At 63.3% G+C, this 47,992-nt stretch carries 35 protein-coding genes, 2 tRNA genes, 15 pseudogenes and 1 riboswitch; of the genes and pseudogenes, 43 read left to right on the top strand and 9 right to left on the bottom strand.

Annotation, left to right across the window (positions count from 1 at the left end; translation table 11 throughout):
- Window positions 1–42 precede the first annotated feature (42 nt).
- Both YO9_RS0104930 and YO9_RS0104935 read right to left on the bottom strand, forming a co-directional pair.
- Window positions 43–567 (bottom strand): MarR family winged helix-turn-helix transcriptional regulator, encoded by a 525-nt coding sequence (locus YO9_RS0104930; protein WP_016996496.1) that lies wholly within the window; start codon window positions 565–567, stop codon window positions 43–45.
- Between the two features lie 90 nt (window positions 568–657).
- Window positions 658–2,405: pseudogene (locus YO9_RS0104935) on the bottom strand (AMP-binding protein).
- Window positions 2,406–2,587: 182 nt separating this feature from the next.
- Here YO9_RS0104935 and YO9_RS0104940 point away from each other — a divergent pair.
- The 8 genes and pseudogenes from YO9_RS0104940 (at window position 2,588) to YO9_RS0104965 (ending at window position 10,351) form a co-directional block, all read left to right on the top strand.
- Window positions 2,588–3,785: pseudogene (locus YO9_RS0104940) on the top strand (acyl-CoA dehydrogenase family protein).
- Between the two features lie 243 nt (window positions 3,786–4,028).
- A pseudogene (locus YO9_RS0104945) lies at window positions 4,029–5,410 on the top strand (glycine--tRNA ligase).
- Between the two features lie 7 nt (window positions 5,411–5,417).
- Window positions 5,418–5,690 (top strand): hypothetical protein, encoded by a 273-nt coding sequence (locus tag YO9_RS20605; protein ID WP_317259754.1) that lies wholly within the window; start codon window positions 5,418–5,420, stop codon window positions 5,688–5,690.
- A complete protein-coding gene (locus YO9_RS0104950; protein ID WP_317259755.1) occupies window positions 5,687–6,376 on the top strand; it encodes an N-acetyltransferase in 690 nt (229 codons plus the stop codon). The genes YO9_RS20605 and YO9_RS0104950 overlap by 4 nt, the downstream gene beginning before the upstream one ends.
- Before the next feature lie 196 nt (window positions 6,377–6,572).
- On the top strand, window positions 6,573–7,970 hold the full coding sequence (locus YO9_RS0104955; protein ID WP_031272706.1) for a sugar porter family MFS transporter: 1,398 nt from the start codon (window positions 6,573–6,575) through the stop codon (window positions 7,968–7,970).
- 65 nt (window positions 7,971–8,035) lie between these two features.
- Window positions 8,036–8,434, top strand: a complete 399-nt coding sequence (locus YO9_RS16890) for a galactokinase family protein (protein WP_223286118.1) — start codon at window positions 8,036–8,038, stop codon at window positions 8,432–8,434.
- A complete protein-coding gene (locus YO9_RS0104960) occupies window positions 8,410–9,432 on the top strand; it encodes a galactokinase (protein WP_016996498.1) in 1,023 nt (340 codons plus the stop codon). Before YO9_RS16890 ends, YO9_RS0104960 begins: the two co-directional genes overlap by 25 nt.
- Window positions 9,433–9,517: 85 nt before the next feature.
- Window positions 9,518–10,351: a hypothetical protein gene (locus YO9_RS0104965; protein ID WP_016996499.1), complete on the top strand. Its 834-nt coding sequence runs from the start codon at window positions 9,518–9,520 to the stop codon at window positions 10,349–10,351.
- Here the strand turns inward: YO9_RS0104965 and YO9_RS16895 are convergent.
- Together YO9_RS16895 and YO9_RS0104970 are read right to left on the bottom strand one after the other, a co-directional pair.
- Window positions 10,317–10,577, bottom strand: a complete 261-nt coding sequence (locus YO9_RS16895) for a Txe/YoeB family addiction module toxin (protein WP_223286119.1) — start codon at window positions 10,575–10,577, stop codon at window positions 10,317–10,319. The two genes, YO9_RS0104965 and YO9_RS16895, sit on opposite strands and share 35 nt — an antisense overlap.
- A complete protein-coding gene (locus tag YO9_RS0104970) occupies window positions 10,574–10,822 on the bottom strand; it encodes a type II toxin-antitoxin system Phd/YefM family antitoxin (RefSeq protein WP_016996500.1) in 249 nt (82 codons plus the stop codon). The genes YO9_RS16895 and YO9_RS0104970 overlap by 4 nt, the downstream gene beginning before the upstream one ends.
- Before the next feature lie 113 nt (window positions 10,823–10,935).
- On the opposite strand from YO9_RS0104970, the pseudogene dusB reads away from it, so the two are divergent.
- The 8 genes and pseudogenes from dusB to YO9_RS0105005 all read left to right on the top strand — a co-directional run bounded on the left by dusB (window position 10,936) and on the right by YO9_RS0105005 (window position 18,536).
- Window positions 10,936–12,123 (top strand): annotated as a pseudogene (gene dusB, locus YO9_RS0104975) (tRNA dihydrouridine synthase DusB).
- A pseudogene (locus YO9_RS0104980) lies at window positions 12,107–13,444 on the top strand (deoxyguanosinetriphosphate triphosphohydrolase). Before dusB ends, YO9_RS0104980 begins: the two co-directional pseudogenes overlap by 17 nt.
- Window positions 13,445–13,536: 92 nt before the next feature.
- Window positions 13,537–14,004: an MFS transporter gene (locus YO9_RS19740; RefSeq protein WP_262925591.1), complete on the top strand. Its 468-nt coding sequence runs from the start codon at window positions 13,537–13,539 to the stop codon at window positions 14,002–14,004.
- Window positions 13,893–14,924 carry an MFS transporter gene (locus YO9_RS0104985; RefSeq protein WP_262925592.1) on the top strand — a complete coding sequence of 344 codons (1,032 nt, stop codon included), beginning with the start codon at window positions 13,893–13,895 and terminating at the stop codon, window positions 14,922–14,924. The genes YO9_RS19740 and YO9_RS0104985 overlap by 112 nt, the downstream gene beginning before the upstream one ends.
- 126 nt (window positions 14,925–15,050) lie before the next feature.
- The gene (gene dnaG, locus YO9_RS0104990) at window positions 15,051–17,024 is read left to right on the top strand and encodes a DNA primase (RefSeq protein ID WP_016996501.1); all 1,974 of its coding nucleotides are present in this window, start codon (window positions 15,051–15,053) and stop codon (window positions 17,022–17,024) included.
- Between the two features lie 80 nt (window positions 17,025–17,104).
- A tRNA-Asn gene (locus YO9_RS0104995) sits at window positions 17,105–17,177 on the top strand.
- A gap of 479 nt (window positions 17,178–17,656) precedes the next feature.
- Window positions 17,657–18,064 carry a hypothetical protein gene (locus YO9_RS0105000; protein ID WP_016996502.1) on the top strand — a complete coding sequence of 136 codons (408 nt, stop codon included), beginning with the start codon at window positions 17,657–17,659 and terminating at the stop codon, window positions 18,062–18,064.
- Window positions 18,048–18,536 carry a hypothetical protein gene (locus YO9_RS0105005; RefSeq protein WP_016996503.1) on the top strand — a complete coding sequence of 163 codons (489 nt, stop codon included), beginning with the start codon at window positions 18,048–18,050 and terminating at the stop codon, window positions 18,534–18,536. The genes YO9_RS0105000 and YO9_RS0105005 overlap by 17 nt, the downstream gene beginning before the upstream one ends.
- A gap of 84 nt (window positions 18,537–18,620) precedes the next feature.
- Here YO9_RS0105005 and mptB read toward each other — a convergent pair.
- Window positions 18,621–20,230, bottom strand: a pseudogene (gene mptB, locus YO9_RS0105010) (polyprenol phosphomannose-dependent alpha 1,6 mannosyltransferase MptB).
- Window positions 20,231–20,538: 308 nt separating this feature from the next.
- Here mptB and YO9_RS0105015 point away from each other — a divergent pair.
- Both YO9_RS0105015 and YO9_RS0105020 read left to right on the top strand, forming a co-directional pair.
- Window positions 20,539–21,845: pseudogene (locus tag YO9_RS0105015) on the top strand (glycosyltransferase family 87 protein).
- Window positions 21,846–21,905: 60 nt separating this feature from the next.
- Window positions 21,906–23,113: pseudogene (locus tag YO9_RS0105020) on the top strand (glycosyltransferase 87 family protein); the annotation flags it as partial.
- A 139-nt stretch (window positions 23,114–23,252) separates the two neighbouring features.
- Here the strand turns inward: YO9_RS0105020 and YO9_RS0105025 are convergent.
- Window positions 23,253–24,605 carry an MFS transporter gene (locus YO9_RS0105025; RefSeq protein WP_031272707.1) on the bottom strand — a complete coding sequence of 451 codons (1,353 nt, stop codon included), beginning with the start codon at window positions 24,603–24,605 and terminating at the stop codon, window positions 23,253–23,255.
- Window positions 24,606–24,644: 39 nt separating this feature from the next.
- A complete protein-coding gene (locus tag YO9_RS0105030; RefSeq protein WP_016996504.1) occupies window positions 24,645–25,802 on the bottom strand; it encodes a M20 metallopeptidase family protein in 1,158 nt (385 codons plus the stop codon).
- A gap of 260 nt (window positions 25,803–26,062) precedes the next feature.
- On the opposite strand from YO9_RS0105030, the gene YO9_RS0105035 reads away from it, so the two are divergent.
- The 5 genes and pseudogenes from YO9_RS0105035 to YO9_RS0105050 all read left to right on the top strand — a co-directional run bounded on the left by YO9_RS0105035 (window position 26,063) and on the right by YO9_RS0105050 (window position 29,412).
- Complete coding sequence (locus tag YO9_RS0105035) at window positions 26,063–26,941, top strand: phage holin family protein (RefSeq protein ID WP_031272710.1); 879 nt, start codon at window positions 26,063–26,065, stop codon at window positions 26,939–26,941.
- A gap of 198 nt (window positions 26,942–27,139) precedes the next feature.
- Entirely contained in the window at window positions 27,140–27,565 is a 426-nt protein-coding gene (locus YO9_RS16900; RefSeq protein ID WP_223286120.1) for a DMT family transporter, read from the top strand.
- Window positions 27,523–28,092, top strand: coding sequence for a hypothetical protein (locus tag YO9_RS16905; RefSeq protein WP_223286121.1), 570 nt, complete (start codon window positions 27,523–27,525; stop codon window positions 28,090–28,092). The genes YO9_RS16900 and YO9_RS16905 overlap by 43 nt, the downstream gene beginning before the upstream one ends.
- A 22-nt stretch (window positions 28,093–28,114) precedes the next feature.
- Window positions 28,115–29,268 (top strand): annotated as a pseudogene (locus YO9_RS0105045) (glycosyltransferase).
- A gap of 70 nt (window positions 29,269–29,338) precedes the next feature.
- Window positions 29,339–29,412 (top strand) — tRNA-Ile (locus YO9_RS0105050).
- A gap of 348 nt (window positions 29,413–29,760) precedes the next feature.
- On the opposite strand, the gene YO9_RS0105055 is transcribed toward YO9_RS0105050, so the two are convergent.
- A complete protein-coding gene (locus YO9_RS0105055; RefSeq protein WP_396350726.1) occupies window positions 29,761–30,204 on the bottom strand; it encodes a M23 family metallopeptidase in 444 nt (147 codons plus the stop codon).
- Between the two features lie 473 nt (window positions 30,205–30,677).
- Between YO9_RS0105055 and rpsB the strand changes: the two genes are divergently transcribed.
- From rpsB to ispG, 15 genes and pseudogenes are all read left to right on the top strand, one after another.
- The gene (gene rpsB / locus YO9_RS0105060) at window positions 30,678–31,559 is read left to right on the top strand and encodes a 30S ribosomal protein S2 (protein WP_016996507.1); all 882 of its coding nucleotides are present in this window, start codon (window positions 30,678–30,680) and stop codon (window positions 31,557–31,559) included.
- 114 nt (window positions 31,560–31,673) lie between these two features.
- Window positions 31,674–32,510 carry a translation elongation factor Ts gene (gene tsf, locus YO9_RS0105065; RefSeq protein ID WP_016996508.1) on the top strand — a complete coding sequence of 279 codons (837 nt, stop codon included), beginning with the start codon at window positions 31,674–31,676 and terminating at the stop codon, window positions 32,508–32,510.
- 253 nt (window positions 32,511–32,763) lie between these two features.
- On the top strand, window positions 32,764–33,453 hold the full coding sequence (pyrH, locus tag YO9_RS0105070) for a UMP kinase (protein WP_016996509.1): 690 nt from the start codon (window positions 32,764–32,766) through the stop codon (window positions 33,451–33,453).
- Window positions 33,454–33,544: 91 nt separating this feature from the next.
- Complete coding sequence (gene frr, locus YO9_RS0105075; RefSeq protein ID WP_016996510.1) at window positions 33,545–34,102, top strand: ribosome recycling factor; 558 nt, start codon at window positions 33,545–33,547, stop codon at window positions 34,100–34,102.
- Window positions 34,102–34,434 carry a hypothetical protein gene (locus YO9_RS16910; RefSeq protein ID WP_016996511.1) on the top strand — a complete coding sequence of 111 codons (333 nt, stop codon included), beginning with the start codon at window positions 34,102–34,104 and terminating at the stop codon, window positions 34,432–34,434. The genes frr and YO9_RS16910 overlap by 1 nt, the downstream gene beginning before the upstream one ends.
- Window positions 34,435–34,564: 130 nt before the next feature.
- Window positions 34,565–35,088: pseudogene (locus tag YO9_RS16915) on the top strand (phosphatidate cytidylyltransferase).
- A 67-nt stretch (window positions 35,089–35,155) separates the two neighbouring features.
- On the top strand, window positions 35,156–35,860 hold the full coding sequence (locus tag YO9_RS0105085; protein WP_016996515.1) for a DivIVA domain-containing protein: 705 nt from the start codon (window positions 35,156–35,158) through the stop codon (window positions 35,858–35,860).
- Between the two features lie 151 nt (window positions 35,861–36,011).
- A complete protein-coding gene (locus tag YO9_RS0105090; RefSeq protein WP_016996516.1) occupies window positions 36,012–36,374 on the top strand; it encodes a DUF485 domain-containing protein in 363 nt (120 codons plus the stop codon).
- A gap of 3 nt (window positions 36,375–36,377) precedes the next feature.
- Window positions 36,378–38,020, top strand: a pseudogene (locus tag YO9_RS0105095) (solute symporter family protein).
- 117 nt (window positions 38,021–38,137) lie between these two features.
- The gene (locus tag YO9_RS0105100; protein ID WP_016996517.1) at window positions 38,138–38,407 is read left to right on the top strand and encodes a GlsB/YeaQ/YmgE family stress response membrane protein; all 270 of its coding nucleotides are present in this window, start codon (window positions 38,138–38,140) and stop codon (window positions 38,405–38,407) included.
- 111 nt (window positions 38,408–38,518) lie between these two features.
- Window positions 38,519–39,801: pseudogene (gene dxr / locus YO9_RS0105105) on the top strand (1-deoxy-D-xylulose-5-phosphate reductoisomerase).
- Between the two features lie 32 nt (window positions 39,802–39,833).
- A riboswitch (SAM riboswitch) is annotated at window positions 39,834–39,948 on the top strand.
- 101 nt (window positions 39,949–40,049) lie between these two features.
- The gene (locus YO9_RS0105110; protein ID WP_031272712.1) at window positions 40,050–40,937 is read left to right on the top strand and encodes a MetQ/NlpA family ABC transporter substrate-binding protein; all 888 of its coding nucleotides are present in this window, start codon (window positions 40,050–40,052) and stop codon (window positions 40,935–40,937) included.
- Entirely contained in the window at window positions 40,934–41,986 is a 1,053-nt protein-coding gene (locus YO9_RS0105115) for a methionine ABC transporter ATP-binding protein (RefSeq protein ID WP_016996520.1), read from the top strand. The genes YO9_RS0105110 and YO9_RS0105115 overlap by 4 nt, the downstream gene beginning before the upstream one ends.
- The gene (locus tag YO9_RS0105120) at window positions 41,986–42,642 is read left to right on the top strand and encodes a methionine ABC transporter permease (protein WP_016996521.1); all 657 of its coding nucleotides are present in this window, start codon (window positions 41,986–41,988) and stop codon (window positions 42,640–42,642) included. The genes YO9_RS0105115 and YO9_RS0105120 overlap by 1 nt, the downstream gene beginning before the upstream one ends.
- Before the next feature lie 179 nt (window positions 42,643–42,821).
- Window positions 42,822–43,987 (top strand): annotated as a pseudogene (ispG, locus tag YO9_RS0105125) (flavodoxin-dependent (E)-4-hydroxy-3-methylbut-2-enyl-diphosphate synthase).
- 73 nt (window positions 43,988–44,060) lie between these two features.
- Here the strand turns inward: ispG and YO9_RS16920 are convergent.
- Complete coding sequence (locus YO9_RS16920; protein WP_223286123.1) at window positions 44,061–44,207, bottom strand: hypothetical protein; 147 nt, start codon at window positions 44,205–44,207, stop codon at window positions 44,061–44,063.
- Here YO9_RS16920 and YO9_RS16925 point away from each other — a divergent pair.
- The 5 genes and pseudogenes from YO9_RS16925 to proS form a co-directional block, all read left to right on the top strand.
- Window positions 44,149–44,295 (top strand): annotated as a pseudogene (locus tag YO9_RS16925) (DUF4081 domain-containing protein); the annotation flags it as partial. The gene YO9_RS16920 and the pseudogene YO9_RS16925 sit on opposite strands and share 59 nt — an antisense overlap.
- A gap of 80 nt (window positions 44,296–44,375) precedes the next feature.
- The gene (locus YO9_RS16930) at window positions 44,376–44,846 is read left to right on the top strand and encodes a GNAT family N-acetyltransferase (protein WP_223286122.1); all 471 of its coding nucleotides are present in this window, start codon (window positions 44,376–44,378) and stop codon (window positions 44,844–44,846) included.
- Window positions 44,847–44,937: 91 nt separating this feature from the next.
- Window positions 44,938–45,765, top strand: a complete 828-nt coding sequence (locus YO9_RS0105135; protein ID WP_016996524.1) for a hypothetical protein — start codon at window positions 44,938–44,940, stop codon at window positions 45,763–45,765.
- 85 nt (window positions 45,766–45,850) lie between these two features.
- A complete protein-coding gene (locus YO9_RS0105140) occupies window positions 45,851–46,603 on the top strand; it encodes a hypothetical protein (protein ID WP_016996525.1) in 753 nt (250 codons plus the stop codon).
- Between the two features lie 99 nt (window positions 46,604–46,702).
- Window positions 46,703–47,992, top strand: a pseudogene (gene proS / locus YO9_RS0105145) (proline--tRNA ligase); the annotation flags it as partial.

The raw sequence follows: 47,992 nt of genomic DNA on the forward strand, positions 1-47,992 counted from the left end.
GAACTGCATCCGGCCTTCTGAGCTTCTTGAAGGCCAGATGAACTATGGGGCGGAGGTTTCTTCGAAGTCGCCGGAGCGAGCGCGGAATCGGCTCAGAATACCGATCAGGGATTCGACCTCGTCCGGTTCGAAACCCGTCTGCAGGAACAACTCCTGGTTCAGGGCCTCGGTGGCCTCCTTGGCGGTCTTCTTGCCTTTGGCGGTCAGCACAATGGTCATGGCGCGACGGTCCGTCTTGAGCGGTTCACGTTTGACCAGGCCGGCGTCCTCCAGACGATCCACCGCATTGGTCACCGATGTCGGGTGGACCTGGAGAAGGGCGCTGGCCCGCTTCATGAGCATTTGCTGCTCCCTGGTGAAGCTCAGCAGAGCGATGAGCTCGTAGCGGGCGAAGGTCAGCTTGAAGGGTTTGAGCACCTGCTCGGCCTCGGCCAGCAGGATCTGCTGGACACGCATGATGGCCGTGACGGCAGCCATGGGACCCGAGGCTTCTTCCCAGCCGTTGCGCACCCAGTTGCGCTGGGCCTCCGCAATCGGATCTTTCGTGAGCGTACGACTATTGGACATTGGACCATTCTATTCCGGGGGTTGGGGGACTCTGACCGGGGGAGGAGAAACGGCCGCGGCGCTGGTGCGCCGCCGGCCGCTGTACGCGTTCTAGCGCTTGAGTGAGAGGTCCTCCTCGCGGAATTCGGTGCCGTAGCCCTCGGGAGCCTCACCCGATTCGGACCGCTGCTCCTCTGCTTTGCGCAGCTCCACGCGACGAATCTTGCCGGATATCGTCTTGGGCAGTTCCAAGAACTCGATGCGGCGGATGCGCTTGTACGGGGGAAGCTTGCTCAGGCAGAACTGCAGGATCTCCGTGGCCGTCTCCGTGGTGGGTTCGTACCCGGAGCTCAGGGTTACGAAGGCCTTGGGGATCGCCAGTCGCAGCTCGTCCGGAGTGGGCACGATGGCCGCTTCCATGACGGCCGGGTGCTCCACCAGAACCGATTCCAGCTCGAACGGTGACACCTTGTAGTCGCTGGACTTGAACACGTCGTCCGCGCGGCCCACGTAGGTGAAGATGCCGTTCTCGTCCCGGGAGACCACGTCACCGGTGTGGTAGAGACCGTTGCGGAACACGTCGTCGGTCTTGGCCTTGTCGCCGTAGTACCCGCGCATCAGACCCACCGGGCGGGGATCCAAGCGCAGGCACAGCTCGCCCTCCTCCGCTTCCTCGTCGGTCATGGGGTCGATGAGCACCACGTCGAAGCCGGGAAGCGGTACGCCCATGGAGCCGATCACGATGCGGCGTCCGGGGGTATTGGCCACCTGCAGGGAGGATTCCGTCTGGCCGAAGCCATCGCGAATCGTGCAACCCCAGGCGCGATTGACCTGCTCGATGACCTCAGCGTTGAGGGGCTCACCGGCCGAAACGGTCTTCTTGGGTGGGGTCTGCAGCAGGCTGAGGTCCGCCTTGATGAGCATGCGCCACACAGTGGCGGTGCGCACAGACTGGTCACGCCGATCTTGTCCATCACGCCCATGAGCGCGGCGGCGTCGAACTTGCGGAAGTTGTACACGAAGATCGTGGCCTCCGCGATCCAGGGGGCAAAGAAATTCGACCACGCGTGCTTGGCCCAGCCGGGCGAGGCCACGTTCAAGTGGATGTCGCCGGGCTCCAGTCCGATCCAGTACATGGTGGACAGGTGACCCACGGGGTAGGAGGTATGCGTGTGCTCCACGAGCTTGGGCTTGGACGTGGTGCCCGAGGTGAAGTAGAGCAGCAGGGTCTCTTCCGCGCCGGTGGGGGAGTCCTGGGTCAGTTCGGGTGAGGCATCGTAGGCCTCGTTGTAGTTGATGACCTTGCGGCCACCGGCATCCGGGTCCTTGATCTGATCGGCCGGGGTATAGACGCCAGGAACGTAGATCACGGTGTAGTCGCCGTCCACCGGTGCGAATTTGGGAGCGTCCTGCATACCCACGATCGCCCACTTGGCTTCGGCGCGGGTCACACGGTCTTCCAAGTCCGTGGGTCCCATTTGCGTGGTGGTGGGAACCATGACGGCCTCGAGCTTGATGCAGGCCAGCATCGACTCCCACAGCTCCACCTGATTGTTGAGCATGAGAATCACGCGGTCACCGCGCTGCACACCCTGCTCCCGCAGCCAGTTGGCCACCTTGTTGGAGTCTCGGCTGAGCTCGCCGAAGGTCCGGCGCAACTCTGAGCCGTCCTCCTCGAGAATGATTAGCGCATCCTGGTCCTTGCGCCCGGGCGATGCCGCCACCTGATCGAACCAGTCGAAGCCGAAGTTGAAGTGCTCGAAGCGAGGCCACACAAACTCCTCGCGGGCACGCTCCCAGTCCTGCTGGAGCGACACCAGGTGGTCACGGGCGGTGCGAAATTCGTTCGTCACGGTCATGGCTTTCGGGGCCTCCTAGATATGCGGTCGTGGTCCTGATGTGCCGTGCTCACCGGGTGGCAACAACGGCGCTGACGTGTCCGTTCCAAAAAAGTGTGACTCACGACACCACAAATATACTTGGAAGGCCTATAGTTGGAAAGACCACAATCGGAATACCGAGAAATTTGAGGACCACGATCATGACCAGCGCGACCCTCTCCCACTCCGGTGATGCACCCCAAAGCCTTCTGCCGGACGTAGACCTCCTGCATGTGGAGTCACTGCTCGATCCCGCCGAACGCGAGCGCTTGGCCGTGATCAAGGAGCACCTGCAGGCCCACGTGCGTAAGCAGTCCATCGACCGTGGAACCGTGAGCACCTGCCGACCGAGCTGCTGCCCGCGCTCGCGGAACTGGGACTCGGCAAACTGTTCCTGGACGGTTCGTCGCGGTTGTTCCAGGGCATCGTGCACTCTCAGATCGCCCGTGCGGACGTCTCACTGTCCGCCCTGATTGGCATCCACAACGAGCTGATCGTCGGCACGATTGCGGAATTGGGCTCGGAGGAACAGAAGGCGCAGTGGTTGCCCGGACTGTCCGAACTCACGCAGTTGGGTGCTTTCTGCCTGACCGAACCCACCCACGGTTCGGACATCGCTGGTGGCCTGGCCACCACCGCCACATTGGACGGTGACGAATGGGTCATCCAGGGAGAGAAGCGCTGGATCGGGGCCGGTACCGTGGCCGCGGTCGCCCTCGTGTGGGCTCGTGACACCGCGGACGGTCTGATCAAGTGCTTTGCCGTGGACACCACCCATCCCGGTTACACGGCCACGAAGATTGCCAACAAGATGGGTCTGCGCATCATGCAGAATGCGGACATCGTGCTCAACGAGATCCGCGTGCCCCGCACCGCGCTGCTGCCCGGCGCCATCAGTTTCGACGCCGCCAACGAACTGCTCAAGGACTCCCGCGCGTGGGTCGGCTGGCAGGCCGTGGGCGCTCAGCAGGCCATTCTCGACATCCTGCGCGACTACTCGCTGGAGCGCGTGCAGTTCGGCAAGCCGCTGGCGCGTTTCCAGGTGATTCAGCAGACCATGGCGGAGATTGCCGGCAACCTGGCCGCAAGCTCCGCGATGATGGTCCAGATGGCACGTCTGCAGGAGACCGGCGAGCTCGAAATGATGCACGCGGCCATCGCCAAGTCCACGGCCACGCGCCTGGGTCGCCAATCGGCGTCCTTGGCGCGCGATGCGCTGGGTGGCAACGGCCTGCTGAGCGACTACGAGATTTCCAAGGTGCTGGCGACCTCGAGGCCATTTACACCTACGAGGGCAGCTATCACATCAACGCGCTCATCGTGTCCCGCGCGTTGACCGGCGTCTCCGCGTTCGTCTAAACGCCACAAGGGTAACCGCAACGAAGACTCGTCTGACTCGCCCCGAACCGGCGAGTTAGGCGAGTTTTCTGCGTAATGGCTACCCTGGAACCGAGACGTCATCTCGGGCGTCTCGTTCGTGGTGCCGAGCGCACGAAAGCCGCCCCGCGGCGTCGTCGTCAATAGCGCCCTCAAGAACCACCCAACTGATTCCACGCGCGCGGCCGCAGCCAGCGGTCGGGCGAGAAACGGATGTGAGCACGCATGGCTGCCAAAACCACCCTGGACAATGTCATCTCCCTGGCCAAGCGCCGAGGTTTTGTCTTTCAGGCGGGTGAAATTTACGGCGGTTCGCGCTCCGCGTGGGACTACGGACCCTTGGGCGCGGAACTGAAGGAAAACATCAAGCGTGAGTGGTGGCAGACCTTCGTGCGCGGCCGCGCGGACATGGTGGGCTTGGACTCGTCCATCATCCTGCCCTCGGCCGTGTGGGAAGCCTCCGGTCACGTGGAGACCTTCACCGACCCGCTGGTCGAATCGCTGCACACCCACAAGCGCTACCGTGCCGATCACCTGCTCGAGGCCTACGAGGCCAAGCACGGTCACCCGCCCGTCAACGGCTTGGCGGACGTGAAGGATCCGGAGACCGGCCAGGACGGCAAGTGGACCGAGCCGCAGCAATTCTCCGGCCTCATGAAGACCTTCCTGGGCCCCGTGGACAACGAAGAGGGCAAGCACTACCTGCGCCCCGAGACCGCCCAGGGCATCTTCGTGAACTTCCTCAACGTGCTCAACGCATCGCGCAAGAAGCCGCCGTTCGGCATCGGCCAGATCGGCAAGGCGTTCCGCAACGAGATCACCCCGGGTAACTTCATCTTCCGCACGCGCGAGTTCGAGCAGATGGAGATCGAGTACTTCATCCACCCGGACGACGCCAGAAGTACTTCGACGAGTGGGTCGAAGCGTGCTGGGACTGGTTCGTGGACCTGGGCGTGAACCCGGACAACATGCGCCGCTTCGACGTGCCCGCCGATGAGCGCGCGCACTACTCTGACGGCACCATCGACATCGAGTACCGCTTCGGTTTCCAGGGCTCCGAGTGGGGCGAGCTCATGGGCGTTGCCAACCGCACGGACTTCGACCTGTCCAACCACACCGAGCACTCCGGCGACAAGATGCAGTACTTCGATCAGGCCTCCGGCGATCGCTACACCCCGTACGTGATCGAGCCGTCCTTCGGCCTGACCCGTTCCATGATGGCCTTCCTGGTGGACGCCTACGTCGAGGACGAGGCGCCCAACACCAAGGGCGGCGTGGACAAGCGCACCGTGCTCAAGCTCGATCCGCGCCTGGCCCCGGTCAAGGCCGCCGTGCTGCCGCTGTCCAAGAAGGACGACCTCAAGCCGGTCGCCCAGAACCTGGATGCCGAGCTGCGCCGCCGCTGGAACATCGACTACGACGACGCCGGCGCCATCGGCCGTCGTTACCGCCGCCAGGACGAGATCGGCACGCCGTTCTGCGTCACCGTGGACTTCGACACCCTCGAGGACCAGGCCGTGACCATCCGTTCTCGCGACGAAATGACGCAGGAGCGCGTTGGCCTGGACCGCGTGAGCCAGTACCTCGCCGAGCGTCTCGAGAAGTAAGGACCGCATGAGCATCGAGTACCGTCCGTGGCGCGAAGACGACGACCTCCGCTTGCTGGAGGTCTGGCCGGACGCGCCGTCGGCTCCCGCCCAAGCCTTCCGAGCCCGTTTGGGTGCCGACGACGACGCCGCTTTCTCCCGCACGCTCGTGGCCACCGATGACGGTGTGCCCGTGGCGGCGGGAGTGGTGTACGAATCCCCGTGGCACCCGCAGCGACTGTGGGCCTACGTGGAGGTTGCCCGGATCGTCAACGCGAAGGAATCGGCCGAGAGCTCGTGACCCGGTTGCGCGCCGAAGCCGAGCAGGCGCCGTCGGGCGTCAGCGCGCTGCGCACCCGCGTGACTCCGGAGTCGGTCGGGCAGCAGTTTGCTCAGGCCGAGGGGCTACGTCCAGCTATGCGTTCGCGCGTCGTCCGTGTGAACGCTGGAGCGCTGCCGATGCCAACGCTGGGGCAGAACGCGGACGGTACTCCCGCTCAGACCGTTGAGGATCTCGCGACCGGTTCCGTGGAACTTACGCGCGCCGTGTGGGAGTTCTACCGTGCGGTGCACGAGTGGGATCCCGTGGGCGAGATCGGGATCGGGGCGGTCAATCAGCAGTTGTTGTCGGACAAGGCCGGTGCCTTCGGTGCCGTGGTGCTGCGCGACGGGACTGCCGCTTCCGGTGGCAAGGCTCCCATTTCGGCCTTTGCCGTGAGCTACCGCCCGTTCGATCCGCACAACCCGAATCAGGAACCCGCCGAATTCGAGGCCGCTGACGTGCTTCTGGGCTACGTACCCGGTGCAGAAGGCAGCGAAGCGGAAACCGGTGAGGCCGTAGAGAAGCTGCTGGCCCTGCTCGTCAACGACTATCCGGTAGAGCTCGAAGTGGACGACTCCATGACCCCGCTGGTGGCGGTGGTGGACAACCTGCTCGAGGCCGGCGTGGCGCACGTGGTCACGGAGACGGTGACGCTGGTCGACTAAACCCGGCTACAGCGATTTGAAAGCAGCTGGCTAGGACCAATCCTTGGAACTGAACAAGGTGTCCGCGGCCAGCTGCTTTTCTTTCAGGGAAGTTGTCCGCGCCGCTCATATTTAGGAGTGCAGTGCCGTTCTGCCGGCCGAGTTTAGCCACCGGGTGACCGTCAGTGGTATGACGTTCTATGGAGAAAGGACGGCCATGTCATTACAAACGGCGCACGCGGAGAGCAAACCGCCCATGAACAGGCGGCTCAAGCTGATTGCCACGGTGGCCACGTTCGGTGGTTTGCTGTTCGGCTACGACACCGGAGTGATCAACGGTGCACTGCCGTCCATGGTGGACGACCTTCAGCTCACACCGTTCCTGGAGGGTCTGGTCGCGTCGATCCTGCCGTTCGGTGCGGCGTGGGGCGCGGCCTTCGGTGGCAAGCTGGCCGATCATTTCGGGCGTCGCCGGGTCCTGCTGATTCTGGCCGTCGTCTTCGTCATTGCGACCATCGGCTGTGGAACGGCCCCGACCGTCACGATCCTCGTGGCGTTCCGCTGCATCCTCGGCCTGGCTGTGGGCGCGGCCTCCGTAATCGTCCCGGTGTTCCTCGCAGAACTGGCGCCAGCGCACCTGCGGGGCAGAGTGGTGGCACAAAACGAGCTGATGATCGTGGGCGGTCAGGCGCTCGCATTCGTCTTCAACGCCGGACTCGCTACCGCGTTCGGCCACATCCCGCACGTGTGGCGCTACATGTTGGTCCTCGCCACCATCCCCGCGCTGATCCTGTGGGTCGGCATGATTGTGGTCCCCGAGTCACCGCGCTGGCTGGCCCGCAACGGATCCGTGGACCGCATGTTCGAGGTGCTCCGCCGCATCCGAGAAGACGCCTATGACCCGGGGGAGGGTGAGACCGTCCTCCAGCTGGCCGACGAGGACAAGAACCGCCCCACCGCCCGAGTCATGGACTTGGTGCGGGTCCCATGGATCCGCAGGATCTTCATCCTGGGCGCCTCGATGGCCATCATCAACCAGATCTCCGGCATCAACGCCATCCAGTACTACGGCGTGACCGTGCTCCAGGACGTCGGTTTCGGCGGCAACGGCGCCTTCTACGCGAACATCATCCCGGGCGTGGTGGGTGTCCTGGCCGTGGGACTGGCCATGTACCTGCTCAAGTACGTGGGCCGGCGCAAACTGTTGTTGATCGGCCTGGTGGGCACGGCGACGTCGTTGACCGCCTTTGCGCTGTCCTACCTGCTGATCCCGGAAACCAACGAGGCGCGGGCGTGGGTGATCCTCGCGTGCATCGTGGTGTTCGTGGGCTTCATGCAGTGCTGCATCGGCACGGTGACGTGGCTGTACATGTCCGAGATCTTCCCGCTGAACGTGCGCGGGGTTGGCATGGGCGTGTGCGCGTGGATCCTGTGGATGATGACGTTCGTGGTGGGCCTGACGTTCCCGATTCTCACCGATTCGCTGGGCGTTGGGTACACGATTCTGATCTTCGTGGTGCTGCAGGTCATCGCGTTGGTGTGGGTGTACCGGGTGGCCCCGGAGACCAAAGACAAGTCGCTGGAGGAGCTGGAGCACTACTTCCGCGCCGGGTAGGGGACAATGGTTTGTCAGCCCCGTCCGCCGCACCCCGGTGTCAACGCCATGTGAGGAATCCGCCCGTGTCCTGTGAGCTCAGCGAAACCGCCACACCGGAAGATTTCGCGCGTCCGCGGTGGGTCGGTCAGCCGGATGTCCTCGAGCGGGCACAGCGGTTGAGCCAGAAGTTCGAAGAGGTCTACGGCCGCGCACCGGTGGGTGTGTGGGCCGCGCCCGGTCGCGCCAATCTCATGGGCGAGTACGTGGATTTCTCCGGAGGCATGTGCCTTCCGTTCGCGCACCAGTACGTCACGTTGACGGCGGCCGCGCCTCGTGAGGACGGCGTGCTCAACGCCCAGTCGATGCAGGACGCGGACGAGTCCGTGGCCGATGACCGCCCCCGGTCCACCCGCATCAACGACATTGAACCCGGAGCCATCTCCGCTGGTTCGGGTACGTGGCCGGCGTGGCCTGGGGCATGAATCGCGTGGCGTGCGGCGATTCCGCGCATCCGGTAGCGGTGCCTGAGCTCGGTCTTCCTTCGTCCTTCGGTGCGGACCTCATGGTGGATTCCACGGTGCCGATCGGGGCCGGGCTTGCCTCATCCGCCGCCCTCGAATGCTCCGTCGCGCTCTCGCTGTTCTCCTTGAACACCGGCAACGATCATCCGGATGACGCCCTGCGCCGTGCCCTCGCACGCGCCTGCATGGACGCGGAGAACTACATCGTGGGGGCCAACACGGGCGGCCTGGACCAGACGGCATCCCTGCGCTCGCACGCGGGGGAGATCCTGGCCCTGGACTGCCGCGATTTCGACGTCGTCCGATTGCCCGCCGATCCCGCGCTCGCCGGTCTCACGTGGCTGGCCGTCGATACGCGCGCCCCGCACAAGCTGGCAGACGGTCAGTACAGTTCCCGCCGAACCGAATGTGAAGCCGCCGCGGCAGTTCTGGGCGTGCCTACGTTGCGCGATGCGCTTCCAGAACAGCCCACCCCCGACGACGCCGCTGCCGTCCTCGAGCGCTTTGACCACCTTCTCGATGCGGGTGCGGAGCTCACCGAGGACCGTGAGAAGACCCGGTTGAGGCTGCGACATTCGATGACCGAGATGGTGCGCTCGGTGCAGATTGCCGATGAGCTGCACTCGGATTCACCGGACTGGACTCTCGTGGGTCGTTTGCTCGTGGAGGGACACGAATCCATGCGCGACGACTGCCAGGTCACCGTTCCAGAACTCGATGCCGCCGTGGACGGGTGCCTGTCCGCGGGAGCGTTGGGCGCCAAGGTGGTCGGCGGGGGATTCGGCGGATCGGTGATCGCCCTGGTGCCGCTCGAGTCCGTGGACCGGCTGGCCGCCACCGTGCAGTTGTGCTTTGCCCAGAACGGGTTCCGCGAGCCGCTCTTTTTGACTTTGCGACCGTCCGAAGCGGGCCGCAGGATCCTAGGGACTCCGCTTCTCCCGGCACGACCTGAATGCTGAACATTCCGGGCAGAGGTTCGTCAGAATGAGGCTTGAAACAGTGCGACCCTCTGCCACAAATGTCACTCACCCCTAGGAGCCACCCTTGTTCGCAGCGGCCAGCGCCAAACGACGACTCAAGCGTGGACTCGCGGCCCTCAAAACCGGGGATACCGCAGCGGCCCGAGAATCCCTCGAGGCATCCTTGCGTACCGCGCGACTTGGTGAGGTGTGGCTGGTAGCCGGCGATGCGGCGTCGTCGTTGGGGGATCTGGCGCGGGATTCGGATGACTTGCCAGGCGCGGAACACTACTACCGGCTGGCAGCGACCCAGTACAGGCGTGCCACGCGGTCCGCGCGTTCCGTGGGCGGACGGGTGCGTTGCCTGGAGAACCTGGGCGACGTCCTGCTGCTGGAGGGGCGCCCGTGGGATGCATATCGCGAGTTCCAGGAGGGAGCCAAGGCCGCCGGGGTGGATCCGTCGCGGCCCACGGGTACGGCGGACGGTGTGGAGTTCGTCTCACGCGAGGACCTGCGCTGGACCTCGCACCTGGCCACTGCCGCCCAGGCGGCAGGGCGCCGCAAACTGGCGAACGACCACTACGAAAAGGTTCTCTCGGGCTGCGAACTACGCGGGGACATTGCCGGACAGATCATGTGTTGGAAGGGACTCGCAGCGCTCGCCGAGGACATGATGGCCTGGAAAGACGCCGCTCACGCCCTCTACAACGCCAGCAACCTCTATCCCGCGCTGCCGGATCCGGAGGCCCACACGCGGGAGTGGGTGCAATGTCTGCGGGATCTAGGAGCCGTGTACAAAACTCTGGGCCGACGCGACGAACAAGTGCGGGCGTTCAAGCTCGCCGTGCGTCTGGAGCAGGTAGACAGCTCGGCACCGAGCGCGACTATTTCTGGTAGTGGTACCGACACTGCAAGATGACAAGGTCATCATCAACGACTAGGTAAACCAGTCGGTGCTCATCAGTGATTCGTCGAGAATACGCATCCGGGATGCCGTACTTGAGACGTTCTGGTTTCCCTATGCCTTCAAACGGATCGCGGAGACAGTCATCGATCACCCGGTTGAGACGTTTGAGAACAGCCCGATCGAGACGCTGCCAGACCTTGTAGTCCTCCCAGCCGTTCGACGAGAAAACCAATCTCATGAGCGATCAAGGTCATGCTCAGTGCTAGCCCCGCGAAGCACTTCCTCATACGAGTCCAACAACCGTCGGGCGTTCTCGGGGGATCGGAAGAGGTACGCGGTTTCCTGCCAGGCAGCGTAATCTTCAGCCGCCATCAGAACGGCGTTCCCGTTCTTTGATGTGATTTCCACAGGTGCGCGGTCATCATGAACTTGTGAGATCAGGGGAAACAAAAGGCGACGAGCTTCGCTGGCGGTGATGCTCATGGCAGGTCCTTTCATAAGGGTGGTACAAAATATTGTACCACTTGAGGGTTCCCCCCGCAGGGCCACCCCGACCGCTGCGCAGGCATATCCCAATAGTGAGACAATGGCCCACGATGAGCACCATAGATCTTGAGACCGCGGACCGGGAACCGGCCGTGTTGAACCTGAAACCGTTGCAGTTGGGACCGTTGACCATTGACGTGCCCGTGGTTCTGGCACCCATGGCGGGGGTGACCAACAAGTCCTTCCGCAAGTTGTGCCGCGAGTACGGCGGGGGACTGTACGTCACGGAAATGGTCACCGCGCGCGCCCTGGTCGAACGCCGTCCGGAGTCGCTGCGGATCATTCACCACGACCCGGACGAGACGCCGCGTTCCATCCAGATTTACGGTGTGGACGCGGTCAACGTGGGGAAGGCCGTGCGCATGGTGGCGCAGGAGGACCGCGCGGACCACATCGATCTGAACTTCGGTTGCCCGGTCCCCAAGGTCACCAAGCGCGGCGGCGGTTCTGCCTTGCCGTGGAAGACCGACCTGTTCCGGGCGATCATTCGCACCGCGGTTCAGGAGGCCTCCGAGGCGAACATCCCGGTGACCATCAAGATGCGCATCGGCATCGACGATGAGCACCAAACATATTTGGACGCCGGCCGCATGGCACGCGATGAAGGCGTCGCCGCGGTGGCTCTTCATGGACGCACACTGCAGCAGCACTACTCAGGCACGGCCGACTGGGATTCGATCGCACGGCTGCGCGAAGCGCTCCCGGACATTCCCGTGCTGGGTAATGGTGACATTTTCTCGGCCGAGGACGCCGTGCACATGGTCGAACAGACCGGCGTGGACGGTGTGGTGGTGGGTCGCGGTTGCCAGGGCCGTCCGTGGTTATTCGGCGACCTGCAGGCGGCCTTCGAGGGCAGCCCCAAGCGCTACAAGCCCGGAGTCCGCAAGGTCGCGGAAACCATTTACCGGCACGCCGAGCTGCTCGCCGAGGAATTCGGAGACGAGGCCAAGGCTGCCGCGAAATCCGTAAGCACGTGCCTGGTACTTCAAGGGCTACCCGGTGGGCGGCGAACTTCGTGCGCAGATGGCGCAGGTGCCCAGCCTGGCGCGACTGCGCGAACTGCTCGACCAGCTCGACCTGGACCTGCCCTACCCCGGCAAGGATGTGGAGGGCCCTCGCGGTCGCGCGGGCAACCCTCGCAAGCCGCACCTCCCGGACGGCTGGCTGAACTCCCGCATCCTGGCGACGCAGAACGTCTGGGCCTGGTGCACGCCGAACTCGATGTCTCCGGAGGCTAACCGATTGCACACCCCTGATCGCCTGGGAATCCTGCCCGCCGGATACGCCTATGAGGACGCCGAACGGTACGTGGCCGAGAACCACCACAACCGGCACCGCTCCCACTTCGAGCGAGACCGCGCCCGCGTGCTGCACAGCTCCGCTCTGCGGCGGTTGGCCGCCAAGACCCAGGTGGTCGCACCGAGCACGGATGACTTTGTCCGTAACCGCCTGACCCACTCCCTGGAAGTGGCGCAGATCGGCCGTGAACTGGGCAAGGCTCTCGGCTGCGATCCGGACGTCGTGGATGCCGCGTGTCTCTCCCACGATCTGGGGCACCCGCTTCGGGCACAACGGGGAGACGGCGCTCGCGGCCATGACCCGGGAGATCGGCGGCTTTGAGGGCAATGCCCAGACTCTGCGTCTCCTCGTGCGCTCGAGCCCAAGATCATTACCGAGGACGGCCACCCCGCCGGTCTCAACCTCACTCGCGCCGCGTTGGATGCCACGTGCAAGTACCCGTGGAGCGCAGAGGATGCACCGCAACGCCCGGACGGTAAACCCAACCTCAAGTTCGGCGTCTACCAGGACGATCTGTCGGTCTTCCGCTGGATGCGCGAAGGCGCCATCGAAGGCCGCAAGTGCTTGGAAGCCCAGGTCATGGACCTGGCCGACGACATCTCCTACAGCGTGCACGACGTGGAAGACGCCATCGCCTCCAACACCTTGCAACTGGGGCAACTGGCTGATCCCATTGCACGTGCCCGCGTGATCGAGTGGACCCAGCGCTGGTATCTTCCGCAGGCCACCGAGGAGGAACTGGACGCGGCCCTGCGCCGTCTGGAGGCCTCCCCGGTATGGATCCCGCTCATGGACGGCTCCCGCAAGGACCTGGCACGGCTCAAGAACATGACCAGCCAGCTGATCGGCCGGTTTGCGATGTCTGCTGTGGAGGCCACGCGTGACGTGGCCGGTGACGGGCAGCTGACCCGCTATTCCGCGCAACTCGTGGTGCCGCACGAAACCGAATTGGAAATCGCAGTGCTCAAGGGCATTGCCACGGCGTTCGTGATGACCGTGCGCGACGCCCAGCCGCTCTACGACAACCAGAACGAAATCCTCACGATCCTGGTCAACGCCCTGATGGAAACGGACGGCCGGTTCCTCTCGCCCGAGTTCGCGGGGGACTGGCGCGAGATCGGTGACGGACCCGGTGCCGAGGCGGCCCGCCTGCGGCTGGTCGTGGACCAGGTCGCATGCCTCACGGATATCTCCGCCGTGGCCCTGCACGACAAGATCCGTGGCACCAATTGGCGAACGGGCGACAAGCCGCTCTGGTGAGCTTGCTCTCATTCAATGGGATTGTGGCCAGGCTAACAGGGTGGTGCGACTAGGATCACTGTGATCTGTTGCCCTATCGGAAGAGATTCCCCGTGAGCTCCACCGCTTCCTCGCCCACCGCGGGCCCCGCGCCCACCAAGGGCCTCATCCTGAAATCACCCTTGTGGGTCGCCCCGCTGTGCTGGATCGCCGTGCTGCTGGACGGTTTCGACGCCGTGGTCCTCGGCGCTGTGATGCCCGCACTGCTCGATGACGCTGCTTTCGACATGTCCACCGGCGAAGGCACCGCAGTAGCCACTGCCGGCCTGTTCGGCATGATGGTCGGCGCGCTCGGCATGGGTTGGCTCACCGACCGCCTGGGTCGCCGCAAGATGCTGATCGGCGCCGTGATCGTTTTCTCCGTGCTGACCTTCGCCGCAGCCTTCGCGCCAGCGTGCTGTGGTTCGGCGTGCTGCGTTTCCTGGCTGGACTGGGCCTGGGCGGTTGCTTGCCCACGGGCATCTCCATGGTCACCGAGTTCGCCCGCAAGGGCCGCGGCTCCAACGCCACGACCGTCATGATGACCGGCTACCACGTGGGCGCCGTGCTCACCGCAGCACTGGCCATCTGGGTCCTGGCACAGTTCTCGTGGCACACCATGTTCATCGCCGGCGCCCTGCCCGCACTGATCCTGGTGCCGCTCATGTACATCTTCCTTCCCGAGTCGCCGTCCTACCTGGCGGCCAAGGGCGATTACGACGCCGCTCGCGCCGTCGCCGCGCATTACAACGTTGAGCTCGAACTTCCGGATGCGGCGGGGGCCGGCCGCGCGGCGTCGTCGACCCCGAACGGCGAGAAGGCCAAGCCCGCGAAGCAAGGTGCGGCGCTGCTGCTGAGCGGAACGTACGCGCGCAACTCGGTGTTCATCTGGACCGCGTCCTTCATGGGCTTGCTGCTGGTTTACGGCCTGAACACGTGGCTGCCGCAGATCATGCGCGCCGCCGACTACGATCTGGGCAACTCGCTGGGCTTCCTGCTGATCCTCAACGTGGGTGCCGTGGTGGGCCTGTGGATCGGTGGCCGCGTGGCCGACCGGATCACGCCGCGCGTCGCCGGCATCCTGTGGTTCGCGGGCTCCGCGGTGCTGCTGGCCGCCCTGGCCATCAAGCTGCCGGTGTTGGGCATCTACTTCATGGTGTTCCTGACCGGTTGCTTCGTGTTCTCGTCGCAGGTGCTCGTGTACGCGTTCACCGCGGCCAACCACCCGCCGCAGGTCCGTGCGACCGCGTTGGGCATGTCCGCGGGCGTGGGTCGCCTGGGCGCGATCAGTGGCCCCATCGTGGGCGGCACGCTGCTGACAGCCGGTCTGGCCTACCCGTGGGGCTTCTTCGCCTTCGCGCTCGTGGGTGCCTTGGGTGGCGCGTCCATGCTGGGCACCAAGACGGTGGATCCGGTGGATAAACGCGTGGTCATCGACCCCGAGGACTCTCCCGCGCGGTAGGTTCCGCGCGTCGAGTCTGTCGAGAGCGGCGTCGTCCCGAGCGGGCGACGCCGCTTTTGCGTTCCCGGACTGCACAGGCCGACGTCGCGGCCCCGCGAGTTTGACGCGTTGCCTAGGATGAGAGGCGTGGCAGGACTGATCAGGCGCGAAGACATAGACGAGGTGCGATCACGCACCGATCTCAAGGAAATTGTCGACCAGTACGTGACCTTGAAGCCCGCCGGAATCGGTTCCTACAAGGGGCTGTGTCCGTTCCACGATGAGCGCACGCCCTCGTTCCACGTGCGCCCGCAAATGGGCACGTACCACTGCTTCGGCTGTGATGAATCCGGGGACGTGATCGCGTTCCTCATGGAGATGGACCACACCCCGTTCACCGAGACGGTCGAGCGGCTGGCCGCGCGCATTGGGTACGAACTGCGCTACGAGCAGGGCTCGGGCCCCAAACGCGAGGAAGTCGGCCGCCGCCAACGTCTGCTGGACGCGCACAAGATTGCCGCAGAATTCTTCCAACGCAACCTCTACACGCGTCAGGCCACGGCCGCGCAGCAGTTCTTGGGGGAGCGCGGGTTCGATGACGCCGCCGCGCGCACCTACGGCATCGGCTACGCGCCCAAGGGGTGGTCCAACCTGCTCAAGCACCTGCGGGATCAGGGGTTCACCGACCAGGAACTCAAGCTCACCGGTATGGTCTCCGAGGGCAACCGCGGCCTCTATGACCGATTTCGTGGGCGGCTGATCTGGCCCATCCACGCGGTAGCGGGTGAGGTTATCGGCTTCGGTGCGCGCAAGCTCTACGAGGACGATCAGGGTCCCAAGTACCTGAACACCCCTGAGACCCAGCTCTACAAGAAGTCCCAGGTGCTCTACGGCATCAACCTGGCCAAACGGGCGATCGCCAAGGGCAAGCAGGTCGTAGTGGTCGAGGGCTACACGGACGTGATGGCGTGTCACCTGGCCGGTGTCGAGACCGCGGTGGCCACGTGCGGTACCGCGTTCGGTGCGGACCACATCAAGATCGTGCGCCGCTTCCTCTCCGACGACTCCGCCGGGGGAGAGGTCATCTTCACTTTCGACGGCGACGCCGCCGGGCAGAAGGCCGCGCTGCGCGCGTTCCAGGAGGACCAGCGGTTCGTGGCCCAGACCTACGTGGCAGTGGGGCCGAACGGTATGGACCCGTGCGATTTACGCCTGACCCGGGGTGACGCCGCCGTGCGTGACCTGGTCAGCACTCGCACGCCGTTGTTCGAATTCGCGTTGAAGGCGACCATTCGCGACTACGACGTGAACAGCCTGGAAGGGCGACTGCGGGCCATGCGCGCGTGTGCCCCGATCGTGGCGCAGATCCGTGACTCATCCTTGCGGCCGGCGTATGCGCGAGAGCTGTCCGGGTGGCTGGGCATCGAGACCGATGAGGTCATGCGGGCGGTCGCGGCGGCCTCCAAACGCGGTCCTTCAGCGCAGCAGCGTGGGCAGCAACAGCGGGCGCCGCAGCATCATGAGTCGCAGCAGTTCTCGTCGGGCCGTGATGGGTCCGGACGCGGCTCTAGTGCTCCCGGTCGCCCGGGGGATCGCTCCGGTGACTCTCAGGAGCAGGAACGCCCTGCAGAGGTGCAGCTGCCCAATCCTCGCGAGCCGGTGGCCCGAATGGAACGCGAGGCGTTGGAGGTTGTTTTGCAGGTCCCTGACTTGGTGCCCGACGCGTACTGGGGTCATTTTGAGTCCGCCGAAATGCGGTACCCGGTGCACCAGGCACTGCACGATGCGATCGTGGCCGCGCGGCCCGAATACGACGTGAATGACCCTCGCGGTGGCCGCGGCTGGCTCGAGCACGTGCGCGGGCAACTGCCCGAACCGTTGCACGGATACCTTGCGCAGTTGTCGGTGACCCCGCTACCCGCTTCTTCTGAGCAGCAGGTCCGCAACTACGCGGTGGGTGTGCTGACGAGCCTGGTGGAGATGCACATCAATCGGGCCAAATCGGACAAGCTGGCACACTTGAACCGCACGGATCCGCAGCAAGAATCGGCTCTGTACCAGCAGCTTCAGCGCGAGCTCCTGGACCTGGAGATGCAGCGGCGGAGCCTCCTCGGTAACTGACGTTCACGTTGTGGCGAGCTGGATTTGAGGAACCGGCCAAGGGTCTGTAAAGTATCTTCTCGTTGCACAGATGTGCACGGTCCCCCGTAGCTCAATTGGCAGAGCATTCGACTGTTAATCGAAGGGTTACTGGTTCGAGTCCAGTCGGGGGAGCTGCAGACGATAGAAGCCCCGGTTCGCCGGGGTTTTTGTCGTATCTGGATCTTTTTTGCCCGGCTCCATCTGAAGGGCCAACATCTCAGGTGCCGGTAGAGCCCTTTGTGACCTTTCAGGGGTTGCTATGGCCCCTTCGAGACTCCGATGGGGTTCCAACGGACCACCATCTGTTTCGCATGGTTAGGTCGGGCCCTTACCGGGAAGATCTGCCTCTGCATGTCATTTAAATGCCCGGACCTCTCACTGCTATTTCCGCGTTGGTAGCTTTTTGTCATGGACGCGGAACAGATCTCGAACCTCCTGAGCCCATATCCGTCCGATGACGCCGTCGTCGCGTTGCACCGGAAGTGGCAGTCGGTGATCGATGCTGCTGGGACGCGAGATGCGGGCGAGCAGATCACTCCTGCCGAGTGGACTGCCGGCTGTGCAGTGATCGTCAGGTGCCCGCTGACCCACCCCGTTGAATCCGACGCATCATGCCCGCCATGGTGGACGGCGAGCCGTGGACACGAGACAAGAAACGGTGCGCCGAACTCGTGAACGCCATCGAACACAGCGCGTCCAGAGAGGCCGATCAGGCACTCGGGACCATTGCTGCACGTGACAAGGAAAACTCGCGGGAGGCACAGCATGCGCAGGGGCGGCGTCGAAAGGCGATGCAGAACGTTGTGGTGCCCCAAGAGGAAGCAGCTCAGGGGGAGCTGAAGAAACTGCTCAGAGAGTGTTGCGAGCTCTTGATTTCCGCCCGAGTGTCGGACGAGTCCACGCTCCGTCAAGCGGCGCAAGACCTCGGTGCTCAACTCCAGGATCAGTCATCCCATGACCGTCAGGAGATCTTGAACCAACTACTCATGATGTGCCGAGCGGTTGCCTCGTGCCTATAAGGGCGACGGGGATCCGTACGGCGAAGGGCTGGCGGCGATCAGCAGAATCGTGGGTGGAGCCTGGCACGTCACAAGTCTTGATCTTCAACCCGAGACGGGGGAGGCCGGCCAGGTTGACCTCGTGTGGTCCATCAACGGTCAAGAACGTACCGACCGTTTGAGCCTGGACGGGCGGTGGATGGACCCGGACGAATTCCGTGATCTAGTACCGACCCATCCGGACCCCAACGATGAACGCCAACTGATCGAACTCGACATGTCGCTCGAGGACGGACTGTCCTACGTTTATGCACGGCCTCAAGAATGGGCGAAAGTCGAAACTCGGGCGAGAACATCCGATAGCGATTCTGGTGGCTCGAGGAATTCTGATGCTGCGTTCTGGCGAGAACTCCAACGTCAATTGGAGACTGGCTGGAAGCCGAATACCAAGCAGCGCCCCGGCCGCCGAGGTCTGTTCGGTTTCCTGAAATAACGGAACAAGACCAGTACGCCTGGGACTCATTGCCGACCAGGGGTTCGAGGTCTAAAACAGCACAGACCACGGCGCCCGAGGCGCTCACTGGCCGGAGCGGCGTCGTCGGCGCCTTTCGAACCAACCGCGAGGCCCGCCCTCGATGAGAACGTGCTTGGTGTGCGGGTCGAGCAGCATGAGGTACGCGGTGAATGCCAGGGCGATGAAGTAGGCGATCGTGGAGACATCCCACTGGACCTCGATGAACGGCCACACGGAGAGCTGATCCTGCGCACCGAAGATCACGAAGAACCCGGTGATCACATAGAGCACCCGCACCTGCCAGTTGTCCTTGATGCCGGTAACCGCCAGGAAGGCAGGAACCACAGGATGTACCAGGGCTGGATGATGGGGGAGAGCATCACGACCGCGGCGAAGGCCAGACCCATGCGGCGGACCACGCGGTGGCTGCGCTGGCCCTCGCCCCAGAACATCAGCAGCACCACGATGCCGATGCCCAGATATTTCAGGGCGGTGCGCAAGGCTTTGGCGATGTCACCACCGGGTAGACCCAGGCGTCGCCGATCCGGTTGACCTGCATGCCAAGGAACCCGGACGGCGAATAGCCGGTGAAGCCCGGAGTGGGGTCCAAGATCGCCAGGATCCATCCCGTGCCCAGGTTGTAGGGGATGCCGCTGAGGTAGAGCACACCGAAACTTAGGATCGCCGTGCCCGCCCAGGTGGCGAATTTACGCGGCCAGGAAGCGTTACGGCCGGCCCACAGCAGGCCGATGAACGGCAGCAGAAGAATGGTGATCGGTTTTATGCCGATCGAAGCCGTGACCAACAGGATGCCGCGGATAGCCTGCCGGTCGCCGCGAAGTAGGTACCGGCCACGGCCAGGCCCACCATCAGGCCGTCGTTGTGGGCGCTGGCCACAAAGCTGATGAGGAACAGCGGGTTGGCGACCGAGAGCCAGAGGCGCGAGCGCCGTCGAACCCGTGCATTTCGGCGAGCTTGGGCACATAGATCACGCACAACGCTACGCCGATGCACGCGAGGGCGCGGAACAAGAGGCCCGAGAGGTCTGGCTGCGCGTCGGTGATCTTGACGACCAGGTGCGCGAGCCACAGGAAGTACGGGCCATAGGGCGTGCGGGATTCGGCCCACGCCGGATCGGCGCCCAACATGAACCAGTTGTCGAGGGTTGAGATGCCGGTTGTGTACGGATTCTCCCCGGCATCCATGAGACGCCCCTGGCCGATATAGGCGTAGACGTCGCGCGAAAAAATGGGAACGGCCAGGAACAGAGGCGAGGACCAAGCGACGATAGCGATGACGACGGCGCGCAGCGAACCTTCCGGCCAACCGGCCAGTCGCTGCCCCAGCCGGATCCACGAACGCATGAGCAGCATCGCGCCGAAGGTCAACAGGAACGTGGAGGTGTAGATGCCCCAGCCCTCGGTGCGCATGGCAATCACCAACGGATTGCGGACCATGGGGGAGCCCAACGCCATCCACCCGATACCGATGGAACCCACGAACATCATGAGTGAGCCAACTAGGCCCTGAATGATGGCGATGTAGGGGCGGGGAATCAGAGGAGTGCCGGGTACGGAGCGTGCTTCGGCGAGAGAAGGGCCATCGGCGGCTTGTCGTTGTGCCGGAATGCTGCCGCTGGCAGTGACCTCCGGACGCGAACCACTTTCCGCCATGACCTGTGTCGTTCCCCTACTTGTGACCGTCTTCGGGTGCCCGGGTCCAAGGCCCGCGGGACGTTTCTCAGGAGGCTGATCCTAGCAGTCAGGGCCGCCTCAGCCGGGGGTATCCGGGCCTGTTCCGGCAGGGGATTAGCGGGGAGTGGGCTCTTATGTGCCTGACCCCATGCGCCAAGAGTCCATGGAGAGGCGCTCGTGGCACGTAGCATGAGTAAACACCCGTGCCCATTTCCACTGGGGCACAGGACTGGATTCCTGAGGCCGCCCGCGGTCTCGTACCGCCGCGCACCCGACGAGGATTGATCATGTCCACGCACAAGCCGTTGACCCAACAGGACCGATTGAACGTTCTGGATCGTCCCCGGAACCTACCGGGGTGGTTGACCTCCCCGCGTGCGCTCCTGGCAGGGTTCGTGGTTCTGCACCTCGTGTTCCTGATCTTCGCTCTGATCGTCTCTCTTAACGGCAATGCCTTCAGTGACACCAATATTTATCGGGACTGGACACGCATCGGCTTTGACCAAGATGCTCTGGACGGGGGACCCAGCCCGTGGGTCTACCCCGTGCTGGCACTGTTGCCCATGGCGCTCGCGGGCATCGCTGGCCCGGCACCCTTCTTCTTCCTCTGGGTTCTGATAACCACCCTGCTCAACGCCTGGGCCGTCCTTAAACTCACCGACCGCGGCCGCAACACGCAGGCCATCCCCGCGGCCTGGTGGTGGCTGGGCTTCACGTTCCTCATGGGGTGGTTGGGTTTCGCCCGGGTCGACGGCGTGACGGCCCCCATTGTGCTCGTGGCCCTGGCCTACGGGGTGGCTCACCCGTTCATTGCCTCCACTCTGCTGAGCATCGCCACGTGGATGAAGGTCTGGCCCGCAGCCATCGTGCTCGCGCTGTTCACCGTGGTGCGTCAGCGCGTGCAGGTGGTCGTGGCGGGCCTGATCGTGAGCGCGGTGGCCGCGGGCATTGCCGCAGCCATGGGTGCTCTGCCTTGCTCTTCAACTTCCTCACGCAGCAGGGCGACCGTGGCATGCAGCTGGAAGCCACGTTCACCACTCCGTGGCTGTGGTCCTCCGTGCTGGGCGTGGGCGGCTCGCAGATGTACATGAACACCGACATCAACTCCATGCAGGTGGACGGCCCGGGCACCGAGGTCATGTCCTCGCTCATGCAGCCCCTGCTGATTCTGGCCGCGCTGGCGGCCACCGCATTGCTGGTCCGGGCCCTGCGCCATGGTCAACGCACGGGTGGCGCGGAGCGAACCGAGCTGCTGCTCGCCGGAACCCTGACGCTGGTGTCCGTGTTCATCGTGTTCAACAAGGTGGGCTCGCCCCAGTTCATGGTGTGGCTCGGCCCGGCCGTGGCTCTGGGACTCGTGCACCACTGGCGATCGTGGCGTACCCCGGCCATCATGCTGATCGCGATAGCGGTGCTGACGTTCTTCATTTACCCGCTGTTCTACACAGAACTGAGCCATGACAACCCGGCCATGGCCCTGGTGCTGACCGTGCGCAACGCGCTGCTTGTTGTGCTGATGCTGTGGTCTGCCCGCCGTCTGTACTGGCTGGGTTCAAAGCGCCCCACCGATGAGCTCGTGACCAAGGAGTCCTGACATTTCCGCCGCATTCTTCGAACGGCTGAGCGGCGTACGCGACGCCTGCTGCCGGACCGTGTGATCGCCTGGTTCTCCCGCCCTTCCAGCGTGTGGTGGGGTTTCGCGGTGGTCCATCTGTACTACATGGGTTGGATGGCGTCCTTCTTCCTGAACGGGTGGGCCTTCAGCGACACCGAGCAGTACCGCGAGTGGGCCATGGCCGGGTTCACACCGGAGGTCACCGATCAGTCGATCAGCCCGTGGGTCTATCCGGTCCTGGCGCAGCTTCCCATCCACGCGGCCGGTATCGCCGGGCACGATCGGTACCTACTCGCGTGGACCCTCATCATCACGGCTCTCAATGCGGTTGCGATCTGGTTCCTCACCCGCCGCTCCATGCAGGGTCGCGGCGTGGCGCCCGCCTGGTGGCTGCTGATCTTCCTGGTGTTCATGGGCTACCTGAGCTTCGCCCGGGTCGAGGGCATCGCGGCACCCATCGTGCTGATCGGCATGCTCTACGCCGCCCGTCAGCCAGTGGTCGCATCCGTGTTGTTGAGCATTGCCACGTGGATCAAGGTGTGGCCCGCGGCGGTCATCCTCTCCCTGCTCATCGCGGCCAAGAAGCGGGCGCAGGTGTTCCTGGCCGGCGTAGTGGTCACCGCGGTGGTCGTACTCGGAACGTGGCTGTCCGGCGGATTGGCTCGCATCGCTGACTTCATGGTCAATCAGGGTTCGCGCGGCATGCAGCTCGAGGCCACGTTCTCCACCCCGTGGGTGTGGCTGAGCGTCCTGGACATCGCGGATTCCAAAATTGCGGACAACACGGCAATCAACTCATCCGAGGTCTACGGGCCCGGCACCGAGGTCGCCGCATATCTGATGCAGCCGCTGCTCATCGTGGCAGTGGTCATCGGTACCGCTCTGCTGATCCGTTCGCTGCGCAGGGGAGCGGACCGCGGCGAACTCTTCTACGAGGGCGCCTGATGATGACCACCGTGCTCATCGTGTTCAACAAGGTGGGCTCACCCCAGTTCATGATCTGGCTCGCGCCCGTGATCGTGGCCGGCCTGGTCTACGACTGGAAGCGCTGGCGTACCCCGGCAGCCCTGCTCATGGGTATCGCCGTGGTCACGTTCGTCATCTACCCGCTCTTCTACACCCCGCTGATCCACGCCAACCCGATCATGGCCGGCGTGCTGACCATCCGAAACGTCCTCCTGGTACTGCTGCTCGCCTGGTCGGTCAAGCGCACCTGGGATCTCGGAACCAAGTCGCAGCCCGCAGGCGAGGTGGCTCAGGCTGAGGCGCCGCGCTCGCCGGTTGCCCTGGTCAGGAACGCGACCAGAACGACGTCGTACGGAGACTTTGGCGCACCACGAACCAAAGGCGCCCCGGACAGTAACTGTCCGGGCGCCTTCGGCTTCTTCAGGAACGTGAAGTGAAGGTCGGAACCTTACTTCTCGTCGGTGGTGCCGGTTGCTGCCTCGACACCGGCCTCCGGGTTACCGGGAGGAGTGGTGGGTTCGTTGATCGGGCGAGCGGGTTCCTTGAGCAGGAAAGGAGCCAGACCGCCGGCGACCAGCATGACCGCCAGGACGATGAAGGCCACCACGTAACCTGCAGCGTCAACCACTGCACCGACCAGGGCGCCTGAGCCATACCGCCGACGAACGCGCCAATATTGATGACGGCGAACGCGGAACCGATGATCTTCAGCGGGATCAAGCGGTAGGGGAGCATCAGGATGGCGGAGAAGGACCACATGATGAACAGGTTGGCCAGCCACATCATGACCGCGGTACCCCACAGGTTGGGGATGATCACGGCGATGACCATGAGCACTGCGCCGATGCTGGACATCAGCAGCATGAAGACCTTCTCGTTGTTCTCGAACCAGCGCTTGACCACGGTGGCACCCGTGCTGGTAGCAATCCACAGCGAGAGACCGTAACCGACCATCACGACCATGTACTCCCAACCGGTGGGGGTGATGCCGAACTGTTCGGAGTACATCGTGGCGAGCCAGGTCAGCAGACCCACGCCCACGGCGTTGTTGAGCAAGAGGCACAGACCCAGGACCAGGGAGTTGCGGTTTTTCCAGGCGTCCAGGATGGAGACGTCGTTCTTAGCCTTGGCGGCGGCCTTGTCAGCAGCGGCAGCCTTATCGGCCGGGGACTCGCTCGGGACCAGCTTGACGAACATCAGGGTCGCAACGACCAGCAGGACAGCCAGCAGGAAGTACATCCAACGGAAGTCACGGGCGACCACGAGCGGTGCGAAGACCAGGTAAACGAGGATCGTACCGATACCGGCGGTGGAGACCACCTTGGACTGCACGGCGCCGCGCTCTTCAGCAGCGAACATCTTGGCGATGACCGGCGGGGTGCCGTTGGTGTAACCGGCCTGACCAAAACCGATGATCAGACGTGCCAGCGGGATCAGGATGAAGATCATGGACGTGGAGCTGAAGCCGGCGAAGCCGAAGAATGCAGCGCCAGCGGCCAGGATCAGCAGCGCCACCGGGATGAAGATGCGGTAGCCGTAGCGGTCCACGAACCAACCGGCCACGAACGTCATCACGATGAAGGACAGGTAGAACAGGGTGGTGATCAGACCGAACTGGGTCTTGGTGAAGGTCTCCAGCCCCAGGTTGGACATGTACGCGGGATCGGTCAGGAACGGACCGATAGCGCCCGCCAGACCCTTCTCGATGTTCGCCAGCAAACCCACGGAGAAGAGTGTGGCGAACACGCCCTTCTGGGTTTTGGTGAGGTTCATTTCCTCAGCCTTTCGTACTCAAGTGGTGCGGATGGGGGATCAGGAAGCCAGGAAGTCCAGGGCGATCTGCACTTCCGTGCGGGCGCCGGCTTCGAGAGCCTCTTCCTTGATGTCGAACTTGGGGTGGTGGTTCATGTAGGGCAGGCCGTCCTCGGCGGTGCCGCCGCCCAGGAAGATGAAGCAACCGGGGATCTCACGGGCGAAGTAGGAGAAGTCCTCGGACGCGGAGGTGGGCGGACCCCAGAACGCGTTCTCGTCTCCCACGGCCTTCTTGGCTGCTTCCAGAGCCAGTTCCGCAAGCTCATCGTTGTTGATGACCACGGGATAGCCCTCGGCCCACTGGAATTCGGGCTTGGCGCCGTACGCGGCACACACGTTCTCGACGATCGAGGTGGCGCGCTCCTTGAGGATGTTCCAGTCGTCGTCGTCCACGGTGCGCATGGAGACACCCAACTTGGCCGAATCCGGGATCACGTTGGGAGCCTGACCGGACTGGATCATGCCTACGTTGACCACGTTCATGTGATCGGGTGCAACGTTGCGGGACACGATGGTGTTCAGTGCCACGGTCACCTGAGCGGCCACTAGCACCGGGTCGATCCCGTCCTGCGGCATGGAGCCGTGGGAACCCTGACCGTTGATCGTCAGGAAGAAGCCGCCGGCCACGGTGGAGGCGGGGCCCTTGTGCACGCTGACGGTGCCGGTCTTCTGGTTCATGATGTGCATGCCGTAGATGGCGTCCACGTCTTCCAGGACACCGGCGGCCACCATTTCCTTGGCACCTCCGGGAGGGGTCTCCTCAGCGTGCTGGAAGATGAGCTTCACGCGGCCGTTGAAGGTGTCCTTGAGCTCGGTCAAGGCCTTAGCGGCGCCGAGCAACATGGCGGTGTGGGTGTCGTGACCACACGCGTGCATCACGCCGTCCACGGTGGAACGGAATTCGTTGTCGGTTTCCTCGTTGAGAGGGAGCGCGTCCATATCGGCGCGCAGTGCCACGGTCTTACCGGGACCCTTGCCCTCGATCACGGCCACCACGGAGGTCTCGGTGGGGTGAGTGGGGGTCAATCCGAAGCTTTCCAGGGTTTCGGCCACGAACTTGGCCGTGTTGTGCTCCTTGAAGGACAGCTCGGGGTTAGCGTGAAAGTGCCGGCGCCACTTGATGATGTCGGCGGCGGGAACGTTGATCTCGATAGACATGGTCGCTCCTGAAGGATTTATGAGCCAATTGGCTCGATTTTGACGATTTCGAGCCGTTCCAACGCAGCAAGTGTAACTTTTTCGGCTCAAATCGTGTCCAGTTGAACAATTCCAGTTTCGCACCCCCGGGTGAAACGCAACTGTTTCCTAACTCTGTGGCAGCGGGATCCGAGCGGGCTAGCCTCCTGGCAGCATGCTGAGTGGTAGTTTTGACCTTGAAAAATAACCAGTAGTGAAGTTCAAGCAACATCGGAGGCGGCATGAGTCATGCAGTGGGCCCGGAAAGCGGCCACACCCCCGGCGCGCGTACTCGGGCAACCAAGAAACCTGGAGCGGCATCCATCCTTGATGTCGCCAAGGTCTTCGCCCGTTTGCTGCCCAAGCAGCTCAAGGACGAGGCGCAGTTAGCGGTACTCGAGCTCAAGGACAAGGGGATCAAGCTCGGCGTGGGTGCGGCCCTCGCCATTGTGGGCCTGGTGTTCCTGGGTATGGCTGTCATCGCACTGATCGGTGCGGCCATTGCGGGCTTGTCGAACGTGATGCCGGCGTGGTTGGCCGCGTTGCTGCTGGCCCTGCTCTTCATCATCATTCTTGCGGTCCTCGCACTGATTGCGTTGTCCAAGATCAAGAGCGCTCTGCCGCTCAAGCCGGAGAAGACTATTTTCGGTCTCCGTTACGATCTGGGTGTCGTGAAGGAAGGCTCTGCCTACACCGAAGGTCGCGTGCAGCGTGAGATGAACGAGGCCGAGCAGCAGAAGGCACGCGAGCAGGAAGCTGCCGCCAACGACCCCAACCAGGTCAAGCCGGTCAAGCCGACCGAGGAGCAGTTGCGCCACCGTCTGAAGTTGCGCCGCGAGCACCTGAAGAGCCTGCGCGACGACGCTCAGAATCGTGCGGACTCCGTTCAAGCAGCCACTCAGGGATTCGTTGGTCGCACCGCGAATACCTTCAAGTCCACCGAGAACTCGATCAAGCAGACCTTCGCGACCAGTGGCGGTTCGCAGGGTGTGCGTACCGGGGGTTCCACCTCGGCCACTGCCGGCGAGAACCCGCTGGCGGATCGCTGGCAGCCGCTCGCGGTTGCCGCAACCGCGGGATCTGCGTTCTTGGTGTTCTTGCGCAAGCTCCTCAAGAAGTAATCGCTCGACACGATTCGACGACGCCGCGGCGTCGCCTCCGGAAGGCCGGGTCACCACGGTGACCGGCCTTCCTCCTGCCCAACTCCTACCGGAGTATGGCGTTGGTCCTCCCACGGGCTGATTTCCATGATTTGGTGAGGAAAATGCCACGGGCGCGCCCTACGATGAAGCTGTGGTGGAAGATGTGATGAACCGGTGATGCAGTGGTTGGCAGTTTCCTTGGCTCTCATAGCCGCCCTCTGCCTGGCGCTCGGTACTCAGACCCAGTCTGCGGCCGTCACGGCGCACACCCAGGAGGCTTTGAAGCCCTCGAACCTTGGTTCGCTGGTGCGCAATCCCAAGTGGGTGGCCGGGTTGGTTCTGCTGGGCCTGGGCACGGCACTCAACGTTGCCGCGTTGACCTTGGCGACCGTGACGGTAGTGCAACCCATCGGCGTGATCGCACTGGTGATCACCACCTTGTTGCACGCCAAGCACAAGCACCTGGACATCAATGTCCGGACGTGGGGTGCGATCTCTCTCTGCACCGCGGGCGGTGCGGTGTTCGTTGTGGCCGCTGTTGCGGGCACCGACCCACCTACTTGGCTGATCCCAAAGCGGAGACCATTTTGGTGTCCATCCTGATCGGGCTGGTCCTCTTCTTCGGCGTCGCGGAACTATTTCTCCGGCACCGTCGCATCAGCATGTTCTACGTTCTGGCCGCGGGCATCCTCTACGGTTTCGTGGCGGTGTTGGTCCGGCTCACCATGACCCACACGATCGCCCACGGAATCGGACAGATCCACTGGCTCACGGTCATCATGATCGTCGTGGCCTCCGTGGTGGGCGGCTGGATGGTCCAGTGCGCTTACTCGTGCGGACCTCCCGATCTGGTCATCGCGGGTCTCACCGTGGTGGACCCGATTGTGGGCGTGGTCCTCGGCCTGTCGGTACTGGGGGAGGCCGGCCCCGACTTCACCCCTGGCATCGGCATGGTCATGTGTCTGGCAGGGACCGTTGCTATAGTCGGCGTGGTGTTGCTGTCTCGGCATCACCCTGAAGTCATTGAACGCAGGGAGCAAGCGAAGCGACTGCGCCGTGAACTCTCAAGTGAAACTCCACCTGCCGATTCCGCCACTTTGAAGACTTTGAACAGCACCCGTGAGCACTGAGCATCCCGAGGAACCGCGCCCTTTGAAGATTCTGATCATCGCCGAGACCTATCCGCCGGACATCAACGGTTCAGCTCAGTTCGCTCGCCGTCTCGCGCAGGGCATGCTCGGCCGTGGCCACGAGGTTCACGTTATGGCACCCATGACTTCCAAGGGCAAGTCCCACACGGTCGAGAAGGACGGCGTGACCGAGCATCGAATTCGCTCGCATCGGGCTTTCACGCACCCGTATTTCCGACTGTGCTTCCCGTGGGAGGTCTACAGCGAGATTAAGCGGGTCATTGATGAAGTCCACCCGGATGTAGTTCACAGTCAGTGCCACTACATCCTGGGGCGTCTCGGTATCCAGGAAGCTCAGCGCCGAGGGATCCGGTTGGTAGGCACCAACCACTTCATCCCGGAGAACATCGAGCCGTTCCTGCCGTTCCCGGAATGGTTCATTCGTGGGTATCGGAAGGTGTCGTGGTGGGACCTGGCCCGCCAGTTCCGCCGCTGCGATGTGGTGACGGCACCGACCCAGTTGGCCGTGGACACCATGGTGACCAATGGCGTGGATGACAACGCGATTCCCGTGTCCAACGGCATTCAGGTGGGTGACTACGAACTTCACCCGGGTGAGAACCTGAAGAAGCCCAACCGTGAGACCGTTCTGTTCTGCGGTCGCCTGGCCGTGGAGAAGAACGTCAACGAGCTGATCGAAGCATATCCCTCATCCCGGCCGAGAAGAATGTGCACGCGGAAATTGTGGGGGAGGGTGAGCAGCTCGACACATTGGTTTCGCTCGCGCACTCGCTGGGTGTGGCCGAACGAATCCATTTCCGTGGGTTCCTGACCGACGAACAGCTGCGTGTTTCGTACCTGAACGCCGATGTGTTCTGTCAGCCGGGCACCGCCGAGCTGCAGTCGCTGGTCACGCTGGAAGCAATGTCCGCGTCCACCCCTGTGGTTCTCGCCAACGCGCGGGCCTTGCCGCACTTGGCGGACGAAGGAGTCAACGGCTACCTCTTCGAACCTGGAAATCCCCAGGACCTGGCGGAGAAGCTGCAGTTGGTTCTGGACGCCAGTCCCGAGAGACAGCGCGCCATGGGGGAGGCCAGTCACCGGATGATGGCGCAGCACTCGTTCGCCAAGACGCTGGACACCTTCGAACGGATTTATCGCGGCGAACCTGTCTGATGAGCGGCTCCACCGCGTGGATGCGGTAGCGTAGAGCGGCGACCACGGCACTGTTTCGTGGTGGCAACAGGGGGCGGTAGCTCAGCTGGTCAGAGCAGAGGACTCATAATCCTTTGGTCGTGGGTTCAAGCCCCACCCGCCCTACAGAAATGGCCCTTTCGCCGATGGAAACATTGGCGAGAGGGCCTTTTTCATCTGGTTGTGACGGTTCAAGCCGTCAGCTACTCACCTCATGGTTCGGTAGAACCACCCGCTGCACCTCCTGCGCCGTTGGAGCCCTTGGCACAGTGGATAAGGGTTGCAAAGAAACCTCAGGTGCACGGTGGGGTCCTGACGGCACCCAGGATGCAGGCGGACCCCAGATACCGGGACGCAGCCGACCCCCAGACGTCGGGTCGCAGCGGACCCCCAGGTGTAAACCCGTCGGGAGTCGGGGAGCCAGCAGATCCGGCAGTCCCGCAGGCACACGAGAGCCAAGAGCCGCAGCCGCCATCACTCGGGCACTGGTAGCAACACAGACGGGCGCATGTCCTGCACGAACTGCAAGGGGTTCACGTACTCGCCGTCCCGACGGACGCCCCAGTGCACGCAGTTCGCAGGCGGACAGTGTCCCGCGGATGCAATCGTGCCGATCACTTGACCACGCGCCACGGACTGGCCGCGCTTCACGGAGGCATCAATGGGCTCAAAGGAAGACTTCAGTCCGTTGCCGTGATCCACGGTGATCACCGGCCGGTCAACCACCACACCGGTGAACGTGACTGTGCCGGCAGCGGGGGAGCGGACTTCCGTTCCCGGCGCGGCCCCCAGATCCACGCCGCGGTGCCCCGAGAGCCACTTCTGCGCCGGTGGTTGGAACGTACGAGTGACCGCGGGTTTGGGTTTGACCGGCCAGGTCCAGCCACCGGCAGCGGCCGCAGGTTGCGATCCGAGCACGCCACCGCCCAAGGCAGAACCTAGAAAGAGGCAGAGGGCCACAAGAACGGTGAACGCTCGTGACCGGTGACCAAGCGAAGAACGCGATGGACCAAGAGAAGGGGCAAGAGCGGCGTCGTCGGGAACCATGAGGTAAGCCTGAACCCGCGAGAGGGCCCACGCCAGAGGAATCCACCCGATGTGGAGCGAGATGCACCGTGCATGATGTATTCTGAACGTTGCAGTGTCGACTGCCCTCATTCATCATGCCCGTGACCCGGGTAAGACCGTGAGGCTGACACTGACTTCGCGCGCGAAGGAACACATTGACGTGTGTGCGCACTCCTCGGTCCGGAACTTGTTGCGGATGGAGTGCGTTGGTCAGGACCGCAAGGACCGGATCACGAATCGCGCCAGGGATCGTCCCGATCGATCAATAACCGTAAACCCATGGTGGTCGCTATTAAGGCCGCCAGCAATTAACAGGAGACGACATGCCCGTCGTAACCATGCGCCAGATGCTCGACAACGGCGTTCACTTCGGCCACCAGACCCGCCGTTGGAACCCCAAGATGAAGCGTTTCATTTTCACCGAGCGCAATGGCATCTACATCATTGACTTGCAGCAGTCGCTGGGCTTCATTGACCGCGCTTACGAAGCTGTCAAGAACACCGTGGCTCACGGTGGCACCATTCTGTTCGTGGGTACCAAGAAGCAGGCTCAGGAAGCAATCGCCGAGCAGGCCACCCGCGTGAACATGCCCTACGTGAACCACCGCTGGTTGGGCGGCATGCTCACCAACTTCGCCACCGTTTCCAAGCGCATCGATCGCATGAAGGAACTGGAAGAGGTCGACTTCGACGACGTCGCCGGTTCGCAGTACACCAAGAAGGAACTGCTGCTGCTGCGCCGCGAGAAGGAAAAGCTGGAGCGCACCCTGGGCGGTATCCGCAACCTGACCAAGGCTCCCTCGCTGGTGTGGATCGTTGACACCAAGAAGGAACACCTGGCTGTTGACGAAGCTCAGAAGCTCGGTATCCCGATCGTTGCGATCCTGGACACCAACTGCGACCCGGACGAGGTTTCCTTCCCGATCCCGGGTAACGACGACGCCATTCGTTCCGTCTCGCTGCTGACCCGCGTGATCGCGGACGCCGTGGCCGAGGGCCTCATCGAGCGCAACAACGGCAAGTCCGGCGGCAACGCCACGGACGAGCCGATGGCCGAGTGGGAGCGCGAGCTCCTCGAGCAGCACGAGGCCGGCAAGGCCGAGGGTGCTGAGAAGGCCGAGTCCACCGAGGAGACCAAGCCGGCCGCTGAGGCCGAGGCTGCTTCCGAGGAAGCTCCGAAGGAAGAGACTCCCGCAGCCGAGTAAGGCCGCGAGTTTCGTTTACCTTCCATTCTTTCGGGTGGCCCATCATGGTCACCGACGTTGGCCGGGCGTGTATCTCGCGCCCGGCCAACCCCAAACGACAACAGAGGAGTTCACATGGCGAACTACACCGCTGCTGACATCAAGGCACTGCGCGAGCGCACCGGTGCCGGCATGCTCGACGTCAAGAAGGCCCTGGACGAAGCTAATGGCGACGCTCAGAAGGCCCAGGAAATCATCCGCGTGAAGGGCCTCAAGGGCGTCACCAAGCGTGAAGGCCGTTCCACCGCGGAGGGCATCATCGTCGCTCGCGTCGAGGGCAACGTCGGCCACATGGTCGAGCTCAACTCCGAAACCGACTTCGTGGCCAAGTCCGGCCCGTTCGTCGAGTTCGGTGCCAAGGTTCTGGACGCAGCCGTTGCCGCTGACGCCAAGGACCTGGACGAGCTGCTCGCCGCTGATTCCGAGGGCAAGCCCGTGTCCGAGCTCGTGACCGAGACCGGCGCACTGCTGGGCGAGAAGGTCGTCGTGCGTCGCGTGGCTCGCGTCGAAGGCGATCACGTGGCCGTGTACCTGCACAAGACCTCCAAGGACCTCCCGGCTCAGGTCGGCGTTCTGCTGGCTGTCTCCGGTGAGGGTGCAGACATCGATCAGGCCGCTCACGACGTGGCCGTGCACACCGCAGCCATGTCCCCGAGCTTCCTCAGCGAGTCCGACGTTCCGGAAGAGACCGTCGAGAACGAGAAGCGCGTGGCCGAAGAGACCGCTCGCAACGAGGGCAAGCCGGACAAGATCATCCCCAACATCGTTCAGGGTCGTCTCAAGGGCTACTACAAGGACGTCGTTCTGGTCGACCAGGACTTCGCCAAGGATTCCAAGAAGACCGTGGGTCAGGTGCTGTCCGAGGCCGGCGCAACCGCCACCGCCTTCGCACGTTTCCGCGTGGGTGCCTGAGCTAGCTAGTTAGGCAACCTCCGCCGACGTCGCTCGCGAGCGGCGTCGTGCGAGGTCACCTCGGCGGGGTGTCACCGAGCAATCGGTGGCACCCCGCCGTTTCTGTATGCTGTAAAGCGGTCTGCGACATTCGGGCCCGCACCTCGACCACGTAATTTTCGGGAGGATCTATGCCCACCACCAACGAATCCGAACTGCATGACGAAGCCGTGCGGTTGAGCCGGGACCCCCGGGTAGAGCCCAAGCGCCGCAGGTGCTGTTGAAGCTCTCGGGCGAGGTCTTCGGTGGCGGGCAGGTGGGTCTGGACACCACCGTGGTCCGTCGGATTGCTGAGCAGGTTGCGGCCACCGTGGGCCAGGTGGAAACCTCCATCGTGGTGGGCGGCGGCAACTTCTTCCGCGGCGCTGAGCTCTCCCAGGCCGGGATGGATCGCTCGCGCGCGGACTACATGGGCATGCTGGGCACCGTGATGAACTGCCTGGCACTGCAGGACTTCCTGGAACAGTGCGGTGTGGACACCCGTGTGCAGTCGGCCATCAAGATGGAACAGGTGGCAGAGACCTACATTCCCCGCCGTGCCATCCGTCACATGGAGAAGGACCGCGTGGTCATCTTCGGCGCCGGCGCCGGTCTGCCCTACTTCTCGACCGACACCGTGGCCGCCCAGCGCGCACTGGAAGTGCACGCGACCGAGGTTCTGATGGCCAAGAACGGTGTGGACGGCGTCTACACGGCCGACCCCCGTAAGGACCCCACCGCAGAGCGCCTGACGGCTCTGACCTACGACGAAGCCCTGGCCCGCGATATCCGTGTGATGGACCAGACCGCGTTCAGCCTGTGCCGCGACAACAACGTGACCATGCGCGTGTTCGGCATGGAGGGTGAAGGTAACGTCACCCGCGCGGTGCTGGGCGAGCAGATCGGCACGCTGGTCACCCCGTGAATCGTTAGTACTTGCATCCACCGATAGAGTGGACGCTAGTACCGCAGTCCGCCAGCGCCCCTGGCTTTTCCACGTATAAGGAGCAAAACACGTGATTTCCGAGATCCTTTCCGACGCCACCTCCCGGATGGCCAAAGCGGTGGATGCGGCCAAGACCGACTTCTCCACGGTGCGCACCGGTCGTGCGAACCCTGCCCTGTTCTCGAGCCTCACGGTCGAGTACTACGGCACTCCCACCCCGTTGCAGCAGCTGGCCTCGTTCCAGACTCCCGAGGCTCGCACCCTACTCATCACCCCGTACGATCGCTCCGCCCTCAACGACATTGAGAAGGCGCTGCGCGATTCCGACATCGGCGCGAACCCCGCCAACGACGGCAACGTGATCCGCGTGGTCATGCCGGAGCTCACCGAGGAGCGCCGCAAAGAATACGTCAAGGTCGTTTCCACCAAGGCCGAGGAAGGCCGCGTGTCCGTGCGCAACATCCGTCGTAGCGCCAAGGAGGCCATGGAAAAGGCCATCAAGGACGGCGACGTGGGCGAGGACGAAGGCAAGCGCGGCGAGAAGGACCTCGACGCCGCCACCAAGAAGCACATTGACCAGATCGATGAGCTGCTCAAGAACAAGGAAACCGAACTGCTCGGTGCCTGATGGCGGCAGCTCATACCCCTCACGGATCTGACAACCGTTCATCCGCCTCTCCCCAGGGACAGGCGGATGAACGGCATGACCCGGCAGGTAAACCCTCCCGGATCGACCTGCTCAACACGGGCACACTGAGAGAAGTCATCAAGCGGCCTTGGACACGCAGCGACGAACACCGCGCGCCGTCCAAGGCCGGACGCAATTTACCGGCGGCCACCGCGGTGGCTCTGGTTTTGATCGCCACGCTGCTCATCGGGCTCTTCTTGTTCCCGCTCGTGCTCGCCTGTTGGCCGGCACCGCCGCGGGCATCGGCGTGTGGGAGATCGCGCGGTCGCTGAGCTACCGGGGGATCCAGATCCCCAGAGTTCCCGCGGTGATCGCTGCGCTGCTGATGCCGTTAGCGGCGTACCAGGGTGGAGCGCAATACCTCTCGTTCGCCATGGTGCTGTCCGTGACGCTCGTGGTGGTGTGGCGGGCCTTCGGGCCCAAGGAGGGCATGCTGCTCTCCATCATGGGTCGGTATTCGCTCTGGTCTGGGCCTCGTTCCTGCTCAGCGCGGCACTGCTGCTGTACCACTCCGAGGACGGGCCGTTCAAAATTCTCACGGTCATCCTGCTGGCGGTCAGCTCCGACACGTTTGGGTACGCGGTGGGAGTGGTGTGGGGCAAACATCCCATGGCACCCAAGATCTCGCCCAAGAAGTCCTGGGAGGGTTTTGCCGGCTCTGCGGGTGGCGCCATCATCGTGGGCGTCCTCTGCTCGGTCTTCCTGCTCGGGGACACCTGGTGCAAGGAGTCATCCTGGCGCTGGCGATCGTGGCCATTGCGACCATTGGTGATTTTTCCGAGTCCATGATCAAGCGCGAGCTCGGTATCAAGGACATGGGAACTTTGCTCCCGGGGCACGGGGGAGTGATGGACCGCATCGACTCCATCCTGTTCGCGGTGATGACCGGTTACGTGATCTTCGAATTGTTCGCACTTCTGGCATAGGCATTGGCCCCGGTTGGTCGGGGTGCGGAGCGGAATCGCTCCGGCAGTTGGAAAGGTACCTACCGAAATGACCGAGAACTCCTCGGGTTCCTCCTCAGCTGATCAGCCCACCCGGGCGATCGACGAAGTGGACACCCGTACCCAGGCTCAGCAGGTCCAGGGCGAGGATGCCCCCGCACCTCAGGCACAGTCCGGCGAGTCTGTGGGCCGTAGGTTCATGCGCGTCGAGGACGAACGCTGGGGTTACGACCCCGCCGAGGTCGACGATTTCCTCGAAAGGGTCGACGCCGTTCTGGCCACCACCGCACGCGACCCGCAGTCCGCCCCTGGTGTCGGCAGTCGACAGGTGCGCGAACGCGTCTTCGACCGGGTCCAGGGCGGCTACGATCCTGCTCCGGTGGATGCGCGTCTCGACGAGCTCGAGGACGAACTCGCGGATCGCGAGCGTGAAGCCTTCATCTCCGAGCACGGCCCCGAGCGCTGGGAAGAGCACTTGGAGCTTTTGGGCCAGACCTTGCTGGGCAGGTTGAATCGACCCCACGGGGAGCGGTTCCGCCGGCCGTCGCAGCGCAAGCAGCTGGGCTACTCGGTCTCCGACGTGGATGTGCTGTGTGATCGGATCACCGAGCACTTCCGCTCCGATGAAGCCCTGGATCCGACCCTGGTTCGCAAGGCGGTCTTCCGTCAGGCTCAGGGGCACCGGTGCTACGAGGAACAGCAGGTCGATGCTTTCTTGGACCGAGTAGTGGAGCTGATCCTGGCTTTGCGCTGACTCCCAGACTTCAGCACGTTTGTATACAAAGCGGGCCTAACTACCGAAATGTTCGGGTAGTTGGGCCCGTTTTTTCAACTTTTTTCGCGTTGCTGTTGTGTTTGTGGATACAAAGAGCCTACTGTGGTGCTCATCACACAAGGAGGCTCTCATGGCGTCTACGCCCCCTGTCGACTCGGCCCACTCCGCGGCCTACGACTTCACAGACGCGCAGCGTTCGGACCAGTTCCAACAACTGCGCAAAACTCACCGTTCTTTCGTCTTCCCCATGGCTGTTGCGTTCCTGGTCTGGTATCTGCTCTACGTGGTGCTGGCCATTTACGCTCCCGAGTTCATGTCCCAGCGCATTTTCGGGAACGTGAACCTCGGACTCCTTCTGGGGCTCCTACAGTTCGTAACCACCTTTGGCATCACCGCTGCGTATGTGTCCTTTGCCAACCGGAAACTTGACCCCCAGGCCACCGCGTTGCGTGAGCACCTCGAGGCCGCAGGTGCGGGACGAGGAGAAGGCTAAATCATGATCAATATCACTTCCGCGGCATTTCCCGCGATCCATGCCGCCACCGAGGCAGACACTGAAACCGTTGGTACTCCTTGGATCAACATCAGCGTGTTCCTCGCCTTCGTCGTTGTCACTCTGGTCGTGGTGATCCGCGCGTCCAAGTCCACCTCAACCGCTGCTGATTACTACGCGGGCGGACGGTCGTTCTCCGGTACCCAGAATGGCCTGGCTATCGCGGGTGACTACCTTTCTGCGGCGTCCTTCCTCGGCATTGTCGGAGCCATCGCACTTCAGGGTTACGACGGCTTCCTCTACTCCATCGGCTTCTTCGTCGCGTGGCTCGTTGCCTTGCTGCTCATCGCCGAGCCGCTGCGTAACACCGGCAAGTTCACGATGGCCGATGTGTTGTCCTTCCGACTCCGTCAGCGCCCGTGCGCGTTGCGGCATCCATTTCGACTTTGGCCGTGACCTTCTTCTACCTCTTGGCACAGATGGCCGGCGCGGGTGCGCTGGTCTCCCTGCTGCTGGGCATCAGTTCCAAGACCGGCCAGTCCCTGGTCATCGTGATCGTGGGCATCATCATGATCGTCTACGTACTCGTGGGCGGCATGAAGGGCACCACCTGGGTGCAGATCATCAAGGCCTGCCTGCTGGTCACCGGTGTGGCGGTCATGACCGTGTGGATCCTGGCCCTGTTCGGATTCAACTTCTCAGCCATCCTCGGCGCGGCTGTGGAAACCAACAACAACCCCGCGATGCTCGACCCGGGGTTGAAGTACGGGCTGAGCGAGATCACCAAGATCGACTTCATCTCGCTGGGTCTGGCGCTGGTGCTCGGTGCTGCAGGTCTGCCGCACGTGCTCATGCGCTTCTACACGGTTCCTACTGCCAAGGAAGCACGCAAGTCCGTGGTGTGGGCCATTACTTTGATCGGCCTGTTCTACCTGTTCACCCTGGTGCTGGGCTTCGGCGCCGCTGCACTGATCGGATCTGATCGGATCATGAACGCCCCCGGCGGCGTGAACTCGGCAGCACCGCTGCTCGCTTACGAGCTCGGTGGCTCCATCCTGATGGGTCTGATTGCAGCAGTGGCGTTCGCCACCATTCTCGCGGTGGTCGCGGGTCTCGCCATCACGGCGTCTGCTTCTTTCGCTCACGACATCTACACGTCCGTGATTAAGAACGGCAACTCCGACCCCAAGCAGGAGCTTCGCGTGGCCAAGACCACCGTGGTCGTCATCGGCCTGGTGTCGATCGCCGGCGGTATCGGTGCCCAGGGGCAGAACATCGCGTTCTTGGTGGCGCTGGCATTCGCGGTTGCTGCATCCGCGAACCTGCCCACCATCCTGTACTCCCTGTACTGGAAGCGCTTCACCACTCGTGGTGCCGTGCTGTCCATGTATGGCGGTCTGATCAGCTCCGTGGTTCTGATCATCTTCTCCCCGGTGATGTCCGGTGCGGAGACGTCCATGATCCCCGGCGCGGACTTCGCGATCTACCCGCTGTCCAACCCGGGCATCATCTCCATCCCGCTGTCCTTCCTGCTCGGCTTCGTCGGATCTATTACCGAGCGTCGACTGGAAGATCCTAAGAAGCAGGCCGAGATGGAAGTTCGCTCGCTCACGGGCGTCGGCGCGGAGAAGGCGGTCAATCACTGATTCAGTGTTCTGACAGTTTCTGCTGTAACCTGGTAGTAAGCTGGCAGTCAGTACGCTGACCAAGGCATACGAACGCGACCGCGTCGTGTAACAGCAAGCAGTACAACTGGAGGAATCATGGGCATCATTAGCTGGATCGTCCTGGGCCTGATCGCTGGCGCACTCGCCAAGCTCATCATGCCCGGCCGTCAGGGTGGCGGCATCATCGTCACCATCATCCTGGGCATCATCGGTGCAATCTTGGGCGGCTTCTTGGGCAGCCTGATCGGTATCGGATCCCTGGATTCCGTGTTCGACATCGGAACCATCATCACCGCTGTTGTGGGCGCACTCATCGTGCTCTTCATCTACGGTGCAGTGACCGGCCGCAAGGGCGCTCGTCGCTGATCCACGGCTTCACTGAGCAAGGGCGTCACCTCCGGGTGGCGCCCTTGTTTTGTGTCCCGACCACTTTCGATCCACGAGATACTGGTGACCATGTCTGACGCACCCTTGTCCATGACCCCCGAATTCGACCGCGCCACTCGCGAGCATCCCCGGCGCGTGGTCATTCTCGGGTCCACGGGTTCCATCGGTACGCAAGCACTGGACGTGGTCGCGTCCGCGCGGCAGTTGAAGCGACCGGGGGAGGACGACGCCGCCGCAGCGCACCCGCCGCTGTCCGTCACGGCCGTGGCCGCGGGAACATCTAATCTGCCCTGTTGGCCGAGCAGGCCGTGCGCGAGCGTGTGGCCGCGGTCGGTACCAGCGGCACGGCCGAGCACGCGAGGCAGCTGAGAGAGCTCATCTCGCAGCGGGCTGCGGGGGAGGGGCTCACGGGGTTCAACCCGGACATCTTCCACGGTTCGGAGGCTTCAACACGCGTGGCCGAATGGTCCGATTGCGATGTTGTTCTCAATGGCATCACCGGGTCGATCGGACTGGCTCCTACGCTCGCCGCACTGAACGCCGGCAAGCCTGTGGCGCTGGCCAATAAGGAATCCCTGATCGCCGGCGGACCGCTGGTCAAGCAGGCCGCTGCGGCAACCGGACTGGAAACTCCGTTGATCCCGGTGGACTCTGAGCACTCGGCCCTGGCCCAGGCACTGCGGGGAGGACGTTCGAGTGAGGTGGACCGTCTGATCCTCACAGCATCCGGCGGTCCGTTCCGCGGGATGAAGCGTGCGGATCTGACGGCTGTGACCCCTCAGCAGGCACTCAAACACCCCACGTGGGACATGGGTGTCATGGTCACGACCAACTCCGCGACCATGGTCAACAAGGCCCTCGAGGTGCTGGAAGCATCCCTGCTCTTCGATATCGACCTTGATCGGATCGACGTGACCGTTCACCCGCAGTCCGTGGTGCATTCCATGGTGCAGTTCGTGGACGGTTCCACGCTGGCCCAAGCTTCACCGCCCGACATGCGCTTGCCCATCGCCCTGGGGATGGGGTGGCCGCACAGAATTACCGGCGCGGCGGCGTCGTGCGATTGGTCACAGGCGGCCCAGTGGACCTTCGAGCCGCTCGACTCCGAGGCGTTCCCCGCGATCGAACTCATCAAGCACGCCGGAAACCTAGGCGGGACGTGGCCCGCGGTGTTCAATGCGGCCAACGAACAGGCCGTGTACGCCTTCCACGGCTGTGAGGTGAAGTTCACGGACATCGTGGACATCGTGGCAGCCGTGGTGGACGAACACGAGGGCGAGAAGACCCCGCGGCTCGAGGATGTTCTCGGGGCCGAAGAATGGGCCAGGGACCGCGCGGATCGGTTGATTGCTCAGCGTTTCAGCGCACGCTGAGCACGGCTGACCCCGTGTTAGGATTGGCGCCGGATGACGAGATCCGGCGCGAAGCTCTGGCTGGCCGGACGGCAACCCTCTCCCGTAGCGGGGTGCCCCAGATGACCATCCGGCCGCGGTTAACGTAGCTCCCGGCAAGTGCGGTTTCCCGAATCAACTAGCACGAGCCCTACGACTGTGGTGTGTCCTCGACGCACCGCTTTCCGCGTTAATCGCCCAGAACATTCCACACCTCGGAAAGGCACATCGTGCGATCTCACCGTTTGATCCCCCTTGCGCTGGCCACCACCATCGGCCTCACCCTGACCGCGTGCGGCGGCGGAGACTCTGAATCCTCCGATCCCGCTGCGGACGGCACCATCACGATTGGCATTGTTGGCTCGGAGCCGGCCCATGACGCGCTCAAGGAAGTCGCTGCCGAGAACGACATCACTGTGGAGTACGTTGATTTCAGCGACTACAACCAGCCGAATCCCGCCACCAAGAGCGGCGATGTGGACATGAACTGGTTCCAGCACACCGCTTACCTTGCGGACTACAACAACAACTCCGGTGACACCATCACCCCGGTCGGTTCCACCTCGATCTACCCGCTCGGCATGTACTCCAACAAGTACGATTCCGTGGGCCAGATCAAGGACGGCGACGAGATCGCCATTCCCAATGACTCCATTAATCTGGGCCGCGCCCTGAACCTGCTCAAGCAGGAGGGCCTGGTGGAATTCACCAAGGACACCATCGCCCCGACCGAGAGCGACGTGGACACCGAAAAGTCCAAGGTCAAGATCCGCCCGGTCTCAGCCGAGCAGACCGTCCTGTCGATGGATTCCGTGGCCGCCTCCGTGATCAACAACGACTTCCTGGGTCGCGCGAACATCGATCCGAAGTCGGCTCTCGCGTCCGATGATCCCAACGAGGACAGCGCTAAGGTCTTCGATAACCTCTTCGCCGCCACCGAGGCCAACGCGGACAACGAGACCCTCAAGAAGGTCGCCAGCTTCTACTACGATCCCAAGGTCTTGGCAGCCGAGGACGAAGAATCCAAGGGGACTGCTGTTCCGACCGAGATCGACCAGCAGGAACTCAAGGACCTGCTGAAGCGGTACCAGGAAGACTTGAAGGAACAGACCCAGTGACCGAAGTATCCAGTGAGCGCACCCTGGTGCGCTTCCGGGATGTCAGCAAGGTCTACACCGGCGGATCCAAGCGGGCACCCCGCGTGGTCAACGCCGTGGACAATGTCACCCTGGACATCACCAAGGGTGAGATCTTTGCCGTGATCGGGTACTCCGGTGCCGGCAAGTCCACGCTCGTGCGTCTGATCAACGGATTGGAGCCCATCAGCTCCGGTTCGTTGGAAGTTGCGGGCAACCGGGTGGACGGCAAGTCCGAAACCCAGTTGGCTCCGATCCGTCGCAAGATCGGCATGATCTTCCAACAGTTCAACCTGTTCAACTCACGCACTGTGGCGGGCAACATTGAATACCCGCTCAAGCGCGCAGGGTGGAGCCCCGAGGAACGCAAACGTCGGGTGACCGAGCTGCTGGACTTCGTGGGACTGACCGAACGTGCCAAGAACTATCCCGAGCAGCTGTCCGGTGGCCAGAAGCAGCGCGTGGGTATCGCTCGCGCCCTGGCCTCCAACCCGGAACTGTTGCTCGCGGACGAATCGACCTCGGCGCTAGACCCGGAAACCACCCAGGAAGTGCTCGGACTGCTCAAGCGAGTCAACCGAGAGCTGGGGATCACCATTGTGCTGATCACCCACGAGATGGACGTGGTGCGTTCCATCGCAGACCGTGTGGCCGTCATGGACACCGGTCGTGTGGTCGAGGTGGGCACCACCTCCGATGTGTTCGCCTACCCGCAGGCCGAAACCACCCGGAGGTTCGTCTCCTCCGTGATGCGTACCGTGCCTCGCGAGGAAGAAATCGCCAAGGTGCGTGAGGAGCACCCGGGTCGTCTGATCCTGGTGGATGTCACGGATCAGAACCGCATCGGTTCGGTGCTCTCGGAGTGCGCTCGTGACGGAGTGACCTTCGAGATCGCGTTCGGTGGCATTTCCATGCTGCAGTCGCGGTCGTTCGGCACGTTGACCCTGTCGTTGAACGGTCCGGACACCGCGGTGGAGAACACCATTGTCAGACTGCGTGAAATCACCAAAGTAGAGGAGGTGGCCCGCTAATGGATTGGTCAGTACTAGGACCCCAGCTGCTCTCCGCCACCGGCGAGACCCTCTACATGGTGGCCGTCACGCTGCTCCTGGCCGGCTTCATCGGCCTGGTGGTCGGCGTGGGACTCTATGTCACGCGGCGGGGCAACATCCTGGAGAACACCGCGGTCTTCACCGCGCTGAACCTCCTGGTGAACTTCATCCGCCCCATTCCGTTCATCATCCTGCTGGCCGCACTGGGCCAAGCCACGGAGGCCGTTGTGGGAACCCGACTGGGTCCCAACGCCGCGATCTTCGCCATGACCATTGGTGCAACGTTCGCGGTGGCGCGCATCGTGGAGCAGAACTTGATGAGCGTGGATCCCGGCGTGGTTGAAGCTGCACGCTCCATGGGTGTCTCCCGGTTCAAGATCATCACCACGGTGATCCTGCCCGAGGCTCTCGGCCCGCTGGTGCTCGGCTACACCTTCTTGGTCATCGGCATCACGGACATGTCCGCCATGGCCGGTGCCATTGGCGCCGGTGGTTTGGGCGACTTCGCGTTGCGGCTGGGTTACCAGCGCTTCAATGACGAGGTCACCTGGGCCGCTGTGATTGTGATCATCATCTTGGTGCAGCTGGTCCAGTTCTTCGGAAACTGGTTGGCGCGCAAGATCATGCGCCGCTAGCGGAGACAACCGCTACGAATCCCGCCCCGGCTTCCCACGGAAGGCCCGGGGCGGCGTCGTTGGGGCGTTTGTTTGCTCACGTCCGGCTGCAGGCCCTCAGCGAGGTGGCACAATGGAAGGTGAATAAATCGGGGAGTGCGCTTGAGTGCCCCCGGCCAACAAGCTTCTGGAGGCAATTCGTGAGTTCGGTCAGTCTCGGTATGCCCGCTGCACCCCAGCCGGTCCTTTCACCTCGACGGAAGACCCGTCAGATCCAGGTGGGGTCCGTGGGTGTCGGATCGGATTTCCCGGTCAGCGTGCAGTCGATGACCACCACGCCCACCACGAACATCAACGCCACGCTGCAGCAGATCGCAGAGCTCAACGCAGCCGGCTGTGACATCGTGCGCGTGGCCTGCCCGTCCCAGGACGACGCTGATGCGCTGCCCATCATCGCCAAGAAGTCACCCATCCCGGTGATTGCGGACATCCACTTCCAGCCCAAGTACGTGTACGCGGCCATTGATGCCGGTTGCGCTGCCGTTCGTGTGAACCCCGGCAATATCCGTAAGTTCGACGATCAGATCGAGGGCATTTCCCGCGCGGCGGAGGCCGCCGGTGTCTCTATCCGCATCGGTGTGAACGCAGGCTCCCTGGACAAGCGACTGCTCGAGAAGTATGGCAAGGCAACTCCCGAGGCACTCATGGAGTCCGCGGTATGGGAGGCCTCTCTGTTCGAGGAACACAACTTCCACGACTTCAAGATCTCCGTCAAGCACAACGACCCCGTGACCATGGTGCGCGCCTACCAGTTGCTCGCCGAACGCGGTGACTGGCCGTTGCACCTGGGCGTGACCGAAGCCGGGCCCGCGCTGCAGGGCACCGTGAAGTCCGCGACCGCCTTCGGAATTCTGCTGGGACAGGGCATCGGGGACACCATTCGCGTCTCGCTGTCCGCGCCCCCGGTCGAAGAGGTCAAGGTGGGTAACCAGATCCTGCAGTCGCTGGGCCTGCGCCCGCGCAAGCTGGAGATCGTCTCCTGCCCGTCCTGTGGCCGCGCCAGGTGGACGTCTACAAGCTCGCCGACGATGTCACCAAGGGTCTCGAGCACCTGACCGTGCCGTTGCGCGTGGCCGTGATGGGCTGTGTCGTCAACGGGCCTGGCGAGGCTCGCGAAGCCGATCTGGGTGTTGCTTCCGGTAATGGGAAGGGACAGATTTTCGTCAAGGGTGAGGTCATCAAGACCGTCCCCGAGGACCAGATCGTGGAGACTCTGCTCGAGCAGGCGAATCTGATGGCCGAGGACATGGAGCTCGACGAGAACGGGCAGCCCGTTGAGGGCGCCCCGGTCGTGACGGCCGGATGATCCGTTACCGGGTGACGCGTCTGCTGGTTCCCGGGGCAGTGCCCCAGTTCGAACTGGACCAGCTGCTGGCGCGTCACGCGGTGTCCTCGGTATTCGTGAGCGCGCACGTGGACACGGTGCGCGCCGCCCGACGCCGCCGCCCTCCGCCCGTGGTGGGCATCATGAACCCCGCCCAGGAACTCGTGGGCGCGTGCTGGGTGGGCACCAATGTGGTTCCCATCGAGCTGGACGAGGTTGGGCAAGACCTGGTCGCGGATTATCTGGCTCGGGGTGGCGCGCATTACGCGTCCATCTTCGGTCCCGCGGAGCCCGTCATGGGGCTCTGGAGCCGTCTCAAGGGTTCATGGCCGGTTCCGTTTGACGTGCGCCTGATCAGCCGCTGTTGGTCATGGACAAGGACCCGGACCCCGAGCAATTCACGGCGCCGTCTCACTACGTGCGATGGGCCGAGATCTCCGAATTTTCTCGTGTGCTTCCGGCCGCCGCGGCCATGTTCGAAGAGGAAGTCGGCTACTCACCGTTCGTGGACGGCGCGCAGAGCTACCGCAAACGTGTGGAGCAGTTGGTCCGCGAGAAAAGAACCGCTGTGCTGACCGACGACACGACCGGCCAAGTCCTCTTTAAGGCGGACATCGGTTCCATCAGCTCGGGGGTGTGCCAGATCCAGGGCGTGTGGGTGGACCCCGCCCATCGGGGGCGCGGTCTCGCGGCGCCGTGCATGGCCGCTGTGGTCGCCATGGCTAGGGAATACGTTCCCGTGGTCAGTCTCTACGTGAATTCATACAACGCGCCGGCCCTGGCCACGTATCGACGGGTTGGCTTCCAACAATCGGGAACATTTGCCACCGTATTGCTGTAGTCATCGCGCGAATTATTCTCTTCGTCAGTCTTGAAGGGAGCAACTGGTCAGTACCATTAAGGTCGATTGCCTGGGGAGGGGATTGACAGTCATGAAGAACACCGGCGGCGTAACGAAGCGCACATCGGTCACGGGCGCATTATTGTGCGCCGGCCTGGGGCTGTACGCCCTGACCGGGTGCGCATCCCCGGAGGGGCTACAGTCCGACGAGGCAGATGTCGTGGTAGAACCCGAGGACGCCCGTCAGTCGATGGACGGCGTGCTGGTTTCAGAGGACAATCCATTATCGCTGTATACACCGCCGCCGGGAACGGGGCCTTCGGCGAGTGCCCGGCCCTCACCGGTCGAAACGGGCGGCTCCGGGGGAGATTCCGCGGGCACCCTTCGAGACCGGGCGGTCAGCGAATTGGGTTTGGGCGCCCAAGTCGACCCCAAGATCTGTGAACCCCTGCGTGATGCCGCGGTGTCCTACCTGGCCGTGCCCGCATCGTCTGCGGAGTCGTACAAGGCCGTGAGCCGGGACAACCTCACCGCGGTGACCGTGGAACTCGCGGACTCGGCCGAAAAGGCGCGTGAGCGCGTGACGGAAAACATCGACCTTCACGGACGCTGCCAAGATATGACCATGTCGGTTTCGGGCGTCAGCGTCCAAACTCGCGTCACGCCCCTGGACGCGGACATCGATGCCATCCAGAGTTCCGCGTCCACCGTGAGCGGTTCGGTTCTGGGCGCACCGCTCAAGACTGTGTTGGTGCAAGCCAGCTTGGGAAACGCGGTGGTCACGGTCTCCCACTACGATTCCGACTTCCTGGTGACCGGCAATATCGACAGCAAGCGCATGCCCGCGGATGACCTGGAACGTGAGGCCACGAACGTGGCCAACGAGGTACTTCACAATCTCCGCGACAACGCAGCCTGAAGAGTGAGTTAGGTTACATTTGGGGCGTGGCTGGACCAGCCACTGCAGACGATTGATTAAGAACCGGCGAAAAAGGTGATCTCCGATGGGCTCCAAGACCACTACCCCCGCATCGTTCTCTAGCGTTCACACTCCGCGACGCCGTGGCGTGCGTTCGGCCGCCGCGGTTGCCATCGCGGCGCTCGCATTAACGGCATGTTCCTCGGGCGGAGGTGGCGGAGACGAACCGGAGCCCGAGGCCAGCTACTCGCAGGACCAGTTGGTCAACGCGCTCAACAGCGTGGAAGTGGATAGCCAGACCTTGTCCGCCGAGGCGATGAACCAGGAGAGCGCCGGCACTCAGATGGACGACATCGAGCAGGCTCTGGAAGAGGCCACCATCGAGCCGGCGCAGTGCAAGGATCTGGTCAAGGCCGCTGGATTCATCCTCCGGACACGTGGAGAACATCGTGGTGGCCACCCCGTCCGACGGGAAATTCGCAGTGAGTGCCATGCCCCTGGCTCTGCGGACGAGGCCAAGGAACACGCGCAGAACGCCAATCAGCAGAACGAAGACTGCCAGGACTTCTCCATGGAGCTCATGGGAAGCAAGATCGAGGCCACCATTGAGCCCCGTGACATCGAGATCGAGAACGGCTCCGAGGCCGCCATCATGGACATGACCATGGACATGGGCGGGCAGTCCAACGAGATGACCCAGGCTTCCGCGGTGGTGGCCAACACCTTTGTCGTGGTGAGCGGTCAGGGCACGTCCGGCGAGTCGGAAAGCGCTTCTGCAGAGTCCCCGGACATCGAGGCGATCCTGCAGGAATCCGTCAACAAGATTTCTGAACAGTAAGCATCCATATTGGTCTGAAAGGCTGGTATCTGGGGGATAGAATCCCACCAGATACCAGCCATTCTTTATAGGCCCGTTTACGGGCGGTTAGGACTCTTCGTGCCGCTTCGCCTGAGTTCCCTGTTCCTCCGCACTTTGCGCGAGGACCCCGTTGATGCAGACGTGGCCAGCCACCGTCTGCTCGTGCGCGCCGGTTATATTCGTCGCGCCGCGCCGGGTATTTACACGTGGTTGCCGCTCGGGCTGAATGTGCTGCGCAAGGTCGAGTCCGTGTCCGCGAGGAGATGGACGCGATCGGTGCGCAGGAGGTTCACTTTCCGGCACTGCTGCCGCGTGAGCCCTACGAAACCACCAATCGCTGGACGGAGTACGGCGAGAACCTGTTCCGGCTTCAGGATCGTAAGGGCGCAGATTACCTGCTGGCCCCCACACACGAGGAAATGTTCACCCTGGTGGTGAAGGACATGTATTCGTCCTACAAGGATCTGCCGGCCATGTTGTACCAGATCCAGACCAAATACCGGGATGAAGCTCGTCCCCGCGCAGGCCTACTGCGCGGTCGCGAGTTCATCATGAAAGACTCCTACTCCTTCGACGTGGACGACGCCGGGCTGGACGAGTCCTATGACAAGCATCGCGCCGCGTACGTGCGGATCTTCGAACGCCTGGGTCTTCCCGTGGTGGCCGTCTCCGCGCAGTCGGGTGCCATGGGCGGGTCGCAGTCCGAAGAGTTCATGCACCCCACGCCCATCGGCGAGGACACCTTTGTCCGTTCGGCTGGCGGCTACGCCGCCAACGTCGAGGCCGTCACCACCGTGCCGCCGGAAGCTATCGCGTACGACGACGCCCCGGCCGCCCAGGTGAACAGGACCCCTGACAGCCCCACCATCGAGACGCTCGTGGACCGTTCCAACGAACTCCACCCGCGGGAGTCGGGGGAGTGGACCGCAGCAGACACGCTCAAGAACGTGGTGCTGTCCGTGACCCTGCCCGATGGCGAGAAGCAACTGGTGGCCGTGGGAATCCCCGGTGACCGTGAGATCGACATCAAGCGCGTGGAAGCCGGTATCGGCCAGGCCCTGGGCGTGGGCGGCGAGCTGGACGTGGAACCGGCCAGCGACGAGCAGCTGCGGGCGCGTCCGGAAATCGTGAAGGGTTACCTGGGCCCCGGCATGACCCGGGAAGATGCCCTGCTGGGCGCGAAATCCCAGTCCGAGATCCCATACTTCGTGGATCCTCGGGTGGTTCCCGGAACCAGCTGGATCACCGGTGCAACGTGAGCGAGATGCACGTGTACGGTCTGGTGGCCGAGCGGGACTTCACCTGGGACGGCACCCTGGAGGCATGCCGGGTGCGCGCCGGCGACCAGGCGCCGGACGGTTCCGGCGA

The organism is Kocuria atrinae C3-8 (genome assembly GCF_000286355.1).
Taxonomy (GTDB): domain Bacteria; phylum Actinomycetota; class Actinomycetes; order Actinomycetales; family Micrococcaceae; genus Kocuria; species Kocuria atrinae_A.

What these genes read in the sequence shown, in the direction of transcription:
- YO9_RS0105035 (WP_031272710.1), top strand. Translation starts at nt 26,063, where the DNA reads ATGAGTCATGCAGTGGGCCCGGAAAGCGGCCACACCCCCGGCGCGCGT.
- YO9_RS16895 (WP_223286119.1), bottom strand. Translation starts at nt 10,577, where the DNA reads ATGAGATTGGTTTTCTCGTCGAACGGCTGGGAGGACTACAAGGTCTGG.
- YO9_RS0105090 (WP_016996516.1), top strand. Translation starts at nt 36,012, where the DNA reads ATGGCGTCTACGCCCCCTGTCGACTCGGCCCACTCCGCGGCCTACGAC.
- YO9_RS0105100 (WP_016996517.1), top strand. Translation starts at nt 38,138, where the DNA reads ATGGGCATCATTAGCTGGATCGTCCTGGGCCTGATCGCTGGCGCACTC.
- YO9_RS16900 (WP_223286120.1), top strand. Translation starts at nt 27,140, where the DNA reads ATGCAGTGGTTGGCAGTTTCCTTGGCTCTCATAGCCGCCCTCTGCCTG.
- rpsB (WP_016996507.1), top strand. Translation starts at nt 30,678, where the DNA reads ATGCCCGTCGTAACCATGCGCCAGATGCTCGACAACGGCGTTCACTTC.
- YO9_RS0104970 (WP_016996500.1), bottom strand. Translation starts at nt 10,822, where the DNA reads ATGAGCATCACCGCCAGCGAAGCTCGTCGCCTTTTGTTTCCCCTGATC.
- tsf (WP_016996508.1), top strand. Translation starts at nt 31,674, where the DNA reads ATGGCGAACTACACCGCTGCTGACATCAAGGCACTGCGCGAGCGCACC.
- YO9_RS0104955 (WP_031272706.1), top strand. Translation starts at nt 6,573, where the DNA reads ATGTCATTACAAACGGCGCACGCGGAGAGCAAACCGCCCATGAACAGG.
- YO9_RS0105025 (WP_031272707.1), bottom strand. Translation starts at nt 24,605, where the DNA reads ATGAACCTCACCAAAACCCAGAAGGGCGTGTTCGCCACACTCTTCTCC.
- YO9_RS0105135 (WP_016996524.1), top strand. Translation starts at nt 44,938, where the DNA reads ATGAAGAACACCGGCGGCGTAACGAAGCGCACATCGGTCACGGGCGCA.
- YO9_RS0105000 (WP_016996502.1), top strand. Translation starts at nt 17,657, where the DNA reads ATGCCCGCCATGGTGGACGGCGAGCCGTGGACACGAGACAAGAAACGG.
- YO9_RS16920 (WP_223286123.1), bottom strand. Translation starts at nt 44,207, where the DNA reads ATGGGAACCACATTGGTGCCCACCCAGCACGCGCCCACGAGTTCCTGG.
- YO9_RS0104930 (WP_016996496.1), bottom strand. Translation starts at nt 567, where the DNA reads ATGTCCAATAGTCGTACGCTCACGAAAGATCCGATTGCGGAGGCCCAG.
- YO9_RS0105030 (WP_016996504.1), bottom strand. Translation starts at nt 25,802, where the DNA reads ATGTCTATCGAGATCAACGTTCCCGCCGCCGACATCATCAAGTGGCGC.
- YO9_RS16930 (WP_223286122.1), top strand. Translation starts at nt 44,376, where the DNA reads ATGGACAAGGACCCGGACCCCGAGCAATTCACGGCGCCGTCTCACTAC.
- YO9_RS0105120 (WP_016996521.1), top strand. Translation starts at nt 41,986, where the DNA reads ATGGATTGGTCAGTACTAGGACCCCAGCTGCTCTCCGCCACCGGCGAG.
- YO9_RS16910 (WP_016996511.1), top strand. Translation starts at nt 34,102, where the DNA reads ATGGCGGCAGCTCATACCCCTCACGGATCTGACAACCGTTCATCCGCC.
- YO9_RS20605 (WP_317259754.1), top strand. Translation starts at nt 5,418, where the DNA reads ATGAGCATCGAGTACCGTCCGTGGCGCGAAGACGACGACCTCCGCTTG.
- YO9_RS0105140 (WP_016996525.1), top strand. Translation starts at nt 45,851, where the DNA reads ATGGGCTCCAAGACCACTACCCCCGCATCGTTCTCTAGCGTTCACACT.
- YO9_RS0105085 (WP_016996515.1), top strand. Translation starts at nt 35,156, where the DNA reads ATGACCGAGAACTCCTCGGGTTCCTCCTCAGCTGATCAGCCCACCCGG.